The following is a 57,671-nucleotide window of genomic DNA, read 5'->3' as shown; positions in this document are numbered from 1 at the left end:
ATGCGTCATACAAAGCACTCGCCAGCCGGTTTTGCCCATCCGAAGATTTCATAAAACGCTCCTCATCCCGATTCGAAATATACCCCAGTTCGACCAAAACACTTGGCATACTAGTCTTCCTCAAAACCAGGAAACCGGCTTGCCTTACCCCTCTATCTGCCCGTTTTGCCGAGACAAAGCATTTTTGTATCTCTGAAGCAAAACTAACGCTCTGCTCCATATGCTTGTTCTGCATGAACTCAAAAATAATATAGGATTCGGATGAATTCGGATCAAAACCTTCATACTTCTGCTGATAGTCATCTTCCAGCAAAATAGCAGAGTTTTCACGCATAGCCACAGCCAGGTTTTCGTCGGTACGAGCCAAACCTAACGTATAAGTTTCCGTTCCACGAGCAGTGCTACCTTTTTTGACTGAGTTCGTATGGATGGATATAAAAAGATCCGCCTTATTACGGTTAGCTATATTCGCACGTTCATCCAGTTCTATAAAACGATCTGTCTTACGGGTATAAATAACTTTTACATCGTCATGACCGGCGGCTATCTTATCCCCAAGTTTTAAAGCCACAGAAAGATTAATAGCTTTTTCATTAATAACAGTACCGCGAGCCCCAGGGTCCTTTCCTCCATGACCGGCATCAATCACGACAGTAAAAGTCTTCTCTCTCGCCTGAAGTACAGGAAGAGTCAAAAACAAGGCCATCAACAGATTAATATATAGAAAAGATATTCTAGCCACAGTAAACGATTTTATGCAAATTCGGGGCAAATGTAGCATTTTTTTACTGATAAAGAGAAGTCTTTTTCTATAAATAATTAGTCATAGCCGGTTTAACGTCGTTCATTCCGGTATCCGGCTCATAGGATAACAGAACAAAACCAGATGAATCTTTATACAATATAAAAGTAGTCCACCCAACTATATAAAACCACAAAAGGGCAAATCCCGAAGGACTGCCCTTTTCAACTTTATATCGTTTACTGAATTATTCAGAAACCACTTCGAAAGGAATTTCAACAGAAACTTCCTTGTGAAGTTTAAGGATTGCTTTGTAGTTACCTACTTCCTTAACAGCATCCTTAATGTAGATAATCTTACGTTCTACTTCGAAACCAGCTTTTGCCAAAGCTTCAGCAACCTGGATATTTGTAACAGAACCGAAGATTGTACCAGTTGAGCTGGTCTTTGCACCGATAGTCAATGCAACGCCTTCCAACTTTGCAGCCAATGCCTGAGCATCTTCTTTAATCTTAGCCAATTTGTGAGCACGCTGTCTCAGGTTTTCAGCTAATACTTTCTTAGCAGACTCAGAAGCGATTACTGCCTTACCCGTGGGGATTAGAAAGTTACGTCCGTAACCGTCTTTTACTGTTACGATATCGTCTTTGTAACCTAAATTGATTACATCTTCTTTCAAAATAACTTGCATATTCTGTCTCCTCTCTTTTTATTATTTCATTAAATCGGTTACGTAAGGAAGCAACGCCAGGTGACGAGCTCTTTTTACAGCCTGAGCGATACGACGCTGGAACTTCAAAGAAGTACCTGTGATACGACGCGGAAGAATTTTACCCTGTTCGTTCAGGAATTTCTTCAGGAATTCAGGATCTTTGTAATCGATATACTTGATACCGTTCTTTTTGAAACGGCAATATTTCTTTTTCTTAACGTCTACTGAAGGCGGAGTTAAATATCTGATTTCTGATTGAGTTGCTGCCATGATTAATTCTCCTTTACTGTTTCTTTTGATGATTTCAGATTTCTTCTCTTAGCGGCATATTCTGCTGCATATTTGTCCTGGCGGAAAGTCAGGAAGCGGATCACACGTTCGTCACGACGGAAGTGAACTTCCAAAGTAGCGATAGTTTCCGGATTTGCCTTGAATTCAACCAGCTGATAGAAGCCTGTTGTTTTCTTGTCGATAGGATAAGCTAATTTGCGCAATCCCCAATTTTCTTCGTTCACGATTTCAGCACCCTGTTCTTTCAGGAGGTTCGTGAATTTTTCTACCGCTTCCTTCATCTGTGCGTCAGACAAAACGGGAGTTAAAATGAAAACGGTTTCATAATTGTTCATAAAACGCTGTTTTATATTTGTTAGTACTTAAAAATTTGCGGGGCAAAGGTAAGAAGTTTTTCCGAGTATACAACACATTACGTGTTATTTTTTACTCCAAACGTCTGCTACTTCCTCTTTTAATAAACCGGTCTCAACACATTTCCCTTCGCATCTTCCGGATAAAGCGCACCTTCGGCATCGAGTTGTGCCGTCATTGCTTTTACCATCTTGACCAGTAATTTTGGATTTCTTTCCGACACATCCAATGATTCGCCCGGATCTTTCTTTAGATTATACAGACGGTAACGGGGTTCGGACGGATTTTCCGGATAATAATAATAAATCAGTTTCCAATCTCCTTCTATATAAGTAGTAAAGTAACTTCCCCGATGCTCATGTGGGAAATGCATCAGGACAGTTTCCGGACGGCTATTGTTTCTCTTTCCTTCCAATTGGTCCCGCAGGTCGACACCATCGATAATATGGTCCTTCGGATTTTTTGCTCCGCTCAACGAAACAAGTGTCGGATAGATATCCATCACTGTACCCATCTGCAACTGGACACCACCGACTTCAATCGGTAATTGTTTTTGAACAGGATTATTCATATCCGGCTTACCCCAGCAAGCAATAAACGGAACGCGGACACCACCTTCAAATTCAGAGCCTTTCTTTCCACGCAAAGGAGCAGAAGAAGTGTAACCTTTATCATCACCCAAAGGGGCATCGGAACCATTGTCACCCAGAAATATAATTAATGTATTCTCGGCAATCCCTAATTCTTCCAGATGATCCATAATATCACCCAGCGATTTATCCATTCCTTCGATCAACGTAGCAAAATCAGCCGCGACTTTCGGCCTTCCCGTATAACGGTAATGATCGGCAAAACGTTTATCTGCTTCAAAAGGAGAATGAACAGCATAATGGGACATATATAAGAAGAAAGGCTTCTTCTCCCCTACAGCCTCAGTGATCTGCTCATTGGCTTCCAATGTCAGAGCTTCGCTCAGGAATGTATCTGTACCATGATACTTTTCTAATCCCGGTACGGCACGAGCCTTCTGTCCTTTGATATGTCCGTATCCGTTCTCCCCGTAATAACTACCCGGATGCCCGATGGAAGAACCGGCAATATTCACATCAAAACCTATATTCTGAGGCAGTTCACCGTCGCTGTTCTGGCAACCGAAATGAGCCTTGCCGACATGGATCGTTTTATATCCGGCATCGTGCAGCACACGGGGCAATGTTACATCATTCTTCGAGATACCTTTCCAGTTCCAGTCTGTCGGCCCGAAAGGTGTTTTGTTATTTGTTTCAGAATTGATCCAGTTGGTCGTTCTATGTCGGGTCGAGTTCTGGCCGGTCATGATAGATGCACGGGAAGGAGAACTGACACTTTGCGCATAGAAAGTAGAAAAACGAATTCCCTGGCGAGCCATACGCTCCATATTCGGAGTCTGATACCAGTCATTCAGCGGATAACGGACCGGATTACCTGCCTCATCCGTCAGAAACGGAAGCGAAGTATCCATAAGGCCCATATCATCGACCAGAAAAACAATAACATTCGGACGTTCCTGTGCCACGAGCGGCTGTCCGGCTAAACATAAAAGAGTTGATACACAAAGAGTTTTTTTCATAACATTTTATTTTAATAATACAAATGAAATCTATTTTTACATGACAGATATTCCAACTAGCACTATAGTCTCTCCTTGTTCAGACAGCTCCTTTTTTGACCACCTACAAGAATTTTTCGCAATCACCCTTCAGCATAAAACGCCTAAACATCAAGCATTTAAAAGAGCATAAAAGCTAAAACTTGACTATAAAAAGTCTCTGGAGAAAACAACCGACATAATTTCTTTTATTTCTGTAACCAACGGTTCAGATGATTACCCGGAGACACGACAACGAACTTATAAAACTGCGATGCCGGTAGAACCTGCAAATCGACCGTATAACTTTTCACGCCGGCCGGAAGTTCCGCGAGCTTAGTCCACTCATCCTTTCCGCCTTCCCTGAACTTATTAGCGGAAGCGGCATAGACTGTGACCGGGGCATTTCCTGTGTAGGATTTCCAGGACAACTCCACCGTATTATCATAAGGCAGAGTTTGCAAATCATAAATATCGGTCTGCCCGATAAACGGCATGCCATCCTGCTCCCAAAGTACAGCCTGCGGGATTTCAAATCCCATATAACGGCAAATGGAAGGAGCAATATCCGTGATAGCCAGGGAGCCTTTTGTAAAATGACTGTTTACAGGGATATTGGTCGAAATCCAGGTAGTACGTTCGCGCCAGGACTGTCCCCCGTGACCATGCCCATTCTCTCCGCGTCCGTGATCGGTTGTAACAACAACCATCCATTCTTCATCAAAGTTTGCTTCGCGGTACTTGACAGCTTCCCAGATACGGGCAACCTGATTGTCAGCCTTCCGGACATATTCGTCGAAGAAAGCCCCGTTTCCGGCAATATGCCCTGCGTCGTCGGTGTACCACAGATAAACCCAGCTCAGGTCGGGAGCCTCTTTACGGATACCTTCTGCGGCATCCTTCGATATTTGTTCATCTATATCGAAGATATGCAAATCCTTCTCCTTTTTAGGGAAACGGACCGTATCCAGATCGTAACCGTCTTTTACATAATCTATTTTAAGATTGTTTGTTTCCTTCTTCCCTTCCCCGATCAACACGGTACGGTTATCCGTCCAGCTGGAATAAATGGCTGTTTTATACTCTTTGGGTTGTTCTTTCGCGATCCTGAAGATAGTCCAGTAGTTATAATTGGGTTTCAGGTCCGAATTGCCGCCCACATTATGCTTATTAAACCAAGTAGATGTCAGCAAATTGGTATATCCGATCGCCGAGATCGTAGCGGTCTGGGAATATCCTCCTATCTCACCTCCGGTATAAGCCCTGCCATAGGCTCCCCTCGACGCTATATCAAAAATCGCCGGAGTATGCAGTCTCTCGATCTGGTCGGCAGGAACCCCGTCGATGATTATATACACTGCCTTCTTCGTCTTGGCAAACAAACCGGTGCAACACAGCACCATCAGTAACAAAGAATAAAAACGTCTCATAACTATCTTCCCTTATTGATCATTAATGAAGTCCTAAAAGTACACAATTATTTTATTTAATGAAATAAAGAGCAGCATAAATCAAACTAACCGGAAAGACTTGACTATTTAGTTTGTTTGTCATAGACTTTTCGTATTTTTCTCCCTTATTCTTTTTCTTTTGAGCAAGCTAAAAATCAATTTTGAGCATGCATAAATTTAATCTCCGGCATGCTCAAAATTAAATTCATGCATGCCGGAATGAATAAAAATACAAGAGGAAAGAACTAAATAGTAATATAGAAAAGATTAAAATACAATGTCTTCCGTTCTAATTGTTTACCTACCTTTGTGACCGGAACAATGATATACCCCTCGTGGTTATAAAAGGAAAACGATTATGAGACGCAAACTTTATTTTACATCTTTATTTATTCTACTGGCAATCAACCTGTATGCCCAATATGTACCCGATGTATTGGGAGACGGATACCTGCGTCGTACTTTTCAAATGCCCGACGATTACGAAGGGAAAGTGGTCTGTACGCTGGTCAAGAAGCCCCAGTTGCCCGATGTAAAACAGGCGGTCCTGTATATTCATGGTTACAACGATTACTTTTTTCAGAAGCAACTGGGTGATAGCGTGAATGCACACGGTTACAACTTCTATGCGATGGACCTGCGAAAATACGGGCGTTCCATCCTCCCCAACCAGAATCCGTTTTTCTGCAAAAGCCTCACGGAGTATTTCGCAGATATCGATACGGCACTGGCAACCATACATTCGGAAGGGAATGACAGGATCCTGTTGATGGCGCATTCCACGGGAGGATTGATCACACCATTATACCTGGATAGTAAAAAGGATAACCTTCCGGTCGACGGGTTGATATTGAACAGTCCTTTCCTCGACTGGAACTTCGGATGGTTTATGGAAAAGGTCGCTATTCCGGCTGTGGCATTTATAGGGAGATTCTTGCCGAACCTGACCGTACAAGGCTATGGCATTGCATCTTACGCACACAGCCTGTTGAAGCAGTTCAAAGGAGAATGGGAATACGATACAAACTGGAAGATGATTAACGGGCATCCTAAAAAGGCTGGCTGGATAAAGGCTATTCAGGAAGGGCAACGAAAAGTAAGGAAAGGCCTGCACCTGGATTGTCCGGTTCTGGTCATGTCGTCCGACAAGTCATATCCGGAGACTAAAGAATGGCATAACGAATATCTATCTTCCGACATAGTACTGGATGTACACGATATCCAGAAGTATGCTCCGAAGCTGGGAGAGTATGTGACCCGCGACACGATACCGAACGGCATCCATGACCTGATACTCTCCGAAAAAGAATCCCGCGACCACACCTACCGGACGGTTTTCGACTGGATGAACCGGAAAGGCTTCTGATTATTTTCTTCCGAGAGCCGAGATATGTTGCTTCATCTGGTTATTCATATCTTCCAGAATGTAACGGTTGACATAACTAAAGCTAAAACGGAAAAAGTAATCGCGTAACGTCCCGGCATTGGCGGGAGATGCCAGACTATGCAGATGGTTCAGCGCAATAAAAGTATACCCCTCACGGGAGATGCGGTTGTAAAACTCAATTTTAGTCCGGTCCAGTGCGATAATATCCCCGTCGCTTTCGGCGAAACCGTTCATCGCTTCCTCCCAGGTGATCTGCGTACGTTCTTCATAAACGGCCCAGCGGTACACATCCTTGCCGTTTACCTTTTCGGGCAGTGTGTTCGAATGGTGAACCAGGATATAGTCGTTCCGCATATCGCTGTCACTGTGAATCCAGATATCCAACACCTTATATTGTGCTGAGTTATCGAACTTGATATATCCGTTCTTGCATATCCGAGGAGAAAAGACATTCCGCTCCACATCCGTGAAATAGATCAGGTTGCTGCCAAAGAAGTCTTTTCTGGAGACAAACTCGGAAAAGAGTTTTATGATCTTTGCCTGGTCCGAACAATGGACAAACTCGGGAAGTTCCTTAGGAAAGTTCTTCCGGCAGATCAGGCTGAACTCTTTCAATAACTCACTCGGATCACGTTCTTTCTGAATCTCTACAAAAGCCAATATCTCATCCACCGAACGGAAGCGCCGGCTGTTATCCTGTGTCAGACAACGTTCCACGATCTGGTCATACAGTTTCAATGCCGGGAAAACCTTGCTTATGCCAGCGTCGTTGCTGGTATTTCCGAATGCATACCATTGCAACACCTCTCCGATCGCGGTGATATCTGAATAACCGGCATCGTTATTCTCCAGGATAGAGACATCCGTCAGGACAAAATCATTATGATCGTCCACCAGGATATTACGGGGAGTGATAGCTCCATGGCTGATTCCCATGCTATGCAGGAACTGTACGGTGTTCGTCAGGAAACGGAACAACTTCAGGAAAGTATCCATCGAAAGTATACTCCGGTACTCTTCCAACGAACATTTATACAATTTCATCACAAGGACCGGTATTTCCTCCCCTTCGACAGTTACGATATCAAAGTCGGCATACTGGACAATGTTATTTCTTGTCTCCAGAAGCGATATTTCCAGGTATCTTGCTTTAAGTTTATTTAACCACTTCCCTTTTCTTGAGTCATCACCATTAAACAAAAAGAATTTCAAGGCAACATCTTTTCCATTCATTCTCGCTTTGAAGACTATGCCTGCCTCATTCCTCCCTAAAGGTTTGGAATCTAATTGACATTCCCCCAAAGATAATGAAATTCTATACTTTTCAGCATCAAGAAATTCAAACAAAAGTAGCTTATCATCCATATCAAACGTTGTAAATCAAGCAGTGACAACAAAGATACAATTATATTTGTATTTTTATAATGCTTAAGCTTCTTTTTTAAATGAGTCTCTTGAAGCATTATATTTATCATTACCTTTGTTGCGGACAAAAAAGTAAATTAAATGAAAGCCTTACATATTATATTAATAGGAATAAGTTTGCTTAGTATTTCTGTTCGCAGTTATTCCCAGATCAACAAGATACAAGATTCCACAATTTATAAAGCCGAGTTGTTCGGTTCGGCAGCAACCGGTTCGAACACCCCGTTCTGGATGGTCAGCAACCGCTATGGAGTTGTTCCGTTGGATGCAGGAAACGGGCTTTTGAATGCAGGAGTTTTTCATAACCAACATTTCGGTTCGAAGTTCTACTGGGGCGCAGGGTTGGATCTCGTTGCAGCCGTACCACGCCACCGTAATGTTTTCATTCAACAGGCTTATGCGGAAATAGGATACAGAAGCATGCTGCTCAGCATTGGAAGTAAGGAACGGTATAATTCGTTATGGGACCGTAACCTGAGTTCGGGTGATATGACTCAATCGGCTAATGCCCGTCCTATCCCGGAAATTAATATCAGTATGCCTGAATTTACGTTAGTTCCCTTAACTAAAGGGTGGCTACAGGTGAGAGGTGATTTTGCCGTAGGTAAGTCATTCGATACCGATTACCTGAAAAATTTCGCCAACTCGAAACAGACTTACGTGAAGAATGTATTATGGCATCATAAATCCTTCTTCTTCCGCATTAAGGACACAGAAAATAATTTTCCTTTATCCTTCACAGCCGGTGTTCAGCATTTTGCCCAATGGGGAGGTACTTCCACTAATCCCAGAATCGGCAAGCAACCACAATCTTTTAAAGATTTCATAAGAGTAGTTTTCGGACAAAAGGGTGGCGACGACGCAACAGCATCCGATCAGATCAACGTACTGGGCAGCCATTACGGTTCTTACGATTTCAAATTAAGTTACACACAAAAGGACTGGGGAGGACATTTTTATTATCAACATTATTTCAATGATAAGTCGGGGATGGAGTTTGCCAATAAAACGGACGGCTTATGGGGTATTCAAGTCGATTTACCGACTATTCCCTGGCTAAATAAAATTGTAGCCGAATATCTGGTAACAATGAATCAAAGTGGACCGATGCACTTTATCACATTCGACCGTGATAAATGGAAAGGCGGCCGCGGAGGTGGAAACGATGATTATTATAATAATGGAGAATACCGGACTGGTTTTTCTTATTTTAACCGTGGAGTAGGTTCACCGCTGATTCCCGCACCGGAATATAACACAGACGGTACTTTAGGCTTTGAGAACAACCGTGTTAAAAGCTGGCATTTCGGAGCAGAAGGCAATATTAACGCACTCCTGTCCTACCGCGTATTATTCACGGCAATGAACGGTTGGGGGACCTCTTATATCCCATACCTGAATAAGAAATACGGAACTTCCAGCCTGGTCGATATCAACTACACGCATCCCCGGTTAAAAGGATGGCAGTTTACCGGATCAGTTGCAGCCGATACCGGAACGATGCTGGGCAAGAGTGTCGGGTTCAGTCTGGGTGTAACCAAGACTGGTTTATTGAAAGCATGGAACTAATTTCACTTATACTTCTCCCATAAGGCAGAAGCAATGATCGCCTGCGTCCGGTCTGCAAATTGCTGCATCCCTTTATGGGAAGGGTCCATATCTTCGGTTGAAATAGCCGGATGAATGATCATCTCCATTTTATGCCGATGCACATTCAGCGATCCGATCGGCAAAACATCAAAAGGTCCGTTCAATGTAATCGGCACAATCGGCAAATGTTGATCGAGAGCCATCTGGTAAGCGCCTTTTTTAAAACGGATCATTTTCCCGGTATAGGTCCTTGAACCTTCCGGAAAGACAACAACAGAGGCACCGTTTTTGAGACACCGTTCCGCCTCCTGCACACTGCGGGCTGCTGCTTTAGGCGTAGAATTATCCACAAATATAAAACCAGCAGCACGACAGGCGGCTCCCACAAAAGGAATCTTTCCGATACCAGCCTTCATCACCCACTTGATCGGGACGCCCAGAAAACCATAAATAAGAAAAATATCAAATGCCCCCTGATGGTTTGAGACAAACACGTATGATTGTTTACGATCTATATTTTCCCGACCTCTTACTTTTACGGGACAGAGTGCCAGATAACATGTCAGCCGGGACCAGATCATACCCGGATAATAAGCAAAAATCTTTTCTCCCCCCAGCAAACAACCAGCGATGACAGTTAAGGCTGTAACGATCGTGAGCACCAGAAAGACAGGCACAAAAAACAGCCATAAATAAACCAAGTAAAGTATTCGTATCATATATACTGTATTGATCCTACAAATATAACCGCTAAATTTGATGGATTCATTATTTTTATTCTAAAATATTTTTGCAATCGGGTTATTATTACTTTATTTGCGGTAGAAAAGAAAATTATTATAAAAACATCTATAACCATGAGCGAATTAGTCAAAAATCTTGGGGTAATCGTACTCCTAATCGGTGTAATCATCCTTGCTGTACCGGCTATTACCGGAGGTGTAACCAACACTATCCTTATCGCAGGTTTGGCAGTTATCATCCTTGGTTACGTCGGTCACATTGTTATCAACAAGAAGATGGAGTAACACACACAAGCTTCAAAAAATTAAAAAGGGATCGTTTCTGATAATTGAAACGATCCCTTTTTAGTTTAAAACACGATAAATCAGGCTTCCCCCTGAACGCCTCCCATCGGTGGAATAAAATCTTCAAAATTAGCCGTCTTATTTCCTCTTTTCAACTGTTCTTCATATTTTGCCAGGTTATCCTGCAATGCAAAAAACAAGCGCTTCGCATTATCCGGAGTCAGGATCACACGACTTTTCACCTGTGCCTTCGGAGCTCCCGGTACCACACGGATAAAGTCGAGTATAAACTCTGATGTTGAATGTGAAATAATTGCCAGGTTTGCATAAGTACCCTGTGCCATTTCTTCTGACAGTTCTACCTGTATCTCGTTAGAAGGTTTGTTATTGTTCTCCATTTTCTTTATGTTTTATGTTTAACAAATCGAACGCAAATATACTGATATAAGAAGTATCCATGAAATATATTGGAAATAAAAAGGGCCACCTTCACAGGCGACCCTTTTCCAGTTGTGTTTTTAATTCTCAATTCTTTAGACCAATGTAAAAAAAATACCTTATTGTGTTTAATATTTATTATCCTGACTTTTAGGCTAAGGTTTTTTCTGTTCAGACGTATATCTACATTCAGAACGATACAAAGATACAAACTGTAGAAAAAAACACCAAACACAAATTAGTCATTAACTAATATTCCTCCGATAATTAACAAAATAAAACACATATAAAATAGGTTATAAATAGATTTACTCCGAAGTGCATTCCATTACAGACCAATATTTTCTATTTAATTACCAAAGTTGCAATAACCGGACAATGATCGGACGGATACAGATGATTAAGTGTATCTGTAAGTACACCGTTAGTCAAAACCTTTATGTCTCCTTTCATGAAAATATAGTCGATCCATTCTCTCTTTTCAAGAGGAATACGTCCGTAGTCATGGAAAGTCCATTCCGGGCCATATTTCAAATCTGCCACTTCACGGGTATGGATCACATGGCGCGGATCGCTTTTATCTGTCAATACTTTTATCGGATCATCATCCGGAGTCGCATTAAAGTCGCCTGTAACAATAACCGGTAAGCCTTTAGATAGCTTATGTGCTTCTTCAAGCACTAAAGAAGCTCCCTCATGGCGGGCTACTTTTCCCATATGATCCAGATGAGTGTTCAGGAAGAAAAACTTTTTCCCGGATTCTTTATCTTTAAAGATACCCCAGGTAGCAACACGTTCGCAAGCTGCATCCCAGCCTTTTTTACCTACGGCATTCATATCTTCGGCCAACCAGAAATTACCACTATCTTCAAGTTCGAAACGGTCTTTTTTATAGATAATCGGAGCATATTCACCTTTGGTCTTTCCATCTTCCCTACCAACACCGACATAGGCATATTCCGGCAGACGTGTCAAAAGATCCGTAAGCTGGTGATTCAATACTTCCTGCGCTCCAAAGATATCCGTATTATAAAATTTAACCAGATTAGCCGCTAAATCCTTTCGGTTACTCCACTGATTATCTCCGTCAGCATTCGTATCCATACGAATATTGAACGTCATTACCTTCAAAGGAGCAACCGGCTGTTTAGCCGACAAAAAGCCTGCAAACAATAATACAGACAGAATACTTAACAAAATCTTTTTCATATGTAAATAAATTGCGCTCCCTATCTCAAGAGAGCCGTTTAAACCATTAATAAATTGATTTTTTTAGAGTTCAGACAAAACAAAAGAGAGCACTTGTATAGATACAAATGCGGTTGGCTATTATCTTTGGGCATTTTATAATTTTACAACAGCTAAGAAAAAAAATTTCATACACGCGTTAAAGGACTCGCAGTCTTGACCGCTTAGCAGTTGAGATCAGTTTCATGAGCGACCTCTTGCTGTTTCTTACGACAACAAGCCAGTAAAAATCGACCTTCTCTATGTTTTTAACCTACTTCTGGGATTGGACCATCATCACGGCTGATTTTAACTTTATAGCCAAGTGCTTCCAGCTCTTTCTTCAAGTAATTTTTCCGTTTCTGCTCCATCCTTTGGTTGAGATATTCCGCACCGAGTTCCTTATACTCACAAGCCTCTTTCAGTACATGCCATACCGATTTCAGGATCGAGTGTCCTACTGCTACTAAAGCCCTCTTTTTCCCTCGACGGGCGGCTAAACGGTGATAACGTGCACTGTAAAAGGTGTTCTTGGTACGGGTGGCTGCCCACGCAGCCTCCGTGATTACGGCTTTCAACTGTTTGTTGCCATGGGTGGTTCTACCACTTTTTTTTTACCTGCGCTCTCGTTATTGCCAGGACAGACACCGGCCCACGAAGCCAGGTGCTTTTCGGTTGGAAAGGCTTCCATATCCACACCTATCTCTGCTATCAGGTCTTCAACCGTTTTCCGGCTAAGTCCGGGGATCTTCTGCAAGAGTTCCATCACATTCTCATAAGGAGATAAAACCTCTTTTATACGGCAGGTAAGGTCAGCTATGATGGCTTTCGTCTGTTCCATATCTTTACGGATGGTCTGCAACATATAGATGTGATGCGGTTCTATAAAGCCTTCACAAGCCTGATAAAGAAGTTCCGGACTAGCTTCAAGTTTTTTATGATAGATGCAAGTTATGTCATCCATTGTTACATGACCCTTATCGATCAACATATCTATCAGCTTGTTCGCCACGACTCCGTCCAGGCTGCACACCACGCTGGAAAGTTTGATGTTACAATCTTCCAGGATACGAACAATACGGTTTTTCTCAGAAGATACATGCTGGATCAACTTGTTACGGTAACGGGTTAAATCACGAAGCTCACGTTGTTCACGCTCCGGGATATAACTCGGTTTCAACAAACCTGCTAAAAGCAGTTTGCAAATCCAGGCACTATCCTTTTTATCCGTTTTGTGCCCGGGAACATACTTGATGTGCCGTGCGTTCACGATCCAGACTTTCATATCAGGACATTCAAGAATCTTATAAACCGGCTTCCAGTAAACACCGATACTTTCCATTGCTACATGCGTAATGCCACTGGATAATAACCATTCTTTTAATTCTGTCAAAGAACTACTGAAGGTCTTGTAACTGCGGGTTTCAGTTTTGAGACCTTCGCCACTTATCGTAGCAACTACCATGTCCTTGTGGACATCTATTCCACAACCCCGGAGGATGACTTGTTCAAAAGGTACTGTTTTCATTGCATTCGTTTTTTCGAGTGAATGACACTAAAGTAAACAATACCCCCCCTATTTACATTCTCTTGGACGAAATTTATTTCATGGATGTTTCATGATACTTTATATAGTTAGTTAATATAGGCGACAGACAAAAGTAAGAGTTCTATACTGATTAAGCAAATTACTAAAAACAAAAAAGGCTTCCGGAAATAAACCGAAAGCCTTCTTTTATATTATATGATAAGCTATTTACTCATCATCTCTGTCCATCGCATTGAAATCAACAACATTCTTGCGGTTGGCAAAGATACGTTCGAATTCATCTTTAGCACCGACAACCAACTTGTCGAAATCTCTCTGACCTGTACCAGCCGGGATCAAGTGACCGCAGATAACGTTTTCTTTCAAACCTTCCAGACGGTCTACCTTTCCGTTGATAGCAGCTTCGTTCAACACCTTCGTAGTTTCCTGGAAAGATGCGGCAGACATAAAGCTGTTTGTCTGCAATGCAGCACGTGTAATACCCTGAAGGATCTGATTTGCAGTAGCAGGAACAGCGTCACGAACTTCTACAAGTTTCATGTCACGACGTTTCAACATACTGTTTTCGTCTCTCAGTTTACGGGCTGTTACGATCTGACCAGCCTGCATTGTCTGAGAATCTCCCGGATCCATAACAACTTTCTTGCCCCAGATACGATCGTTCTCATCCATTACTTCCAGCTTATCAACCACCTGCTGTTCCAGGAAGCGAGTATCTCCCGGATCAACCACTTCTACTTTACGCATCATCTGACGAACGATAACTTCGAAGTGTTTGTCGTTAATCTTCACACCCTGCAGACGGTAAACGTCCTGTACTTCGTTCACGATATATTCCTGAACAGCCGTCGGGCCCTTGATAGCAAGGATATCCGAAGGAGTGATAGCACCGTCGGACAACGGCATACCGGCACGGATATAGTCATTTTCCTGAACCAAAAGCTGTTTTGACAATGGCACCATGTACTTCTTCACTTCACCCAACTTAGAGGTTACAGTGATTTCACGGTTACCACGTTTGATCTTACCGAATCCAACTTCACCGTCGATTTCAGAAACGACAGCCGGGTTAGATGGGTTACGAGCTTCAAACAACTCGGTAACACGGGGAAGACCACCGGTGATATCACCAGCCTTACCTACTGCACGCGGTATCTTAACCAAAACTTCACCAGCCTTAACAGGATCGCCGTTCTCTTTGACAACGTGAGCGCCCAGCGGCAATGAATAGTTTTTCAGATAATTACCGTTTTCATCAACGATGTGAGCAGCCGGAGCTTTTGTCTTATCCTTAGATTCGATAATGATCTTTTCTTTCAAACCTGTAGTTTCGTCACTTTCAACTTTGTAAGTAACACCTTCTACAACGCTTTCAAATTCGATCTTACCGGAAACTTCCGATACGATAACGGCATTGAACGGGTCCCATTCAATAATTACGTCCCCCTTGCTAATCTTGTCTCCGTTATTGAAGAACAATTTAGAACCGTAAGGGATATTATGAGTCAGTAATACAATCTTCGTATTCGGATCAACGATACGCATTTCAGCCAGACGGCTTACTACTACCTGATACTTCTTACCTGCTGATGCATCATCAGCTTCTACGGCACGAAGTTCGTCGATTTCCAGAATACCGTCGTATTTAGATGTAATACTGTTTTCTGTTGCAATGTTAGATGCGATACCACCGACGTGGAATGTACGCAGTGTCAACTGTGTACCCGGCTCACCGATAGACTGTGCTGCGATAACCCCGACAACTTCACCCTTCTGAACCATACGGCCTGTAGCCAGGTTACGTCCGTAACACTTAGCACAAACACCTTTCTTGGATTCACAGGTAAGTACCGAACGGATTTCCACACTTTCGATAGGAGAATCCTGGATCAGCTTAGCAGCGTCTTCGCGAATTTCTTCACCGGCAGCAACAATCAATTCACCAGTCAACGGATGCTGGATATCATGAACAGATACACGTCCCAGGATACGTTCATACAGAGAAGCGATAACTTCTTCGTTATTCTTCAATTCCGTACAAATCAGACCACGAAGCGTACCACAGTCTTCTTCATTGATGATAACGTCATGCGATACGTCTACCAGACGACGAGTCAGGTAACCGGCATCGGCAGTCTTCAACGCGGTATCGGCCAAACCTTTACGAGCACCGTGGGTAGAGATGAAGTACTCCAACACAGACAAACCTTCTTTAAAGTTTGAAAGGATTGGGTTTTCAATAATCTGACCACCTTCAGCACCACTCTTCTGCGGTTTTGCCATCAAACCACGCATACCGGACAACTGACGAATCTGTTCTTTAGAACCACGGGCACCAGAGTCCATCATCATGAATACAGAGTTAAATCCGTCGTTATCATTAGTAAGCTGTTTCATAAGGATATTAGACAACTTACTGTTGACATGTGTCCAAGTATCGATAATCTGGTTGTAACGTTCGTTGAAGGTAATGAAACCCATGCTATAGTTAGCCAGAATCTGTTCCACTTCATCGTAACCTTCTTTTACCAGGTCATCTTTTTCTGGCGGAATAAGCACGTCGGCCAGGTTGAATGACAGACCGCCCTTAAATGCCATGTAGTAACCCAGGTTCTTGATATCATCCAGGAACTGAGCCGTACGGGCAACACCACATATCTTGATTACTTTACCGATAATATCACGTAAAGATTTCTTTCCTAATACTTCATTGATATAACCAACTTCGAAAGGAACGAATTCATTTACCATCAAACGACCGATAGATGTTTCGATCATTTTACGCACCAGCTTGCCATCTTCTTCTACGTTATCAACGTAGACCTTGATAGGTGCATGGATATCTACTTTCTTTTCGTTATATGCAATAGTCGCTTCTTCCGGTCCGTAGAATACCAGACCTTCTCCTAATGTACCCTTACGCATCTTGGTGATATAATACAGACCAAGCACCATGTCCTGAGAAGGAACGGTGATAGGCGCACCATTAGCCGGGTTCAAAATGTTATGAGAAGCAAGCATCAGCATCTGTGCTTCCAGTACAGCTTCATTTCCTAAAGGCAAGTGAACAGCCATCTGGTCACCGTCGAAGTCGGCGTTGAATGCCGTACAAGCCAACGGGTGCAACTGGATAGCCTTACCTTCGATCAGTTTAGGCTGGAATGCCTGGATACCCAAACGGTGCAGTGTCGGTGCACGGTTCAGCAACACAGGGTGACCTTTCATTACATATTCCAGGATATCCCAAACAACCGGTTCCTTACGGTCCACAATCTTCTTGGCAGACTTAACCGTTTTAACGATACCGCGTTCGATCAATTTACGGATAACGAAAGGTTTATAAAGTTCGGCAGCCATATTCTTCGGCAGACCGCACTCATGCATTTTTAATTCAGGACCTACAACGATAACCGAACGGGCAGAGTAGTCAACACGTTTACCCAACAAGTTCTGACGGAAACGACCTTGTTTACCTTTCAAACTGTCGGACAATGACTTCAACGGACGGTTAGCATCTGTCTTAACGGCACTCGATTTACGAGAGTTGTCGAACAGAGAGTCCACAGCTTCCTGAAGCATACGTTTTTCATTACGTAAGATTACTTCCGGAGCCTTAATATCGATTAATCGTTTCAGACGGTTATTACGGATAATAACACGACGATACAAATCATTCAAGTCGGATGTAGCGAAACGTCCGCCATCCAACGGAACCAACGGACGCAATTCCGGCGGAATAACAGGAACGACCTTTACGATCATCCATTCCGGTTTGTTACGGCCTCTGGATGCACGGAAAGATTCAACAACCTGCAAACGTTTCAACGCTTCGTTCTTACGTTGCTGTGAACCGTCCGTACTTGCACGGTGACGCAGTTCGTAAGATAGAGAATCCAAATCCAGACGAGCCAGCAAATCATAAACGGCTTCAGCACCGATCTTTGCAATGAACTTGTTAGGATCCGTATCTTCCAGCATTTGGTTTTCCTTTGGCAGGTTATCCAGAATCTGCAAGTATTCTTCTTCCGAAAGCAGGTCTAATTCAGCAACAGTGTCTACACAACCCGGCTGAATAACCACATAACGTTCATAATAAATGATAGAATCCAGTTTCTTGGTAGGCAAGCCTAACAGATACCCGATTTTGTTGGGTAGAGAACGGAAATACCAGATATGAGCGACAGGAACAACCAGATGGATATGTCCCATACGTTCGCGACGCACTTTCTTCTCTGTAACTTCTACCCCGCAACGATCGCAGACAATACCTTTATAACGGATACGCTTGTATTTTCCGCAATGACACTCATAGTCCTTGATCGGACCGAAGATACGTTCGCAGAAAAGACCGTCGCGCTCAGGTTTGTACGTACGATAGTTAATCGTTTCCGGTTTCAGAACTTCACCACTAGAGTTTTCAAGAATCTCTTCAGGAGAAGCCAGACCGATGGTTATTTTTGAAAAGTTACTCTTTATCTTGTTTTCTTTTCTAAAGGCCATATTGTTTATTTATAAAGAGTTATCAATAGATAAAGTAGATGAGCCGAAACCCACCTACTTATATTGTTGTTGAATTAATCCAGAGTAAAGCTTAAACCTAAACCTCTCAGCTCATGGAGCAATACATTCAGAGATTCCGGAATACCCGGTTGTGGCATCGGATCACCCTTCACAATTGCTTCGTAAGCTTTAGAACGTCCTACAACGTCGTCAGACTTAATTGTAAGAATTTCCTGAAGAACATGTGCGGCACCGAAGGCTTCCAGTGCCCAAACTTCCATTTCTCCGAAACGCTGACCACCAAACTGAGCTTTACCACCCAGAGGCTGTTGAGTAATCAAAGAGTACGGACCGATTGAACGGGCGTGCATCTTATCATCAACCATGTGACCCAGTTTCAGGAAGTACGTAACACCTACGGTTGCCGGCTGGTCGAAACGCTCACCGGTTCCACCATCGTACAGGTAAGATTTACCATACCGAGGAATACCAGCTTTGTCAGTCATCTCGTTCAGGTCATCCAGTGATGCACCGTCGAAAATCGGAGTAGCAAACTTCACTCCCATCGTTCTACCGGCCCAACCTAATACTGCTTCAAAAATCTGTCCCAGGTTCATACGGGAAGGCACACCCAGCGGGTTCAAGCAGATATCAACCGGAGTTCCGTCTTCCAGGAACGGCATATCTTCCTGACGAACGATCTTGGAAACAATACCTTTGTTACCGTGGCGACCGGCCATCTTATCACCTACCTGAATCTTACGTTTCTTAGCAATGTAAACCTTTGCCATCTGAACGATACCTGTCGGCAGTTCATCACCGATAGTAAGGTCGAATTTCTTACGTCTCAGTTCGGCATCCAGTTCTTTATATTTCTTCAGATAGTTCAGGATCACCTGCTTGATAAGTTCGTTCTTATCAGCATCGGCAGTCCATTTACTAACCTGAACAGCATTGTAATCCAGATCTTCCAAAGCCTTGCGACCAAACTTAGCGCCCTTCGCAATCACTTCAGTATTCATGTAGTCTTTAACACCCTGAGAAACTTTATTGTTAGTAAGCGTCAATAACTTTTCTACCAGTAAGTTCTTCAGGTCGGCCATCTTCATTTCGTATTCTTCATCCAACTTCGGAAGAATAGCCTTATCTGTCAATCTAGACTTACGTTTCTTAACAGCTTTAGAGAATAAAGCCGTATCGATAACAACACCACGAAGAGACGGAGTCGCTTTCAAAGAAGCATCTTTCACATCACCAGCCTTATCACCGAAGATTGCACGCAGCAATTTTTCTTCAGGAGAAGGATCCGATTCGCCCTTCGGAGTAATCTTACCGATCAGAATGTCACCCGGTTCGATACGGGCACCCACACGAACAATACCTCTTTCATCCAAATCTTTGGTAGCCTCTTCACTAACATTAGGGATATCGGATGTAAGCTCTTCCATACCACGTTTAGTTTCGCGCACTTCTAGGATATATTCATCCACGTGAACAGAAGTAAAGAAGTCCTCACGAACCATACGTTCGTTCAGTACGATAGCATCCTCATAGTTGTAACCTTTCCAAGGCATGTAAGCCACTTTCACGTTACGTCCCAAAGCAAGTTCACCCAGTTGAGTCGAATAACCCTCAGTCAGGATATCACCAGCCTCTACACGTTGGCCACGGTGACAAATCGGACGAAGGTCTACAGTCGTACTCTGGTTAGTCTTACGCCACTTCGGAATAACATAGGTCTTAACCGCATCTTCGAAGCTTACGAAATCTTCGTCTTCAGTACGGTCATATTTAATCTTGATACAAGTTGCATCAACAAAAACAACTTCACCGGCACGTTCTGCCATAATCTGAGTACGGGAGTCGCGAGCAACCTGTGCTTCGATACCTGTACCAACGATCGGAGCATCCGTACGCAACAAAGGAACTGCCTGGCGCATCATGTTAGATCCCATCAATGCACGGTTAGCATCATCATGTTCCAGGAACGGAATCAAAGAAGCTGCGATAGAAGCAATCTGCTGCGGAGCAACGTCCATCAAATCTACTTCTGAAGGCGGCACAACAGGGAAGTCTGCTTCAAAACGAGCTTTAACCCTTTCTAGAATAAACTTACCGTTTTCATCCAACGGAGCATTACCCTGTGCAATGGTCATTTCTTCTTCCTCTTCCGCTGTATAATATTGCAAAGAATCTTCTGAAAAATCTACCTTACCATCCACAACTTTACGATATGGGGTAGATATAAATCCCAGGTCATTGATTTTTGCATACACACAAAGAGAAGAGATCAAACCAATGTTCGGTCCTTCCGGTGTTTCAATCGGACAAAGACGGCCATAGTGTGTATAGTGAACGTCACGAACCTCGAATCCGGCACGCTCTCTTGACAAACCACCCGGTCCAAGGGCAGACAGACGACGTTTGTGAGTAATTTCAGCCAACGGGTTTGTCTGGTCCATAAACTGCGACAAAGCATTCGTTCCGAAGAAGGAGTTAACCACAGAAGAGATAGTCTTCGCGTTAATCAAATCGATCGGAGTAAATACTTCATTGTCGCGAACGTTCATACGCTCACGTACAGTACGTGACATACGAGCCAGACCGATACCGAACTGGTTGTATAACTGTTCACCTACAGTACGAACACGACGGTTACTTAAATGGTCGATATCATCCACGATCGCTTTTGAGTTAATCAATTCGATCAGATACTTGATGATCTCGATTATATCTTCTTTTGTCAAAACCTTAACATCATCACTGGTAGTAAGGTTCAACTTTTTATTAATCCTGTAACGGCCTACTTCACCTAAATCATAACGTTTTTCAGAGAAGAACAGGTTCTGTATAACTTCACGGGCACTTGCTTCGTCTGCAGGTTCTGCATTACGCAACTGACGGTAAATATATAATACAGCCTCTTTTTCAGAGTTACTGGGGTCTTTCTGAAGCGTATTATAGATGATTGCATAATCTGAAAGATTCTGGTCTTCACGATGTAACAATACATTTTGTGTACCAGATTCCAGAATTGCTTCAATACTGTCGCTATCCAACACCGATTCACGGTCGATGATAACGTCATTACGTTCAATAGAAACAACTTCGCCAGTATCTTCATCTACGAAATCTTCCACCCAGGTTTTCAATACACGGGCAGCCAGCTTACGACCGATCAGTTTCTTCAGGTTTGCTTTTGAAACTTTTACTTCTTCAGCCAGGTTAAAGATTTCAAGAATATCTTTATCGCTTTCAAAACCAATAGCTCTTAAAAGGGTAGTTACAGGTAATTTCTTTTTACGGTCGATATATGCATACATCACATTGTTAATGTCTGTTGCAAATTCGATCCATGAGCCTTTAAACGGAATGATACGTGCTGAATACAATTTCGTTCCGTTGGCATGTGTACTCTGACCAAAGAATACGCCCGGAGAACGATGTAACTGTGAAACAACAACACGCTCAGCACCATTTATCACAAAAGTACCGCGATCAGTCATATAAGGGATCGGGCCCAGATATACATCCTGGATAACCGTATCGAAATCCTCATGATCCGGGTCTGTACAATACAGTTTTAACTTTGCTTTTAAAGGCACACTATAGGTTAATCCGCGGGCAATACATTCATCTATGCAGTAACGGGGCGGATCGATATAGTAATCTAAGAACTCCAACACAAAGTTGTTTCTGGTATCTGCAATAGGGAAATTCTCTGCAAACACCTTATACAAACCCTCCTTCTTTCTCTTCTCAGGAGGTGTGTCAAGTTGAAGAAAGTCTTGGAATGACTTCAATTGAACTTCGAGAAAGTCCGGATACGGAAACTGATTCTTAATCGAAGCAAAATTAACTCTTTGGTTTTCAGCTGTTGAAGACATCTAGTAAGGAATTTATTGAACTTATTGAAATTATAGACACAAAAAGGTTAAGAATCTCCTTTTAGGGAGACTCTTAACCAAATCACCTGGAAACCAGGTTATAAATACTATTTAAGCTCAACTTCAGCTCCAGCTTCTTCCAACTGTTTCTTTAATCCTTCAGCGTCAGCTTTAGCGATTCCTTCTTTGATTGCGCTAGGTGCACCGTCAACTAAATCTTTAGCTTCTTTCAAACCAAGACCAGTTAATTCTTTTACTGCCTTAACAACAGCCAATTTATTAGCACCAGCTGCTTTCAAAATTACATCGAAAGAAGTCTTTTCTTCTTCTGCAGCAGCAGCGCCAGCAGCAGCAGGACCAGCAACAGCAACAGCTGCAGCAGCAGGTTCAATACCATATTCTTCTTTAAGGATTGTAGCCAGTTCGCTAACTTCTTTTACGGTCAGGTTTACTAATTGTTCTGCAAAAGCTTTCAAATCTGCCATTTTTGTATGATTTAAATGATTGTTTACTGTAAAATATTAAATAATTATCTTTCTTCCAAAGTCTTCAACAGACCATGGATAGTTTGTCCTGATGACTGAAGAGCAGAGATAACGTTCTTCGCCGGAGATTGCAACAATGCAATAACGTCGCCGATAAGTTCGTTTTTGCTCTTGATATTTACAAGGGCTTCCAGGTTTTCAGCACCGACATAGAAACTTTCCTGTACATAGGCAGCTTTCAATTCCGGTTTAGCCACTTCGCCTTTCTTGGCACCTTTAGTAAATTCTTTTATCAGACGAGCAGGAGCGTTAGCTGTCTGTGAAAACATAACAGCTGTATTGCCTTTCAAAGCAACCTGCAGCGGTGAGAAATCACCACCTACATTTTCCAGTGCTTTTTTAAGCAAGTTGTTCTTAACAACAACCAACTTGATTTCCTGTTTGAAACATTCTCTTCTCAATTTGCTTGTTTTCTCAGCATCCAATGCTTCGATATCAGTCAAATAGAAATTAGGATATTCCTTTACAGTTTCTGTAAGCTGGCTTATAACTATGCCTTTATCTTCCTTTTTCATTGTCCAACAATTTTAAATTAGTTTTCTTCAACTGATTTCGGGTCAATCTTAATACCCGCGCTCATTGTACTAGAAAGATAAATGCTCTTTATATATGTACCTTTAGCTGCAGACGGTTTCAACTTCAAAAGAGTTGAAATAAATTCCTTAGCGTTATCACGAATCTGATCGGCATTGAAAGATACCTTTCCGATTGATGTATGAACAATACCAGATTTGTCTACTTTAAAGTCGATCTTACCTTGCTTAACTTCCTTCACTGCGTTGCCGATTTCATTGGTAACCGTACCGCTCTTAGGGTTAGGCATCAAACCACGAGGGCCTAATACACGACCTAAAGCACCGATCTTACCCATGATAGAAGGCATAGTGATGATAACGTCAATATCAGTCCAACCACCTTTAATTTTGTCAATATACTCATCCAAGCCAACATAGTCAGCTCCAGCAGCAGTTGCTTCAGCTTCCTTGTCTGGTGTACATAATGCGAGAACCCTAACTTGTTTTCCTGTTCCGTGAGGCAATGAAACCACGCCTCTAACCATTTGATTGGCCTTACGGGGGTCAACTCCTAAACGAACATCCACATCTACAGATGCATCAAACTTAGTAGTAGTAATTTCTTTTACTAATGCCGATGCTTCTTTTAACGTATATGCTTTCCCAGCTTCAATCTTGCCCAAAGCCAACTTTTGATTTTTTGTCAGTTTACTCATTTCAATTGAAGTTTATTAATTATTACCCGGGAATGTCCCTTTAACAGTTATACCCATACTTCTAGCTGTTCCGGCAACCATTTTCATGGCAGCTTCAACAGTAAAACAGTTCAAGTCGACCAGTTTGTCTTCTGCAATAGTTTTTACCTGATCCCAAGAGATTTCTGCAATCTTCTTACGGTTCGGCTCAGCAGAACCACTCTTCTGTTTAGATGCTTCCAATAACTGGATAGCAACAGGAGGGGTTTTAACGACAAAGTCGAAAGACTTATCAGCATAGTAAGTAATTACCACAGGTAATATCTTACCAGCCTTGTCTTGGGTTCTGGCATTAAATTGCTTGCAAAACTCCATAATATTAATACCCTTAGAACCTAAGGCAGGTCCTACTGGGGGAGAAGGGTTTGCTGCTCCTCCTTTAATCTGCAATTTGATTTGTCCAGCAACTTCTTTAGCCATTTTTCTAAAATTTAGATATATAACATCAATAACAGAAAGAAAATACTTCTCGTAACAAAAGCATTACTCCTTCTCAACTTGCATATAACCCAACTCAAGCGGGGTTTTACGTCCGAAAACCTTCACCATCACTTTAAGTTTCTTTTTCTCGGCGTTGACTTCTTCGATTACACCCGTAAAACCGCTGAACGGTCCGAAGGTGATCTTAACACTCTCGCCAACATAAAATTGGACATCCAGTTCTTCCTGTTGATCCTGCAATTCGTCAACCGTACCTAAAATACGATTCACTTCAGAAGGACGCAACGGAACCGGGTTATCAGACCCGCCCAAAAATCCGATTACATTGGGAATGTTTCTTAATCGATGAGCGACTTCTCCGACTAATGCAGCTTCTACCAATACATAACCCGGCAAGTAAGCTCTTTCTTTCATCACTTTCTTACCATTACGCACCGTAAAAGTCTTCTCCGTAGGTATCAGAACCTGGTTGACATATTCACCCAGATCTGTGTTCTTCAACTCAGCCTCGAGATACTCTCTGACTTTATTCTCCTTACCACTGATGGCACGCAGAACATAAAATTTCTTTTGGATATCAGACATATCTAAAACTGATTAAAAGATTTTCTCGTAGAAGAAACGCATTACGCTTTCGAAGCCTAAGTCCACAACAAAGATTACTGCTGCAATTATAAGGGAAGCAAACATAACAACCACAGCACTATTGGAAAGCTCTGTTCTAGTAGGCCAAGAAACTTTATAAACAAGTTCGTTATAAGATTCCTTAATATAAGTAATTATCTTTTTCATCGAATCTATAGATTTTTAGCACGGAAGGAGAGGCTCGAACTCCCGACACCTGGTTTTGGAGACCAGTGCTCTACCAACTGAGCTACTTCCGTAAAATAGCCAGTCCTGTTACAGACTGGCTACATGATTTATGTATGAATTAGTTTTCTAATTCTGTAATCTGACCAGCACCTACTGTACGTCCACCTTCGCGGATTGCGAAACGAAGACCTACGTTACAAGCTACCGGGTAGATCAGTTCAACGTCGATTGTTACGTTATCACCAGGCATAACCATTTCAGTTCCTTCCGGAAGAGTAATTTCACCTGTTACGTCCAATGTACGGATATAGAACTGAGGACGATATTTGTTATGGAACGGAGTGTGACGACCACCTTCTTCTTTTTTCAGGATATAAACCTCAGCTTTGAAGCGAGAGTGTTCTTTAACCTGTCCCGGGTGACAGATAACCATACCACGTTTAATTTCGTTCTTATCGATACCACGAAGCAACAAACCTACGTTGTCACCAGCTTCACCCTGATCCAATAATTTGCGGAACATTTCCACACCTGTTACAACAGATTTCTTACCTGCTGCACCTAAACCGATAATCTGAATTTCTTCACCAACTTTCACAATACCTGTTTCGATACGACCTGTAGCAACAGTACCACGACCAGTGATAGAGAAGACGTCCTCAACCGGCATCAGGAATGGTTTATCAACTTCACGCGGAGGCAGCGGAATCCAAGTATCACAAGCTTCCATCAGCTCCATTACCTTATCTTCCCACTGAGCATCACCATTCAATGCACCCAAAGCTGAACCACGGATGATCGGAGTGTTGTCACCATCAAAATCATAGAATGAAAGTAATTCTCTCATTTCCATTTCAACTAATTCCAACATTTCTTCATCATCAACCATATCACATTTATTCAGGAAAACAACCAGTCTAGGAACGTTTACCTGACGAGCTAACAGGATGTGTTCACGAGTCTGAGGCATAGGACCATCAGTAGCAGCACAAACAATGATAGCACCGTCCATCTGAGCAGCACCAGTAACCATGTTCTTAACGTAGTCGGCGTGACCCGGACAGTCTACGTGAGCATAGTGACGATTTGCAGTCTGATACTCTACGTGAGAAGTGTTAATTGTAATACCTCTTTCTTTTTCTTCAGGAGCGTTGTCGATAGAATCGAATGAACGCAATTCTGAAAGACCTTTCTTTGCCAATACTGTTGTGATAGCAGCTGTCAAAGTTGTTTTACCGTGGTCAACGTGACCAATCGTACCAATGTTCACATGTGGTTTCGATCTGTCAAATTTCTCTTTTGCCATAACTTAATTGTTCTTTATTTGATTAATGATCATGTTCTAAATATCATCTTGAGCCGGTGCCGAGACTTGAACTCGGGACCTCTTCCTTACCAAGGAAGTGCTCTACCGCTGAGCTACACAGGCGAAATAAAAAGAGCGGAAGACGGGGCTCAAACCCGCGACCCTCAGCTTGGAAGGCTAATGCTCTATCAACTGAGCTACTTCCGCAATTTTAAATCTTTCACGAACCAATTCTCGCTTAGAATTGTTCCTTAGTAGTGGGCAGTGATGGATTCGAACCACCGAAGTCGAAAGACAGCTGAGTTACAGTCAGCCCCATTTGGCCACTCTGGTAACTGCCCATTTCAAATTTCAATTCTTTTGAGCCTCTTGTCGGATTCGAACCAACGACCCCGAGATTACAAATCACGTGCTCTGGCCAACTGAGCTAAAGAGGCAAACCTTCTTTCTAAAAGAAGCCGTTTCGTCAGGTAGGCGAAACGGCTGCAAATTTAGATATTATTTCTTACATACCAAATTTATCTACCGTTTTTTTTTATTTGGCTCTGATTTTTTCCTTGAATTTAACTAATTGCTTTTCCAAAGCTTCAACACATTCGTCAATTGACTCTTCAAAAGTGTCGTTTACCTTCTCCGCAAAGCAATCGCCATTCTTTATTTTTAAACGTACAGCAGCCTCTTTATTCTTAGCAGCTTCAGGCTTCACGACCTTTAATGTTACTTCTGCCAATATTATGCCGTCGAAGTATTGCTCCAACTTACTAACTTTCTTCTGAATAAACGCTTCTAACTGCGCTGTAGCGTCAAAATGGATTGCTTGAATTCTAATGTCCATAATTAACCTCCTTCTTTTTTAGCTCTAGGATGAGCATGATACACTTTTTTTAATTCCTCAAAGGTTGTATGTGTGTAAACGCTGGTTGAAGCCAAACTACTGTGTCCGAGCAACTCTTTCACAGCGTTCAACTCTGCTCCATTATTCAACATACTTGTTGCAAACGAATGTCTCAATACATGAGGGCTACGTTTCGCCAATGTTGGGATCTCCGACAGTTTCTTCTTTACTATAGTATATACGATACCTGCCGATAACTGCTCCCCGTTTTTTCTTACAAAAAACCATCCGCTCTCCGAACCAACTTCACGATTTCGAACTTCAGTGTATGCTTGTATCAAGTTCTTTAACCCTTCTGCAAATGGAATCAACCGCTGCTTGTTACGCTTACCTGTCACACGTATCTGCATCGCTCCGAAATCCACATCGGAATCTTGTATTCCGATCAATTCCGAACGGCGGATACCTGTATCATACAGCATTTCAAGTATCAGACGATCCCTTACACCTTCAAAATCCTCATCAAATCCATCTCCGTCCAACAACAACTCCATTTCCTTATCTCTTACAAAATAAGGCAACGGTTTCTTTGTCTTCGGTCCGGTTATTAACCTCAATGGATTCACAGAGATACCTCCCTGCTTCATAAGGAATTTAAAAAAAGACTTCAAAGAACTTAATTTCCGATTGACCGATACCGGAGAAATCTTCTCGTCCATTAAAGAAACGATCCAACTTCTGACTAAATCCGCATCGACATCTCCCGGAACAAATACGCTTTCCTTATTCAATTTCACATACTCTTCGAACTGACGCAAATCTTTCGAATAAGCCTCTATCGTATAATTGGAGTAATTCCTTTCATACCGAAGATAATCTAAAAATGAATCTATCAACATATCTACGTTGCATCAACTATTATGCAACGAAAATAGGAATAAGAATTCAATAAAACAAGCCTGACAGGATATTTTATTCTTCTACCTGCTGCAATTGCTGAACGTAAACCGCACGCATGTTTTGCTTTCTCTTTTCAACAGAGGGTTTTATAAAAGCCTGACGACTTCTCAGCTCTTTTACCACACCTGTCTTTTCGAACTTTCTTTTAAATTTCTTAAGCGCTTTTTCAATGTTTTCGCCTTCTTTCAATGGAACTACGATCATAATTTAATTTATTATATTGTTTTTAATTACATCCTCAAAATGGGCAGCAAAATTACTGATTCTTTCGTTATTAGCAAAACTTTCCGGAATTTATTTTCACGAAGCCTCCACAAAACAAGCTAAAATCCGATCCGTTATAACACTCTTTGTAGCAGCAAGACACATCATCTCTCCATAACCGCCTCCAGATCCTTTTCGCTTGTACTGGCATGATGGTCTCCCCACCCTATAACGTACATACCGATAGGGTATAAAGAATTGAATGCTACTTTACAGGGTATAACCTGCCGGGATATAGGGGAAAATCCATACGTATTCTTGGAAAAAAACGTACGATTTTTTTCCAACGGATAGGCGGTGAATGGGAAACGGGTAGGCATCCGTTTCCCATTCACCGCCTATTCATACATAAATATCTGTGTTTTTATGATTTTGGCGTCCCCCTTCATCTTTTGCCCCATACCCTTTGATTCTCTTCGTATATAGGTAGTGACGCTGCCTCTTTTTCCAGTGTCACCTTAAACACTGAGGTGACACCGCTTTTTATATTCGGAATCACCTGTATAAGCATTGAATATCATACTTCAATTATTCAAATAAAAGGGTGGATCTGAAAGTTGTAAAAACTTTTATGAGACTGTTTTTTTACTCTTGGCTTTTGAACAAATAGGAATGCCACACTCCATATCCTTATACTATTCAATCATACACAATGCTTATATGCTCGAACGATTTAAACGATTTATTTGCATATCTGATACTATGCCTCAAATCCTCCATTCGCCGGATTGAAAATTCCTTTTTCCGTAATAATTGCAGTAATTAATTCGTTAGGTGTTACATCAAAAGCCGGGTTAAATATTTTTACATCTTTCGGAGCCATACGATGCATATACCACATTTCTGTTACTTCAGCAGGATCCCGCTCTTCAATAACAATGGATTTACCATCGGGACATTGCATATCAATCGTAGAAGTAGGTCCCAAAACATAAAAAGGAATGCCATAATGCCGGGCAAGTATAGCAACGCCCGAAGTCCCGATCTTATTAGCGATATCGCCATTGGCAGCGATCCTGTCACAACCGACAATGACCGCCTGTACCCAACCCTTCTGCATAACAGACGAAGCCATATTATCGCAAATAAGCGTGACATCCACCCCGGCTCTGTTCAACTCGTATGCCGTCAGGCGAGCTCCCTGGAGCAGCGGGCGGGTTTCATCGGCAAAAACTTTAAAACCATATCCTCTCTCTTCTCCCAGGTAAACCGGAGCCAATGCCGTCCCATATTCAGATACGGCCAGATGACCTGCATTGCAATGGGTCAAAATCCCCATCCCCGGACGCAACAATGACAGGCAATGTTCCCCGATACGCCGGCAGGCAACCGCATCTTCCTCACGGATAGCCAGTGATTCCTTATGTAATAGTTCAACCAAAGCCGGTACTGTTTCCGAAGCATTTTCCAATACGACCTTTTCCATCCGGTTCAAAGCTGCGACCAGATTGACAGCCGTAGGCCGCGATCCCGCCAGATATTCTTTAACCTGACGAAACGCCGTATAGAATTCATCGAATGAGCCGGCCTCGATCTGCCTGCTACAAACATATATACCATAGGCCGCAGCAACACCGATTGCAGGTGCCCCGCGTACTTTCAACTTATAAATTGCATCCCAGATATCCTCAGCCGAAGTAAGTTCCAAATAACATTCTTCAGCCGGTAACCGGGTCTGGTCCAGAATCACGACTGCATTCTGGTCGTCGCTGAGACGGACGGTTTTCAGATCTGTAATATTCTTCATTGTCATTTAAAAATGAGGCATATCAAGCGAAGGAGTTTTCGTTGCCAGTAATATAACAGTAGTAAGCCCGGCAACACCAAGAGCAACAGATCCCCAAATCAATCCGGTACGTCTGCTCCGATAATCGCAGTTATAAAAAAAGTTTCCTTCTTCATTTCTCCAGGCCTGAAAGCTGGAAGGGGCCACATTTCCGGCTTTTATCAACTCCGACAAATAAAAAGACGTTTCATAATAAGAATAATGACGTTCCACTCCGTTTTCTCCCCCGGTAAAAAGCGCCAGATAACTTCTGAAACGTAAAGGACTGTTTCTCTCACTGAAAGTCTTCATCTTCAAGTTTGTCCGGCCACCGTTTGCCTTTTCAAACGGCTGATCGGTCAAATCTTCACGTGATACTATATCAAATACTAATTTATCTAATGTAAGATTGGAGGATTCTATCTGAGCACAAGGAGGTATAAACTCCACTCCTTTCGGAAGCTGTATCTCTCCGGAGAAACTGCCACGCGAACGGCTACTCACCGAACCATATTGCCGGTCCCAGTTATACGAACTTCCGTACGAAGAAGACTCCGTGACCCCTTCGACAGGAATGGCATCTTTATAATAGCTGGTTGCCTTACCGTTAACAATCAAAGCCGAACGCTGCCAGTCCACAAACAGAGGTTCATCCATTTTGTTTTGAACCGTCACCAATACCGGACCATCCTCTCCATGAAAGTTATAGATGATACACACACTATCGTTATCGATCACAAAATCTTTATTGACATCATAACGACCCGACCGGTCATTAGAAGCAAGCGTCGAATAGTAATAAGAAGAACAACTACTCAGACTCAACAACATCCCTGACAAACAAACCAAAAACATCCACTTCTTCATAACCTTCCATTTTTATATTATCCTCATTTCCTACCGCTATCAATAGTGATCAGGTGTCAGCGTCGACTCTATTACAATACCAGCAGCACCAATGGCTACGGCACCTACGATAATTCCGGCATCAGCGCCTTTTACCTTATGCACATAGAAAAAGTCTCCGGCCTGCTTTTTCCCGGCATCAAAAGAAGCTGGCGGCACATTCCCCGTCTTGATCAGCTGTGCAACATAGAAACTACTTTCATAAGAAGAATAGTTTTTCCCTCCGTTCTCCGGATTAGCCGTATATAAACTCAGATAACTCCTGAAAGACAAAGGACTATCATCCTCCGTAAACTTCTTCACTTTCACATTTACCACATCTGAATTGGACTTGGCAAATTTCTGTGTCGTATATGCCCCTTTGGGTATACGGTCGAACGGAAAATTCGTAAGTCTCAGAAGAGTAGATTCCACCTTTGACCTGGGAGGAATAAAACTGACACCTTTAGGCAAAGCTATCTGACCGGCAAATGAGCCGCTAGAATAAGCGTCTGTCGAACTATATCTTCTGCTCCAACTGAAACTGTCACCATATGAAGAAGATTCGGTTTGTCCCTGTATCGGGGCATTCTCCTGGTAATAGCTGGTTGCAACGTCGTCAATGATCAATGCAGAACGTTGCCAGTCAATAAACAGAGGCTCATCCATCTTATTATATACCGTGATAGATATAGGCGCATCTTCACCATAAAAACAGTAAGATATGCACACACTGTCATTTTCTATGACAAAATCTTTATCGTCATTTTTCTCTCCGACTGCATCATTCGACTCCAATACTGAATAATAGTAAGAAGAACATGAACTCATGCAAAACAGAGCCACTACACTCAAAACAAACAACATTCTTTTCATGATCATCCGATTAAGTAAAGTCCAACAAATATATTCTTTTTTATTTAAAATCTTCAACGTTTCCAGCTTTAAACGAATGCGACCCGCACTTTTCCGTATTAGCTTACCGAAGTTGCCTGTTTTAATGACATCCTGGTATATTTAAGACATTCCATCAATAAAAAACCCCTACTTCATATGTCTAAATTATACTTACCACAGATACAATCCTTCTTATCGTTTCAATTTTTTTCCGTTACATTTTTGTTTGTTGATAACTATCGGCAAGCTTGCGCATAATTATCGATAAGATTACCTACAATTGTCGACAAGTTTGCCCATAATTATCGGCAAACAATTTCATCGGCAAAAATTCAGACAGACATAACGATGATATTTAAAGAGGATCACAATGTTCCGGTATTTTCCAGGTGAAGAAAATGGTTTTCCCGATATTTTCTTAACTTTGCGAATAGTAACGTTGACTAAACAATAATGCGATGAAAACAAACATTCCGGAACGTATTGCCGCGCTTAGAGAGGCAATGAAAGAAAAGAATATAGATGCTTACATCATCCCCAGTTCAGACCCGCATCTGAGCGAATACCCTGCCAACCGTTGGAAATCACGCGAATGGATATCCGGTTTTGACGGTTCTGCCGGAACAGTGGTCGTAACAGCCGATAAAGCCGGGTTATGGACAGACTCTCGGTATTTCCTGCAGGCCGGTATCCAACTGGAAGGTTCAGGTATCGAACTATATAAAATGGCTTTGCCGGAAACTCCGACAATCCAGGAGTTTCTGCTTCATGAACTGGAAAGCGGACAAACCGTCGGAACCGACGGACAGACATACAGCGTAGCTGAAACGGCAATACTTGAAAAGGCCCTGCGCCGGAAAGAGATCAAACTGGAAACATCCTGCGATCTGATCGATCTGGTCTGGAAAGACCGGCCTGCCATCCCTGGTAATCCGCTGTTTGAAATGCCTGTCGAGTTAAGTGGAAAATCCGTCCGCGAAAAGCTGGATGAATTAAATAACATGCTTCGCAAGGAAGGAGCCGACAGCCTGATCCTCGCTGCTCTCGACGAAGTGGCCTGGACATTTAATATACGCGGAACAGACGTCGCTTACAATCCGGTGGTAATCAGTTATGCGTTTGTCTCGGAAGACGAAAGTGTGCTTTTTATCGACCCTAAAAAGATAACGGCAGAGTCTGCTGAAAACCTGAAAAAAGAGGGGGTTATACTGGCCGACTACACGATGATACAGAAATACCTGTCCCGGCTTCCGGAAAACAGCCGCGTATTCATCGACCCGGCAAAAACAAATATATCATTGTACAACGCCCTTCCCAAAGGTTGCACGATCATCGAAGGCATCACTCCCGCCAACCACCTGAAAAGTATCAAGAACGAAACAGAAATAAAAGGATTCCGCAATGCTGTGATAAAAGACGGTATTGCCCTGACCCGTTTCTACATCTGGCTGGAAAAGAAATTAGCAGCAGGAGAAAAAGTAACAGAACTTAGCGCATCAGCCATGCTGACGGCTTTACGTGCAGAACAGCCGCAATACATCATGGATAGTTTTGAGACCATCTGCGGATACGCCGCCCACGGAGCCATCGTGCATTATGCCGCCACGCCCGAGACCGATGTGGAAATAAAAGCAGACAGTATGCTTCTGATGGACTCCGGTGCCCAGTATCTGGACGGAACGACCGACATCACCCGTACAATAGCCCTGGGTGAACCGACCGAACAGATGAAAAAAGATTTTACCCGTGTGCTGAAAGGCACGATCGGGATTGCCAAATGCAAATTCCCGGCCGGAGCAAAGGGCGTTCAGTTGGATATCCTGGCCCGCAAAGCATTATGGGACGCCGGTATTAATTACCTGCACGGAACGGGACACGGAATCGGTCATTGCCTGAATGTACACGAAGGCCCGCAGAGTATCCGTATGGAAGCAAACCCCGTCCCACTGAAACCCGGCATGGTAATCAGTGATGAACCTGCCATGTACCGGACAGGCGAATATGGTATTCGGACAGAGAATATGGTTCTGGTCCGCGAAGACAGTGAAACGGAATATGGCAAATTTTACGGATTCGACACACTGACTTTATGCTACATCGACACCAAACTGATTGTTGTCCCCATGTTGTCAGTGAGAGAACACGCATGGATCAACAAATACCACCAAATGGTATACGACTTGTTAAGCCCTCATCTGAATGAAGATGAAAAAGCCTGGTTAAAAGAGAAAACAGCAGAAATCTGAAGAATTACAATTATATAAACATGGCAATAATAAAATCAGTAAGAGGTTTTACCCCGAAGATCGGTAAAGACACATTTTTAGCAGACAACGCCGCAATTATCGGCGATGTCGAAATTGGAGACGGTTGCAGCATCTGGTTCGGGACTGTCCTCCGCGGCGACGTAAACTCGATCCGCATCGGAAACGGTGTCAACATACAGGATGGTTCCGTACTACATACATTATATGAAAAGTCAACCATAGAGATTGGCGATGACGTTTCGGTGGGACACAACGTTACCATACACGGGGCTAAGATATCCAACGGTGCCCTGATCGGAATGGGATCGGTTGTCCTCGATCATGCCGTGATCGGTGAAGGAGCGATCGTAGCTGCCGGTTCAGTCGTACTGAGCAAGACGATTGTCGAACCGGGCAGTATCTATGCCGGCGTACCGGCTAAGTTCGTAAAGAAAGTAGACCCGGAACAGGCGAAAGAGATAAATCAGAAGATTGCTAAAAACTACCACATGTATTCAAGCTGGTATAAAGAAGATTCGGAATAAATGAAAAAAACAGGTTGGGCAATACTGCTGGCTCTATGTTGTATCGGAGGCTATCTGGTATTGCCCTCCAATTATTATCTGCGTCGTGCGCTGATTCATCTGCTCCCGAAGATCGACCAGTATCCGATCTTTGAAAACCGGACCATAGAAGCAGGAGCTCCACAAGCATGGATACAGTCTGAGGACTACAACAAACTCTCCATCCCCGAAAAATACCTGCCGGTATTTGATGAACTGGGAACGGTCGCTTTTGTCATTATCAAAGACAGTTCTTTACTTTTCGAACAATACTGGGAAGATTATTCCCCTAAATCGCACAGTAACTCGTTTTCCATGGCCAAAAGCATTGTTTCGCTAGCTATAGGATGTGCTATTGACGACGGATTCATCAAAAACGTAGATCAACCGGTCAGCGATTTCTATCCGGAATTTCAGGGATACAATGGAAAAGTGCTGACCCTCCGTCATCTGCTGACAATGAGTGCCGGTGTGGATTTCGACGAAGCCTACTCCTCCCCTTTCTCGCCTACCACGAAATTGTATTACGGGGATGACCTGGAAAAGATCGCTTTAGGCATGAAAGAAACGGAAGAGCCGGGCGTTAACTTTATCTACCAGAGCGGGGTGACACAACTACTTTCCCTCATTGTAGAAAAAGCGACCGGAGAAAACATCAGTTCGTACGTTTCAAGAAAATTATGGACTCCAATGAATGCGGAAGAAGATGCGCTCTGGAGCCTGGATAAAAAAGAGGGTATCGAAAAAGCATATTGCTGTTTCAACAGTAATGCCCGCGACTTCGCCCGTTTCGGACAACTAATCTTAAACAAAGGCAGCTGGAACGGCAGGCAACTGGTTTCCGAATCCTATATAACGGAAGCGACAACACCCGACACCAGCCTGACCTTCAAAGAGTATAATGAGACAAACCACTGTTACGGTTTCCAGTTCTGGCATCTTACCTATAAAGGCATGGAAATTCCTTATATGCGGGGAATTCTCGGCCAATATGTTTTTGCCATTCCGGAACTGAATGCCGTCGTCGTACGCCTGGGGCATAAACGCAGTGATACGCGTTCCGCCCAACATTATCCGGATGATATTGATACATGGTTGGGAGCAGCGGTGGAAATGATACAGGAATCAACTGAAAATCAGAATAAATCAGAATAAACATACTAAATTAAACAACAAATGAAGAAAACAGTTTTAACTGCGCCAATCGCAGCATTGTTACTCCTTTCTTGTGCAGAAGCGCCACAGGAGAAAGGGAAAGAGATCACTTACACGCCGCAGGCTGCTTACAATCCTCCGACGTATGTATGTTACAAGGCTCCGGCTCCGATCAAGATAGACGGCAAACTCTCTCCCGAAGAATGGGATGCGATTCCCTGGACTACCGACTTTGTCGATATCGAAGGAGACAAACGTCCTAAACCACTTCTGCAAACACGGGCAAAAATGACTTATGATGATAACGGTATGTACTTCGCCGTTCTGATGGAAGAACCACATGTATGGGGCACCATCACGGAACACGATGCCGTAATCTACCAGGATAACGATTTTGAAATATTCCTCAATCCGACAAACGATACGCATAACTATCTGGAATATGAAGTAAACTCACTGGGTACGGAATGGGATCTGTATCTGAGCAAACCTTACCGGGATAATCCGCAAGTCCTGAACAACTGGGAATTTGCCGGTATGAAATCGGCCGTTCATGTAGACGGGACTTTGAACAACCCGAAAGATACAGACAAATCATGGAGCGTGGAAGTTTTCATTCCCTGGTCTTCCATCTATCAGGTGGCGAGAGGAAAAGAAAAACCTGTACCCGGCGAACATATCCGTACGAACTTCTCACGTGTGGAATGGACAACGGATATACAGGACGGAAAATACGTAAAAGTCCCTATCAAAGGCGAAGATAAGATTCGTGAATACAACTGGGTATGGGCTCCGACAGGGGTAATCAATATTCATATGCCGGAATACTGGGGATTCGTACAGATATCCGATAAAGTGGCCGGAACTGGCGAAACACCATTCGTAACAGACCCGAATGATGAAGTTAAATGGCTTCTGCGTAACCTGTATTACCGTCAGAACGAATATGCTGCTACCTTCGGCGAATATGCACCATCTATAGCCGCCCTCAAACCGGAAGAATTATGCCCGGCAGAACAGGCCAAACAGATCAAACTGTTCAATACGCCTTCCATGTATGAAATCACATTGCCCGGAACAGACGGTAATGTATGGCATATCCGGCAGGACGGATTGGTTTGGGCTTCCAAGAAATAATTGAACCTACTTTTCCCTTGATGGAAAAGTAGCCAAAAGATCAAGGCTTAACCGGCTTCACTGCTACGGTGAAAGACTACGCTGTCGCCTCTGAACTCGCTACGCTCAAACAGCAGATGCTCCGAACGCTTCGTCTTTCCCCTTCGCGGACGTTCACCCGCTTAGGCCTTGACAAGAACGCTTTGCGTTCTTTTAGGATTGCCAATACTGTCTGTTAATAGGTATCAGTCTGTTATAGAAGGTCGGAATCGGCAACCCTAAAAGGAGGCTCCGCTTCCTCTGAAAGGCCTCATCTGGTGAGCGTAAAGCGAAGCATCCGGAGTGAGCGCCCGGAGGCTGTGCTGTTTGAGCGAAGCGAGTTCACAGACGACAGCGAACGCAGGAGGCTGAGTAGCGAGGCAGATGTAGCCTTGATCTTTTGGTTACTTTTCTATCAAGAGAAAAGTAACATTCAAATATGATAACAAATGAAACAATACAAATACCTCCTTTTTGATCTCGACGGTACAATTACCGATTCGGAAAGCGGGATTACCCGCTGCGTCGAATATGCACTGAACCATTTTGGCATTCAGGTAAACGATTTACGCGAATTATCACCGTTCATCGGTCCTCCTTTGATGGATTCATTCAAAGACTTTTACAATTTTACCGATGAACAGGCAACCATCGCCGTTGCCAAATACAGAGAAAGGTATGCTGTCAAGGGTATTCTGGAAAATGAGTTATATCCGGGAATTAAAGAATTGCTGGCACAAGTCCGACAAAACGGCAAAACCGTCATACTGGCCACATCCAAACCGGAAATATTCGCCAGACGCATTCTGGATTATTTTGAATTAAGCAGTTATTTTTCTTTCGTCGCAGGAAGTGGCCTGGATGGTTCGCTTCATACCAAAACGGATGTAATCAACTATATATTAGAGGAAAACAATATAACGGACCGAGATTCAGTCGTCATGATCGGCGACAGGAAACACGATATCATCGGTGCCAAAAACACAGGTATAGATTCTATCGGCGTTTTATACGGATTCGGAGATTACAAAGAACTATCGGAAGCCGGAGCGGATTACATAGCAGAAGATATTCCGGCACTCCGCAGATTACTTCTGTAGTTTTGCATTATTCTTCCGATTTTATTCACGTTTTCGGTGTTTTCCTCTTACTTTTGCATATGAAGGAAAGCAATTTAGGATTTGCCTTATGATGAATGTTATAGAAAAGATAAACTCTTCGTACCCCATTTCTGATGATACGATACGAACATTGAAAGAAAATGTGACTTTATGCCATTTCCCTAAAAAATATCAGTTGATAAAGGCAGATATGTTTTGCAAATCAGCCTATTTCATAGAGAAAGGAATGACCCGCTCTTTCTGGCTGGTAAACGGGGAAGAAATAACGACCTCCTTTTCTGACGAGGGGAGAATTGTATTCAGCATGGACGAATTATACTATAACAAACCCAGTGAAGAATTTGTGGAAACACTTGAAGACGTTGTTGCCTATAGAATATCACTGACCGATTTATTACGGCTGTTTGAGACAAATATTGAATTAGCCAATTGGGGAAGAGTCATTCATCAAAACGAATACAGACGATTGCACCGTTCACATAAAGAACACCTTACATTATCAGCCAAAGATAGATACGAAGAATTTAAACAGCAGTTTCCTCTGGTTTGCCAGCGAGCACAACTGGGATATATCGCTTCATATCTGGGAATAACGCTGTCGACGCTCAGCCGTCTCAGAGCTCAGAAATAATCTTTCCCTGGCAAAATTTGACGTAGGACAAATGTTAGGAAACAGAAGTTCTCTAATTTTGGGGCGTCATAGGCAACAGCTTACAATAATAATCTAAATTATAAATTTTATCATGCAAAACATTTCTTCCGCTGCATTTACAGACACTAAACCTCATTACGACCTTCTTGACGGATTAAGAGGGGTTGCAGCCCTTTTAGTCGTATGGTATCATGTGTACGAAGGCTACGCTTTTGCCGGAGGCAGCGATACCATCGGAGGTATCAACCATGGCTATCTGGCCGTGGATTTCTTTTTTATCCTATCCGGCTTCGTTATCGGCTATGCTTACGACGACCGTTGGGCAAAGAGTTTAACCCTGAAAGATTTCTTTAAACGCCGTTTAATCCGTCTGCATCCGATGGTTATCATGGGAGCGGTTCTGGGTCTTATCACTTTCCTTATTCAAGGCAGTGTAAAATGGGACGGAACACATGTGGCTATCTCCACAGTTATGTTATCTTTGCTTTGCTCCCTGTTTTTCATACCCGCCATACCGGGAGCCAGTTACGATGTCAGAGGGAATGGCGAAATGTTTCCGTTGAACGGTCCCAGCTGGTCATTATTCTTCGAGTATATCGGTAATATTCTTTATGCCTTGTTTATTCGCCGATTATCCACCAAAGCATTGACTGTAGTCGTCTTTTTGATGGGTGTGGCACTGGCTGCGTTCGCTTCCCTCAATGTTTCCGGATACGGTAATATCGGAGTGGGTTGGACACTGGATGGCGTGAACTTTATCGGCGGATTGTTACGAATGCTTTTCCCTTTCTCCATGGGTATGCTCTTATCCCGTAACTTCAAACCCATAAAGATTAGAGGCGCTTTCTGGATTTGTTCAATTATATTACTGGGATTGTTCTCAGTTCCTTATCTGGAAGGAACCGACCCGATTTGCATAAACGGACTTTACGAATCGTTTTGTATCATCATCGTTTTCCCTATCCTTATTTGGTTGGGAGCATCGGGAACGACTACGGATATAAAGTCTACGAAGATTTGTAAATTTTTAGGGGATATCTCTTTCCCGCTTTATATCATACACTATCCGTTCATGTACCTGTTCTATGCCTGGTTGATCGACAAGCAGCTTTTCACTCTCGGAGAAACCTGGCAAATGGTTCTGGGTGTTCTTACCTTAAATATAGTTGTGGCTTATCTGTGCCTGAAACTATATGATGAACCGGTAAGAAAATGGTTAAGCAAAAAGTTCCTGGCTAAGAAATAAGTATTCTATACATTAATTATAATACAGACGCGGATTTACGGATAACTCTTTATACAAGAACCGTAAAGTCCGTGTCTGCAATATATTAATAACATAAACCAATCAGATACCGGCAAAGAATATCTCCGCCAAACACAGCCACACAATAAAGAATACCTAACGGATATCCTTTCAGATTACAGGACACTTTCAAAGCCTTGAACATCCAAACCAATGCCCACACCAAAAATATCATACCGATCAACGACAGCCATATCCCGACCAGGAAACCGGGTTGAGCCATTAGTTCCATCGGCGGCACATTCATATCGATCTTCGCCAGGTTTTGCATCGGAGGCAGCATATTGAATAAATTCATAAAGATAAAAGGTAACTGGGCAAAAGCAACAGTCCCCAAGACATCGATCACCCTTATCCGTGAACGTGACAGAATCAATCCACCCAGATAAAACAACACAGCCGGGACTATCCAGACAACCAGATGTTCCACCGCATAACACCACCAGGCCGGATTAGGTGCCGGACCAAAATGTAACAACCCGTGATAATGCCAGCCGGAAAGATAACATATAACTGTAGAAACTACCATTCCTAATAATCCCCACCCTAACGCTTGTCCTCCGGCAATCCATTCAAATGGATTAACAAGAAAATTTAACCACTGTCTTTTCATAACTACTCTATCTTATTTAATTTATCAATCAGATCATCCAGTACATTCCTGACGGTAGGATAACTCACTCCCATACTCTTCGCCATGTCTTTCAGGCTTCCGCTCGACTTAATAAAATCAACGATAAACTGTTGTTCTTTCTCGGTCAACCGTGCCAAAAGAGGCAGTTCAAAGTTCCCGCAAACCTCCGTGTCGCATTGCCCGCAAAACAACCTCCCCACTCTCAGAGGGGAATCACAGGCCGGACACTGCAACGGCAAACGTTTTCTGACTTCTCCCATAATCACTTTTTCTCTTTAATAAACGAACTCAGCGACGAAATCAAAGTGGCATTAACCGGTAAAGAAGGATTTGCATACACCGCCATCTGTTTTTGAGGATCAGTCGTATCACAATCTTTCAGTACATGATTCATCTTTTCTATCAAAAGAAGTGTTGCAGAAGGAGCCGCTTTCTTCAACAACTCCGCATCTTCCACCAGAACCTGTATATCATTTTTCCCTTGTACGATCAACACCGGAATTTTCAACTCCTTTATTACCTGTTGGGGATTATATTTATACCATGATATCATATAGGGTTGGACCGATTGCCTGAACAAAGCCTCCATACCGAACGGTACATTCGGGACTAATTTACCCTGCTTCAACGAATCATTGATAGAAGCGACCATATTCCTGACAGATTCTGGTTGGGACGAAAGCTGTTTTTCTATTATCTCATAAGCCGGTCTTCCCGCCCCAGCCAAAGAAACAAAAGCCTTTACTTTCGGATTATTACGGCATGCCAGCATCCCGATCAACGAACCTTCACTATGGCCGATCACCGTAATACCGGTAAAACGTGAATCCTTTCCCAGATAATCGATCCAGCCTTTCACATCGTTGACATAATCCTCAAAACGCAAGTCAGACTCTTTCTTTCCTGCCGGTGCACTGGATGCTATTCCCCGTTTATCGAAACGTAAAGAAGCTATGCCCTGCTCTGCCAGATCTTCGGCCAAATACTTTAAAGAATTATTCGTCATCTGTCCGATCGCAGAATTACCATCCATATCGATCGGTCCTGATCCGGCAATCAACAAGACTACAGGAGAAGATTTCATTCCCGGGGGAAGAAGTATTTTTCCATGAATGGCTCCGTTTTGAGTATTCAGGGTTACCGCCTCATCGGCCAGCGGCATCAACTGCCCGAAACAAACAACGGTAATAAAAGAGAAGATAATGCTGAATAATAATTTTACCTGTTTCATATTATTGCTTTTCTAATAACTTATCCGGACAAATATATAAATTATATTGAATAAAATTCAATACGAGATAAACTTTATTCAATTACAGATAAAAATAATTCATAACAGGTGAGGTATTCCTGTTCCAGGATATCCCTTATTTTTCTTATCCCATATTTTCGCCATTCCAATTTGTATCCCTTATCTTTGCAGCAGATTAAATACATAACATAAACGAACTATATCATGAAACGAAACAACCTATGGATAACCACCCTGGCCTTGGGTATCGCGTTATCCGCCTACGGACAGCAAGCCGACGGAGGTATTTCCGCGGAGATGCTGCAACAGATCAAACAATCTTACAAAGGAACACCGACTGATAAAGCAATTCATAATGCGATCAGTAATAACGACATCAACAAACTGGCAGTAAACGCTGAAAGCAAAAACAATTTCGACACTTACTTTTCTCACAAAGTAAACGGTAAAGGCATCACCAACCAGAAATCTTCCGGACGTTGCTGGTTGTTTACCGGACTGAACGTATTCCGTGCACAGGCAATCGCTAAATATAATATGGGAGATTTCCAGTTCTCACAAAACTATTCTTTCTTCTGGGACCAACTTGAAAAAGCAAACCTTTTCCTGCAAGGTATCATTGATACCCGGGAAAAACCGATGGATGACAAGATGGTGGAATGGTTATTTAAAAATCCGCTCAGCGACGGAGGACAGTTTACCGGAATATCCGATATCCTGGGAAAATATGGCGTTGTCCCCTCCGACGTAATGGTAGAAACCAATAGTAGCGAGAGCACCGGAAGAATGGCAAACCTGATCAGTCTCAAACTGAAAGAATTTGGTCTGCAACTACGCGACCAGTCAGCCAAAGGGGCTAAAGTAGCCGCACTGGAAAAGAATAAAACCGAAATGCTGGGAACTATTTACCGGATGCTGGTCCTCAACCTGGGTGAACCGCCTACGAAATTTACCTGGACACGCAAAGACGCCAAAGGCGATCCGGTTGAAACGAAAGAATACACGCCCCAGTCATTCTTCGACGAATATATCGGAAAGGATCTGACAAACAATTATGTCATGTTGATGAACGATCCGAGCCGCGAATACTATAAGTTATACGAAATCGACTTCGACCGCCACCGCTATGACGGCAAGAACTGGACATACGTTAACCTGCCGATAGAGGACATCAAGGAAATGGCTATCGCCTCTATCAAAGACAGCACTATGATGTACTTCTCTTGCGACGTGGGTAAATTCTTCGATCGTGAACGTGGCCTGCTGGACGTGAACTATTACGATTACGGCTCACTGATGGGTACCACTTTCGGTATGGATAAGAAACAACGCATCCAGACATTCGCCAGCGGTTCGTCGCATGCCATGACCTTAATGGCAGTAGACCTGGACAGCAACGGCCAACCGAAAAAATGGATGGTTGAAAACAGTTGGGGACCGGGTGCCAACAACGGACATTTGATCATGACCGACGAATGGTTCAACGAATATATGTTCCGTCTGGTAGTCGATAAGAAATATATCACCGACAAAGTAAAAGACGTCCTCAAACAAACACCGACCCGTCTTCCGGCCTGGGACCCGATGTTTGCTGACGAAAATTAATCGTTATATTGGAGAATGCAGATAAAACAAAAGCGGCAGACACAGTCTTACCGCTTTTGTTTTATCTACGCTTTATACCCATCGAATAGTGAAACGATGGATCATCTATTTCCCCCAATCCGAAGGCTTTGCCCCCATCTGCAAGACCAAAGTCCCTCCCTTCATCAGGTCGTCATGCATCAGATAACATTTATCGTAAGGCTTTCCATTTAGAGTTGCCTGCTGGATATATATATTTTCAGGGCTATTATTGTGAGCTTCAATCACAAATGTCTTTCCCTCAGCATAGTTCGGGTCCAGATTGAAGACAACCTTCTCAAACACCGGACTCGTCAGTTCATACCGCTGATCGCCCGGACAAACAGGATGTAATCCACTAGCCGCCAACACATACCAGGCAGACATCTGTCCTACGTCCTCATTACCGACCAATCCCAGCACCGAATTTTTATAAGCATTCCGGCAAATATCCCGCGTCCATTTCTGTGTAAGCTCCGGAGCACCCAGGCGGTTGAACAGGAATGGCACGTGATGTACCGGCTCGTTGGCATGATTATAATATTGATTCCATAAATAGTTGGCTGGTGTTTGTTCAAACATATCCGTCAGATCGGCCAGCACCTTTTCCCGTCCGCCCATCAGTTTGATCATACCTTCCACATCATGAGGTACAAACCAGCCTTGCTGGTAGGCATTACTTTCCACACAGCCATATCCTTCGGCCAGTCTTCCCTGTTCCGGCAACGGCAAATATTCCCCTTTTTCATTACGGGGACGGAACCATCCGTAATCCGGATCGTACAGGGTCGTATAAGTTCCTGCCCTACGATCAAAAACATCCTTATCCGCCTCTTTCCCCAACCATTCGGCCAAACGGGCCATACACCAGTCGTTGTAAGCATATTCTAATGTATGGGAAATGGAACCCGGTGTATATCCGTTCTCATTATTTCCAAACATCCGGGATGTATTCAAAGCATACTGATAAGCCTTGTCTATATCATACGAACGGATTCCTTTAGAATAAGCGTCACACAACACGGAGATAGCCGGATTTCCCAGCATACAGCCGGAATAGGCATTCAGCAACTCCCAACGTTCCAGATAGTTATTTCCGCTCTGGTCCGCAATCTCAACCAACGAATTAATCTGGTCATTGATCAGGGTCGGATTAATAATCGTCTGCAAAGGCATCTGGCTCCGGAAAACATCCCAGCCGCTAAAGATCGTCCGTTTAGAAAACTGGTCTGTTACATGTACCTGTTTATCCGCTCCCATATACTCTCCGTTTACATCACTGCAAACACGAGGATCGACCATCGTGTGATAAAGGGCTGTATAAAAGATATGCTTTTCATCCTCCGTCCCGCCAGACACGGATATTTTGGAAAGTGCGTCATTCCACAACTGCCGGCAGGATGCCAGTGTCGCATCAAAATCCCACGCATTCATTTCCGAATGCAGGTTCTCTTCCGCATTCCTCATACTGGTAAAAGAGATACCGCTTTTCATCAGAATCTGATCTCCGGTTTCCGTCTCAAAGTCAGCATAGAATCCAAGATGTTTGCCTACATAAGAAGTCACGTCCGGAATGATCCGGGCATTCCTCACTACTTCCTGATAGCGTTCGCTCTCTATATCTCCACGTTTGCGCGTCCAGTCATCCGGTATATCGGCCGACCATACGCCATGTGACCGGAACGGTCTCGAGAACTCGGCATAGAAATAGACAGTATAATCTGCTTTACCGTCGCCATTCCCCCAACCACCGCCTTCAGGAGGACATTTCATCTCTCCGCGGATCGTATGGTCATTGATCACTTCGACGGCTTGCCAGGTGGAAGTTCCCCCCACCCTTCTCGCCAGGTCTATCTGGATACGCGATTCTTTACTTTCAGGAAATGTAAAACGCAACATTCCACTATGGGGAAGTGCCGTTGCCTCCGCTTTTATCTGATAATCCGTCAGCATCACAGCGTAATAACCGGCAGATGCTTCTTCCGAAGACTTGTCGTAGCGGGACCGGTATCCCTTATCCGGATCGTCCGATGCACCCGAAAACGTATGCAGTTTTCCTACCGTGGGCATAACCAGCAGGTTTCCCAGATCGCCATACCAGCCAATCCCGCTCATTTGTGTAAAAGCAAAACCTTCGATAGAAGTATGTTCGTCACTATACCCGGAACCATTATCCCCTCCGGTAATCGTATTCGGACTGACCTGTACCATACCGAACGGTGCCGTTGCCCCGGGAAAAGTCTTCCCCAGACCATGATAAGAACCTCCGGCATCCATACTGGTGGATGCCCCGATAAAAGGGTTTACATAAGAAGAAAGGGCCTGTTGCTCCTCCGACCGGTCTTTCACTGAGCCACAGGAAATATAAATTGCACCAAGAACCAATAAACACAAACTAATCTTTTTTTTCATAATGCTATCGATTGATAAGAATAAAATTAAGAATATTAGGACTACACCTCGAACTTTTCCATTCTGCAAACCTACATATGAGACATAAACTAAGAGAGCGGAAACAACTCAAAAACTTTATTTTGAATTTGAGTCATATCAATCAGTCTCCTTTCAATGAGTTTCCAATCATATTTACCATTCAACATAACAATATCTTCTTCAAAATCTATGTCTTCAAAATAAGTAATAGCTTTGAAAGGTCTAATGAGATTTGATCCGGGAAATTTACGCTCATACAATCTCAGCATTAAATTAAAAGGAAAGCGAGTGGAAAGGAAAGCTATATCAATAAAATCTTTTAGCCGCGAACCATTATCGGCAATAGCTGAAAGTTTCATGGCTACGATATCCTCCATACTATACAATCTTATATCAGACTCGGTGTATGGCTTTTCAAGATAGCTATAGGGATGGGTGATGCAGTCTATCTTAACACCGTCTATAGTTCCCTTCAACGTATTTTTTTCCATGAAGTCAGTACGGAAACCATATTTATCACGAAGGAATATTTCTAGTTTCCCTGCATCAAATGATTCCGGTGTAAAAAGAACCAGATCAACACTGATTCTATGACCTAAATATAAGGCCAAAGAAGTTCCCCCTGCCAAATTAAAATTTGACATCACACTTTCACTTTCCAGCATTTTTAAGAGTTCAAGAGTTGATCTCGCAACAGTTTCCGTGTGTAACATTTTAGTTCTTCTTTTTTAAGATTAAAGGCAATACAGACAAAATTCATATCCCGGGACGACAAATTGGGAACTTCTTTTATTATTTCCCTAAATCCTTCTATACCGCCATACAATTTAAATGCAGCATAAAAATCCTTTAGCCATCCCCTCTCTATGACACGTTGAACTACTACTTTTCTTGATTTCCACCAATCAAAATGAGACAAGTCATATTCCCAAAGCAAGGATGACGAGATTGATGTATCACCAGTGTATGTCTTATATTCATCAAATATAGTCATTTCCTGTTCTTTTTGTACCTATACAAATTTACTACATTTCGAAAGAAGACACAATTATTCAAACGTTTTTATTACTTATCATCCTTACAACAATTATCTTTTTATTGGAATGCCCCATCGACTCCATCCCCTATTTCCCATATTCTAAATGTTTATTACATCATCGGAGGATACAATCACAAACTAACCGGCGAAAGCAGGGATACTAATTTATTCCTCCCTACTAACTAATTGACAAGTAAGGACTCATTATTGCCAGGGTGTACAGGGTAACCGATTAAGGTGTACAGGTTAATTCGCCAAGGTGTACAGGCTGGTCAGTTATCCTGTACAGGGTAATTATTCAGAGTCGGGAGTTAACTATTAGTTTGTTATAGGCTATGATTTAGTAAGACTGGAGGATAGCAATAGTTTAAAGAAGGGGGCATGATAAAAACATCCTTTATACACAAAGTTTTCAACATTCTATTTGTTATTTGCAATATACCGGTGTAACTCACTGCTAATAAGGATAATGAAGCATTGCAAATGGACTTTTTATTTGCAATGCTATTTGTCATTTGCCATTATTCTTCTTGCTGTTTATATATGACAAATGACAGGTTCATTTATTTCTAATCTTGAATATAACACCATTTAATAGGGATTAACCATCATTTTGATGCAGTAGCTCAGAATATTATGACATCATCTAATGAAAAACTTTTTCGTTTTTATTTGCTTTATTCAACACTTCTCCATACATTTGTTGCCGTACACACTGGTAAAGCGTTATTGGTCGGTACATTTTATTGATTACGGAAGCGTTTTAAAGATATTATCTTGGTTTAGAAACTTCGACAATTTCAGAACAATGGGATAATAGACAACAGAACGCTCACGTACCTTTCCTTGTTATATCTGTTCATAGGCATTGTTATATGTAATGTCTTTATGGATATATAAATAAAAGGGCGTGAGTTGTTGTTTATATTCATTGTTCGGGCAGTCGAAGGCCTCTAAACCAGATATAATCAACAATCCTCACGCCTCTTTTATTTGTATAACCATCCACTTGGGGATTGATGGATATCTAGTATTAGTATTTGTATGAAAAATCATGTTCTCAGTTTTTTTCATCGGTTCGCCTTGATACTATTCTTATCAGGGATGTTTATCTGTCAGGCCTATGCGCAAAGAACTACCGTTAAAGGTATTGTAAAAGATCATTCAGGAGAAGCACTTATCGGTGTGAATGTTATGGAAAAAGGAAAGACCAATGGGACCATAACCGGTAGTGACGGAATGTTCAGTCTGAATGTATCTGGGAAAAAGCCGGTATTAGTATGCTCTTATATCGGTTATGTAACGGAGGAAATTCCTATCGTCAGCCAGGAAATGCTCACAATCACGCTAAAAGAAGACACCGAAGAACTGGACGAAGTACTGGTTATCGGTTACGGCACGGCTAAGAAAAAAGACCTGACTGGTGCTATTTCCCGTGTAAAAGCAGAAAAAATGGAAGCAGAAGCTCCACGGTCTGTCCAGGACCTGCTACGTGCCAGTGCAGCCGGTTTATCCATCAGTATGTCTACCGATGCAGCCGGTACAGCCGACCTGCAGATACGAGGGAAAAACACATTAAGCGCAGGTTCGGCTCCCCTGATCGTACTGGATGGTGTCATTTACGACGGTTCCATGCAGGATATCAATGCCATGGATGTCGAAAGCATCGATGTTCTGAAAGATGCCAGTTCAGTCGCTGTCTATGGGGCCAAAGCAGCTAATGGCGTTATTGCCATTACGACAAAAAAGGGGAATACGGGCAAGCCGGTTATCACTTTTAATGCCAATGTCGGCCTGGTACATAATTCCCGACTGCCTAAGACTGTCGACGGAGCAGGCTTCCTGGCTTTCCGTCAGGAATATGCAGAAGGCTTGTTATCACAAGACGAGTTAACCGCACAACCCGGCAAATATGCCGACCCGCGAACCTTGTCATCGATGGGAATCGATCCATTGACATGGTATAATTACGATCAGAAAAATCCGGGTTCAGCCCTGCCTGATGACAAGACACTGGTCACGACCTGGCTGACCCGTCTGAATCTACAGAACATCGAGATTGAAAATTATCTGAACGGCGTGGAAACCAATTGGGATGACATTGTTTATCAGACCGGCCTACAACAGGATTATACCACCAGTATTTCCAATAGTACGGATAATTTCTCTTATTACTGGTCGTTAGGATATGCCGACCGTGAAGGAGTAAAAACCGGCGACCGCTACCGGAACTTCCGCTCACGACTGAATCTGGAATCAAAGGTTACTTCTTTTCTTACTGTCGGACTGAATTCCCAGTTCGCAACCCGTATCGGCGGTTATCTGGCAGCTGATGTCGACCAGCGTGAACATAATTCGCCTTACACGACTAATGAAATTGACAACCTGGATAGTCCGTACCGGATGTATCCCTCCGGCGACAACAATACAAAAAATCCGTTCTTTGACAACCTGTACCGTGACAGACGCGATATAAACCATGATTTCAATGCCAATTTGTATGCCATCCTGAAACTACCCTTCGGCCTGGAATATCAAATGAATTTTACTCCCCGTTACCATTGGTACGAATACATGAACCATGAATCGTCCCAGCATCCCGAATGGGCCGGGGAAGGCGGCAAGTCGGAACGTAAAAACGAGAAAACGTTCAACTGGCTGCTTGACCATATTGTACGCTGGAAACAGGAGTTCGGAAAGGATCACCGTGTAGAAGCAACATTCCTGTTCAATGCGGAAAAAGGACAATGGTGGCAAACGGTAGCCAAGAACCAGCAATTTACCCCGAGCGACGTACTGGGATATCATAACATCGGAGCAGGAGCCATTCCATCCGTTTCCAGTAACGATACTTATAAAACGGGGGATGCGCTGATGGGACGTATATTCTACTCTTTCAAGGATAAGTATCTGATCACAGCCTCGGTACGCCGTGACGGTTATTCCGCTTTCGGGCAAATGAATCCGCGTGCCACATTCCCTGCCGTGGCTTTAGGATGGGTCTTTACTTCCGAAAAATTCATGGAGGCATCGGGCAGCTGGCTGAATTACGGAAAACTCCGTTTCTCCTGGGGACAGAACGGGAACAGGGATATCGGTCAATATGATGCATTGGCTTCCCTCAACTCCGGACTGCATCCCTATATCGACCAGAACGGAAATGTGTATGTTACCTCCCAGATATACATCAACCGTATGCCGAACAATACATTGAAATGGGAACGTACTGCCTCTTATAATATAGGTATCGACTTCTCTGTGTGCGGTGACAGACTGAGCGGTAGCATGGAAACCTACATGGCCGAAACCAACGACCTGCTGGTTAACCGTTCCCTGCCCTCTATTTTAGGATATGACAATGTGAAGGCCAACCTGGGTACACTGACCAACCGCGGTTTTGAACTGACCTTGAATGCCAATGTGATAGAGAACAGAAACTTCTCCTGGAATTCGAGCGGGACCTTCTCTTTCAACCGGCGGAAGATCAAACATCTGTACGGAGACAAAGAAGAAATAAAGGATGCCGACGGGAATGTGATCGGTTATAAAGAAGCAGACGACCTGGCAAACAAATGGTTTATCGGGCATGATACGGATCAGATCTGGGACTATGAACGCGACGGCGTCTGGCAACTCGGAGAAGAAGAAGAGGCTGCCAAATATGGAAATAAGCCGGGTGATTTCAAATATATCGACCAGAATAACGACGGGGTAATGGATAATGATGACAAAATATTCCAGGGTTACACCACTCCACGCTTCCGCTGGTCCTGGAGAAATGAGTTCACATTCTATAAGAACTTCAATTTATCCTTTATGGTGTATTCGCACATCGGGCAATACGGAACCTTCAACCGGGCAGCCAATACGGGAGGAATGTTTGACCGCTACACCGTTGTAGATATCCCGCGCTGGACAAAAGATAATCCGACGAACGATTACGGACGCCTGGGTTCCAAGAACATCGGCAGTAATTATGTAAAGAAAACATTCGTGCGTATGGAAAACATCACACTGTCATATAATGTGCCGCAGAATTTCCTGAAAAGATTCTCCGTACAGAACATGCGTTTCTCCGTTGCCGTCCGTAACCCGTTCGTCATCACAGGATGGACTTTCGGAGACCCGGAAGGCGGCGACACAACGCTGAGAACCGTCAATTTCGGTGTAAACTTTACTTTATAAACATTGATTAACCCATAAGAATTAAGATTATGAATCAGAATAATAAAAAATACCTGGTACTGGCCTTAGCAGCCTTACCTTTACTGAATTCCTGCAGTGACAGTTGGCTCGACCCGAAGCCGCTATCTTTTTATACTCCCGAAAACACCTATGTAGATGCTGCCGGTTTGTATTCGGCACTGGTTGCCTGTGAACGTAATATGCGCCACGAATTCTTTACGGACGGCGCTCCGATCCTGACGGAAATGTACACCGCAGATATTGCCGTACATGGGAAAACCGACGAAAGCGGTTCGTTGGTGGACTTCGATAACGAGATGCTTCCTGCCCGAACCAAGAATGATATGAAAGGCAAGAACGGCTGGTATTGGGCAGAAGGTTTTAAAGGAATCAAGTACGCCAATATCGTGATCAGCCGTCTGGATGCCGCCACTTTTAAGGATGAGGCGGAGCGAAATGCCGTACTGGGCGGAGCCTATTTCCACCGCTCCTATCGTTACTATAAACTCACCCACCAGTTCGGAGACGTTCCCTGGTTAAGTGAAGAAATTACCCGGCCGAAACTCGACTTTTACTCCTATGACCGTTGGAGTATTCTTGAGCAATGTAAAAAAGATATGGAATTCGCTTACCAATGGGTACCCGAACAAATGGACCGGGGCCGAGCCAACAAAGATGCCTGCGGTATGTTACTGATGAAAATATGCATGTCATTGGGAGACTTTGACCGAGCCATCGAAGTTGGAAAGGAAGTCGTCGCACGGCACCCGCTGATGACACAGCGCTTCACGACCAACCAAAACAAGCCCAATACGAATTTAATGCATGACCTACATAGCGTAGAAGCCAAAATAGACATGAGCAACACAGAGGGCATCATGTATGTGGTAGCCTACCCCGACATCGTCGAAGCCGGAGACAAACGTATTTATACAATGCGTAACGGACTCCCTTACTGGGCAAAAGGGGCAGCGATCAAGACACCCGACGGAAAATCAGGAACAGCCATCGTCCCTGCTTCCGAAGATAAAAACACGGAAATTGACAATGATGCCAATTACGGCCGTGGCATCGGCACCTGTCGTCCTACGAATTATTTCCAGTATGAGATCTGGACCGACAAGGAAAAGAACGACCTGCGCAGCCCGAACAATCATGACAGCTGGAAACGAATGGAAGACCTGCGGTATAATGAGCCGAGCCTGAAGAAGAACAACAGCCCGTGGTATGGCCAGCAACTGGTTCGTCCGAACGACATCTCCGTGGCAGACTCCATCCGTTGCTGGTACATGTGGCCGCATTATAAACTGTTTGTCCCAGACCCAACGAAAACCCAGGATCTTCAGGGTGGCGAAACACCCTGGTACATCTACCGTTCAGCAGAAACCTATCTGATGATGGCCGAATGTTATTACTGGAAAGGCGACAATGCCAACGCCGCCTCCATGCTGAATATCGTCCGTGCACGTGCCGGAGCAGAGCCTTTGACCGGCACGATCGGTATAGCAGAAGTACTGGCTGAACGTGCCCGTGAGTTGTATTATGAAGAGAACCGCCATGTAGAACTGGTCCGTATATCCTATCTGTATGCCAAAACAGGCAAAGCATGTGAGGCTTTCGGAGGACGTATCTATACCCTGAATAATTTCTCAGGACCAGGTGGAACCGGAACAAACAACAAAGATGCAGGCGTGAATTTCTATTTTGACTGGGTGATCAAGCACAATAACTTCTATAATAAAGGTATCGTTATCCCTTATGGCGAATATCGCCTGAGTGTACATCATGTACTGTGGCCCGTTCCGGAAAATGCGATCAAGACAAATACCGGAGGAGTCATCAATCAGAATATCGGATATCCGGGAGCAGAAAACAACATCACTCCCCTGAAAGTAGGTGAAGTAATTCCTGAAACAGAATAGACCAATGATAAGAAGCGCAATTCATTAGAAACATCAACAATGCGCTATGCCCCGGACGATCGGAAGAAAGTGGAATACACCGGATTCGGAGACTTCGGGGCTAAAAAACAAAATACCGATTGACTGGTGTCCAATTCCTTATCGGCATAAACCTAAAATCAAACACCAGATCAATCGGTATATTTTTTACAACTTTATTATTCGTAATATCTTATCTGTCGCCCCGGCATTGCCATTTACAAACTGTCCGGCACTTTCGCCCGCAGCTTCCAGCACTTCATGATAGGTCAGCAATTCATCCATCTTCTCGCAGAAAGATTGTTTATCTGATACGGAGAAGCCGCCTCCCACCTTGATCAGGTCTTTTGCTTCCTTGAATTTATGATATTTCGGACCGAATAAAACAGGGATGCCATACACTGCCGCCTCAAGCGTGTTATGAATACCCGCTCCGAAACCACCACCAATATAAGCGATCGTTCCGTACCGGTAGATAGAGGACAATAAACCGAAACTGTCGACAATCAGACAATCTTTACCTTCCGCCAAAGACTGGTCATGAAACACATCCGACAAACGGACGGAAGGACGTTTCAACAACGACTCGATATACATCAGATGTTCGCGATGAATCTCGTGCGGAGCGATGATCAGCTTCATCTCCGGATGCTCATTGAAATAAGGGATCAGAATCTCTTCATCCTGCGGCCAGGAACTTCCGGCTACAAGAGTCAATCTTTTCTCCTTTCCTCCTTCACAGACAAAATGTTCCACTGGCGATAACTCACGTGCCTGGTTACGGACATCCAGTACCCGATCGAAACGGGTATCTCCCGTAACAGTTACATTCGTTATCCCGAACTCTTTCAGCAAAGCTGCCGAACGGTCATCCTGCACAAACAAATGGGTAAAGCAATAAAGCATCTTCCGGTACGGATAACCGAACCACTGGAAGAACAACTGATCGCGACGGAATATGGATGAAATGATGTACACCGGGATATTGCGATGCTTCAACTCTTGCAGGTAGTTTCCCCAAAACTCGTATTTAATAAATACAGCAATGGAAGGATTTGCCAGATTCAGGAATTTCTTCACCCGGTAAGGCGTATCGAAGGGCAGATAGCAAATGACATCTGCCCCGTTATAATTCTTACGGACTTCATATCCCGAAGGGGAAAAGAAAGTAAGTAGTATTTTATACTCCGGATGTTCCGCCTTGATCTTCTCCATCATCGGACGTCCCTGTTCGAACTCGCCCAGGGAAGAAGCATGAAACCAGATATATTTTGCATTCCGGTCGATCTTCTCACGAAGAATGGAATTCGTTTTCCACTGCCCCAGACGCATGATCCGGGCCTTCTTATGGAATGGAGAAATCAACGCAATGATAAATGCGTAAAAGTGGATTGCCAGACTATACATAACTTATTTAAGCACTTCAATCGCTCTTTCGATACGGCGAATAGATTCTTCTTTTCCTAATGCTTCTGTAATATCAAATATATGAGGACCTTTTCCTTCACCGACTAATGCCAAACGGGTAGCATTCATTATATTACCCAAATGGTAGCCTTTGCTTTCGATCCAGGCTTTCACCTCTTCTTCCGTTCCTTCGATATCGAACGGTTCACGAACGCGCAGTACTTCGATCAGTTCTGCCAACTGGGCAGCAGAATCGGCCTTCCAACGTTTTTTCGTTGTCTTCTCATCGTATTCGGTCGGAGCAACAAAGAAGAATGCACAAACATCCCATAATTCCTTAATAAAAGAAACACGGTCTTTCATCATGCCGACAACCTTCTCCACATATGCCGGATCGGCTTTTATACCGTGGCTTTCAAGGATAGGCATGAACAATGCTGCGACTTCTTTATTGTCTTTTTTCTGGATATACTGGTGGTTGAACCATTTTCCCTTTTCATAGTCGAACTTGGCACCGGCCTTGCTGCAACGGGTAAGATCGAAATAGTTGATCAGTTCGTCCATACTCATGATTTCCTGATCGTTACCTGGATTCCATCCTAACAGGGCCAGGAAGTTAACAACCGCTTCCGGCAGGTAACCGCTTTCACGGTATCCTGAAGAGATATCACCGGTTTTAGGGTCATGCCATTCCAACGGGAATACAGGGAATCCCAGACGGTCACCGTCACGCTTGCTCAGTTTACCGTTTCCTTCCGGTTTCAATAACAAAGCCAGGTGGGCAAACTGCGGCATCGTATCTGCCCAACCCAGATAACGGTACAGCAATACATGAAGGGGAGCGCTCGGCAACCACTCTTCGCCACGGATCACATGAGTGACTTCCATCAAGTGGTCATCGACAATGTTTGCCAGGTGGTATGTAGGCAACTGGTCAGCCGATTTATATAATACCTTATCATCCAGGATAGAAGAGTTGATTACCACTTCACCACGGATAATATCATTCACATGAATATCTTCGTTCGGCTCGATCTTGATACGGACAACATACTGGTTTCCGGCATCGATCAACGCCTTTGTCTCTTCAGCAGAAAGTGTCAGGGAGTTACGCATCTGCAAACGGGTGGAAGCATCATACTGGAAATTGGCAATTTCCTGACGTTTGGCATCCAGTTCAGCCGGTGTATCAAATGCAATATAAGCCAGACCGTCATTCAGCAACTGGTCGACATATTGCCTGTAAATAGCTTTTCGCTCGCTCTGACGATACGGACCGTATTCGCCACCAAAGTTCACACCTTCGTCGAATTTGATACCCAACCAGGTAAGCGCTTCAATAATATAAGCCTCCGCTCCCGGAACAAACCGTTGAGAGTCGGTATCTTCAATACGTAAGATCAAATCTCCGCCATTCTGTTTGGCAAATAAATAGTTGTATAAAGCTGTACGAACACCTCCGATATGCAGCGCCCCTGTCGGGCTGGGTGCAAAACGGACTCTAACTTTCCTTTGAGTCATAATTATTTCATTCTATAATAATGCGGCAAAAGTAGTCCTTTTTTTTCTCTTACTAAACTTTTTTATGTACATTTCGCCCTCAAATGAGAATCTTATGAAACTAAAAAACTATAGTATACACCCAGCCGTATATTTCATCGTGGCATCTTTGCTGATCGCCTACTTTTTTCCTCGCGAGGGAAAGTTCCGTTACCAGTTCTATGAAGGTAAACCCTGGAGGTACGGATTACTGACGGCTCCAAGCGATTTTCCTATCTACAAGACTGATGCAGAAGTCGATGCCGAGAAAGATAGTGTTTTGAAAAACTTCGAACCGTATTTCCGTATGGATGCGACTGTCGAGAACACGGAAGTCGACAAATTACGGGCCGCCTATACCGATGGCCTGAACCGGAAAGCGACACCTGCCTATATGCATTATATCGAAAATAGTTTGATCAGCCTATATAAAAACGGGATTATCTCATCACAGGAACAGGAAAAACTGAAAAAGGATAACTATGAGCGTGTCAATCTGTTGGAGAACAATATCGCTCATTCCCGATATGCCAGTGACTTTTTCACCATAAAAACGGCTTATGAGTTTATCATAAACAACTGTCCGCCGCGGCTAGACAAATCGGTCCTGCAATCCTGCGATATAAATAACTATCTGAAGGAAAATATATCGTATGATGAAGCGATGTCAGAGAAAGTAAAAGACGATATGCTCCGGAGCGTATCCCTGGCGAACGGTATGGTACAGGCCGGAGAACGTATTGTAGACAGGGGGGAGATTATTGATAACCATACCTATAATGTACTGCGTTCGTTGAAGATTGTGCACGAGACCAAATCGGGTGGAGCACAACGCCAAAGCATTATTCTCGGAGGGCAGTTTGTATTGGTCTGCGGCATTATCTTCTGTTTCTGGTTATACCTGTGGTCTTTCCGGTTAAAGATATTGCACAACAGGCGGAATGCGCTTTTCCTTATTCTATGCATATTTGTCAGTTGCATATTAACGGAGTTATGCGTCACTTATGCGCTGTTCAATGTTTATATCCTGCCTTATGCGATCGTGCCTATTGTTGTCCGGACCTTCTTCGATTCGCGTACAGCCCTATTTACGCATCTGGTCATCGTGCTGATCTGTTCGCTGATGGTACCTTTCCCGCATGAGTTCCTGCTGTTACAGATCATTGCCGGAATGGTGGTTACATTCAGTCTGAGAGACCTGTCGGAACGTTCGCAACTGATTCGCTGCGCAT

At 43.3% G+C, this 57,671-nt stretch carries 50 protein-coding genes and 5 tRNA genes (2 of these 55 cut by a window edge); 15 read left to right on the top strand and 40 right to left on the bottom strand.

What is annotated here, in order from left to right:
* The 6 genes from K6V26_RS28515 to K6V26_RS28490 all read right to left on the bottom strand — a co-directional run.
* Positions 1–742: the 5' portion of an N-acetylmuramoyl-L-alanine amidase family protein gene (locus K6V26_RS28515; RefSeq protein ID WP_370686665.1), read on the bottom strand. It extends 458 nt beyond the left edge of the window; the window shows 742 of its 1,200 coding nt (coding positions 1–742); the start codon lies at positions 740–742; its stop codon lies beyond the left edge, outside the window.
* Positions 743–989: 247 nt separating this feature from the next.
* Positions 990–1,433: a 50S ribosomal protein L9 gene (gene rplI / locus K6V26_RS28510; protein ID WP_007654153.1), complete on the bottom strand. Its 444-nt coding sequence runs from the start codon at positions 1,431–1,433 to the stop codon at positions 990–992.
* Positions 1,434–1,454: 21 nt separating this feature from the next.
* On the bottom strand, positions 1,455–1,724 hold the full coding sequence (gene rpsR, locus K6V26_RS28505; protein ID WP_007654155.1) for a 30S ribosomal protein S18: 270 nt from the start codon (positions 1,722–1,724) through the stop codon (positions 1,455–1,457).
* A 2-nt stretch (positions 1,725–1,726) separates the two neighbouring features.
* Positions 1,727–2,080 carry a 30S ribosomal protein S6 gene (rpsF, locus tag K6V26_RS28500; RefSeq protein WP_007654157.1) on the bottom strand — a complete coding sequence of 118 codons (354 nt, stop codon included), beginning with the start codon at positions 2,078–2,080 and terminating at the stop codon, positions 1,727–1,729.
* Positions 2,081–2,199: 119 nt separating this feature from the next.
* Positions 2,200–3,708, bottom strand: coding sequence for a sulfatase (locus K6V26_RS28495; protein WP_224264397.1), 1,509 nt, complete (start codon positions 3,706–3,708; stop codon positions 2,200–2,202).
* Between the two features lie 227 nt (positions 3,709–3,935).
* Positions 3,936–5,156: a hypothetical protein gene (locus tag K6V26_RS28490; RefSeq protein ID WP_046147932.1), complete on the bottom strand. Its 1,221-nt coding sequence runs from the start codon at positions 5,154–5,156 to the stop codon at positions 3,936–3,938.
* A gap of 379 nt (positions 5,157–5,535) precedes the next feature.
* On the opposite strand from K6V26_RS28490, the gene K6V26_RS28485 reads away from it, so the two are divergent.
* Positions 5,536–6,543, top strand: coding sequence for an alpha/beta hydrolase (locus tag K6V26_RS28485; RefSeq protein ID WP_224264396.1), 1,008 nt, complete (start codon positions 5,536–5,538; stop codon positions 6,541–6,543).
* Here the strand turns inward: K6V26_RS28485 and K6V26_RS28480 are convergent, their stop codons facing one another.
* Positions 6,544–7,929, bottom strand: coding sequence for a protein kinase domain-containing protein (locus tag K6V26_RS28480; protein WP_007654166.1), 1,386 nt, complete (start codon positions 7,927–7,929; stop codon positions 6,544–6,546).
* Positions 7,930–8,070: 141 nt separating this feature from the next.
* On the opposite strand from K6V26_RS28480, the gene K6V26_RS28475 reads away from it, so the two are divergent.
* A complete protein-coding gene (locus K6V26_RS28475) occupies positions 8,071–9,558 on the top strand; it encodes a capsule assembly Wzi family protein (protein WP_010800479.1) in 1,488 nt (495 codons plus the stop codon).
* A 2-nt stretch (positions 9,559–9,560) separates the two neighbouring features.
* On the opposite strand, the gene K6V26_RS28470 is transcribed toward K6V26_RS28475, so the two are convergent.
* Positions 9,561–10,298 carry a lysophospholipid acyltransferase family protein gene (locus K6V26_RS28470; RefSeq protein WP_044215226.1) on the bottom strand — a complete coding sequence of 246 codons (738 nt, stop codon included), beginning with the start codon at positions 10,296–10,298 and terminating at the stop codon, positions 9,561–9,563.
* 138 nt (positions 10,299–10,436) lie between these two features.
* Between K6V26_RS28470 and K6V26_RS28465 the strand changes: the two genes are divergently transcribed.
* Positions 10,437–10,607, top strand: coding sequence for a hypothetical protein (locus K6V26_RS28465; protein ID WP_007654169.1), 171 nt, complete (start codon positions 10,437–10,439; stop codon positions 10,605–10,607).
* Between the two features lie 80 nt (positions 10,608–10,687).
* On the opposite strand, the gene K6V26_RS28460 is transcribed toward K6V26_RS28465, so the two are convergent.
* The 24 genes from K6V26_RS28460 to K6V26_RS28345 form a co-directional block, all read right to left on the bottom strand.
* Positions 10,688–11,005, bottom strand: a complete 318-nt coding sequence (locus K6V26_RS28460; protein WP_224264395.1) for a DUF3467 domain-containing protein — start codon at positions 11,003–11,005, stop codon at positions 10,688–10,690.
* A gap of 385 nt (positions 11,006–11,390) precedes the next feature.
* On the bottom strand, positions 11,391–12,254 hold the full coding sequence (locus tag K6V26_RS28455) for an endonuclease/exonuclease/phosphatase family protein (RefSeq protein ID WP_007654171.1): 864 nt from the start codon (positions 12,252–12,254) through the stop codon (positions 11,391–11,393).
* Between the two features lie 287 nt (positions 12,255–12,541).
* Positions 12,542–12,850, bottom strand: a complete 309-nt coding sequence (locus K6V26_RS28450; protein WP_007657317.1) for a hypothetical protein — start codon at positions 12,848–12,850, stop codon at positions 12,542–12,544.
* Complete coding sequence (locus K6V26_RS28445; RefSeq protein WP_224264394.1) at positions 12,847–13,800, bottom strand: IS110 family RNA-guided transposase; 954 nt, start codon at positions 13,798–13,800, stop codon at positions 12,847–12,849. Before K6V26_RS28445 ends, K6V26_RS28450 begins: the two co-directional genes overlap by 4 nt.
* A gap of 228 nt (positions 13,801–14,028) precedes the next feature.
* A complete protein-coding gene (gene rpoC / locus K6V26_RS28440; RefSeq protein WP_007654173.1) occupies positions 14,029–18,321 on the bottom strand; it encodes a DNA-directed RNA polymerase subunit beta' in 4,293 nt (1,430 codons plus the stop codon).
* A 74-nt stretch (positions 18,322–18,395) separates the two neighbouring features.
* Positions 18,396–22,208, bottom strand: a complete 3,813-nt coding sequence (rpoB, locus tag K6V26_RS28435) for a DNA-directed RNA polymerase subunit beta (RefSeq protein ID WP_010800482.1) — start codon at positions 22,206–22,208, stop codon at positions 18,396–18,398.
* 107 nt (positions 22,209–22,315) lie between these two features.
* Positions 22,316–22,693 (bottom strand): 50S ribosomal protein L7/L12, encoded by a 378-nt coding sequence (gene rplL, locus K6V26_RS28430; RefSeq protein WP_224264393.1) that lies wholly within the window; start codon positions 22,691–22,693, stop codon positions 22,316–22,318.
* A 44-nt stretch (positions 22,694–22,737) separates the two neighbouring features.
* Positions 22,738–23,268: a 50S ribosomal protein L10 gene (rplJ, locus tag K6V26_RS28425; RefSeq protein WP_007654179.1), complete on the bottom strand. Its 531-nt coding sequence runs from the start codon at positions 23,266–23,268 to the stop codon at positions 22,738–22,740.
* Between the two features lie 17 nt (positions 23,269–23,285).
* Positions 23,286–23,984, bottom strand: a complete 699-nt coding sequence (gene rplA / locus K6V26_RS28420; RefSeq protein ID WP_128133171.1) for a 50S ribosomal protein L1 — start codon at positions 23,982–23,984, stop codon at positions 23,286–23,288.
* Between the two features lie 15 nt (positions 23,985–23,999).
* Positions 24,000–24,443 (bottom strand): 50S ribosomal protein L11, encoded by a 444-nt coding sequence (gene rplK / locus K6V26_RS28415; protein ID WP_007654181.1) that lies wholly within the window; start codon positions 24,441–24,443, stop codon positions 24,000–24,002.
* Between the two features lie 63 nt (positions 24,444–24,506).
* Positions 24,507–25,049 carry a transcription termination/antitermination protein NusG gene (nusG, locus tag K6V26_RS28410; RefSeq protein WP_010800483.1) on the bottom strand — a complete coding sequence of 181 codons (543 nt, stop codon included), beginning with the start codon at positions 25,047–25,049 and terminating at the stop codon, positions 24,507–24,509.
* A gap of 12 nt (positions 25,050–25,061) precedes the next feature.
* Complete coding sequence (gene secE, locus K6V26_RS28405) at positions 25,062–25,256, bottom strand: preprotein translocase subunit SecE (protein ID WP_007654183.1); 195 nt, start codon at positions 25,254–25,256, stop codon at positions 25,062–25,064.
* Positions 25,257–25,275: 19 nt separating this feature from the next.
* A tRNA-Trp gene (locus K6V26_RS28400) sits at positions 25,276–25,348 on the bottom strand.
* A 47-nt stretch (positions 25,349–25,395) separates the two neighbouring features.
* Entirely contained in the window at positions 25,396–26,583 is a 1,188-nt protein-coding gene (tuf, locus tag K6V26_RS28395) for an elongation factor Tu (RefSeq protein WP_128133172.1), read from the bottom strand.
* 51 nt (positions 26,584–26,634) lie between these two features.
* Positions 26,635–26,706: transfer RNA gene (locus tag K6V26_RS28390), tRNA-Thr, on the bottom strand.
* 11 nt (positions 26,707–26,717) lie between these two features.
* Positions 26,718–26,790 (bottom strand) — tRNA-Gly (locus tag K6V26_RS28385).
* A gap of 51 nt (positions 26,791–26,841) precedes the next feature.
* Positions 26,842–26,924: transfer RNA gene (locus tag K6V26_RS28380), tRNA-Tyr, on the bottom strand.
* A 22-nt stretch (positions 26,925–26,946) separates the two neighbouring features.
* A tRNA-Thr gene (locus tag K6V26_RS28375) sits at positions 26,947–27,020 on the bottom strand.
* Positions 27,021–27,118: 98 nt separating this feature from the next.
* Positions 27,119–27,418 carry a ribosome hibernation-promoting factor, HPF/YfiA family gene (gene hpf, locus K6V26_RS28370; protein WP_007654185.1) on the bottom strand — a complete coding sequence of 100 codons (300 nt, stop codon included), beginning with the start codon at positions 27,416–27,418 and terminating at the stop codon, positions 27,119–27,121.
* A 2-nt stretch (positions 27,419–27,420) separates the two neighbouring features.
* Complete coding sequence (locus tag K6V26_RS28365; RefSeq protein ID WP_224264392.1) at positions 27,421–28,317, bottom strand: tyrosine recombinase XerC; 897 nt, start codon at positions 28,315–28,317, stop codon at positions 27,421–27,423.
* Between the two features lie 73 nt (positions 28,318–28,390).
* Positions 28,391–28,582, bottom strand: coding sequence for a 30S ribosomal protein S21 (rpsU, locus tag K6V26_RS28360; RefSeq protein ID WP_007654191.1), 192 nt, complete (start codon positions 28,580–28,582; stop codon positions 28,391–28,393).
* 760 nt (positions 28,583–29,342) lie between these two features.
* Entirely contained in the window at positions 29,343–30,389 is a 1,047-nt protein-coding gene (gene mtnA, locus K6V26_RS28355) for an S-methyl-5-thioribose-1-phosphate isomerase (RefSeq protein ID WP_195586572.1), read from the bottom strand.
* A 6-nt stretch (positions 30,390–30,395) separates the two neighbouring features.
* A complete protein-coding gene (locus tag K6V26_RS28350) occupies positions 30,396–31,274 on the bottom strand; it encodes a hypothetical protein (RefSeq protein ID WP_007654209.1) in 879 nt (292 codons plus the stop codon).
* Positions 31,275–31,313: 39 nt separating this feature from the next.
* Positions 31,314–32,168: a hypothetical protein gene (locus tag K6V26_RS28345; RefSeq protein ID WP_224264391.1), complete on the bottom strand. Its 855-nt coding sequence runs from the start codon at positions 32,166–32,168 to the stop codon at positions 31,314–31,316.
* Between the two features lie 479 nt (positions 32,169–32,647).
* Between K6V26_RS28345 and K6V26_RS28340 the strand changes: the two genes are divergently transcribed.
* The 8 genes from K6V26_RS28340 to K6V26_RS28305 all read left to right on the top strand — a co-directional run bounded on the left by K6V26_RS28340 (position 32,648) and on the right by K6V26_RS28305 (position 40,327).
* On the top strand, positions 32,648–34,435 hold the full coding sequence (locus tag K6V26_RS28340; RefSeq protein ID WP_224264390.1) for an aminopeptidase P family protein: 1,788 nt from the start codon (positions 32,648–32,650) through the stop codon (positions 34,433–34,435).
* Positions 34,436–34,455: 20 nt separating this feature from the next.
* Positions 34,456–34,980: a gamma carbonic anhydrase family protein gene (locus K6V26_RS28335; RefSeq protein ID WP_195437589.1), complete on the top strand. Its 525-nt coding sequence runs from the start codon at positions 34,456–34,458 to the stop codon at positions 34,978–34,980.
* Positions 34,981–36,153, top strand: coding sequence for a serine hydrolase domain-containing protein (locus K6V26_RS28330; RefSeq protein WP_122329227.1), 1,173 nt, complete (start codon positions 34,981–34,983; stop codon positions 36,151–36,153).
* Positions 36,154–36,174: 21 nt separating this feature from the next.
* Positions 36,175–37,290: a carbohydrate-binding family 9-like protein gene (locus K6V26_RS28325; RefSeq protein ID WP_224264389.1), complete on the top strand. Its 1,116-nt coding sequence runs from the start codon at positions 36,175–36,177 to the stop codon at positions 37,288–37,290.
* 296 nt (positions 37,291–37,586) lie between these two features.
* The gene (locus tag K6V26_RS28320) at positions 37,587–37,751 is read left to right on the top strand and encodes a hypothetical protein (RefSeq protein WP_165364512.1); all 165 of its coding nucleotides are present in this window, start codon (positions 37,587–37,589) and stop codon (positions 37,749–37,751) included.
* A gap of 6 nt (positions 37,752–37,757) precedes the next feature.
* Complete coding sequence (locus K6V26_RS28315; protein ID WP_224264388.1) at positions 37,758–38,408, top strand: HAD family hydrolase; 651 nt, start codon at positions 37,758–37,760, stop codon at positions 38,406–38,408.
* Between the two features lie 88 nt (positions 38,409–38,496).
* Positions 38,497–39,060 (top strand): Crp/Fnr family transcriptional regulator, encoded by a 564-nt coding sequence (locus K6V26_RS28310; RefSeq protein ID WP_224264387.1) that lies wholly within the window; start codon positions 38,497–38,499, stop codon positions 39,058–39,060.
* A gap of 112 nt (positions 39,061–39,172) precedes the next feature.
* Positions 39,173–40,327, top strand: a complete 1,155-nt coding sequence (locus tag K6V26_RS28305; protein ID WP_010800500.1) for an acyltransferase family protein — start codon at positions 39,173–39,175, stop codon at positions 40,325–40,327.
* Between the two features lie 85 nt (positions 40,328–40,412).
* Here the strand turns inward: K6V26_RS28305 and K6V26_RS28300 are convergent, their stop codons facing one another.
* From K6V26_RS28300 to K6V26_RS28290, 3 genes are read right to left on the bottom strand one after another with little or no spacing between them, the layout of a single operon-like run.
* Positions 40,413–41,000, bottom strand: a complete 588-nt coding sequence (locus tag K6V26_RS28300) for a YIP1 family protein (protein WP_010800501.1) — start codon at positions 40,998–41,000, stop codon at positions 40,413–40,415.
* Between the two features lie 2 nt (positions 41,001–41,002).
* Positions 41,003–41,281 carry a DUF2089 family protein gene (locus tag K6V26_RS28295; protein ID WP_007654224.1) on the bottom strand — a complete coding sequence of 93 codons (279 nt, stop codon included), beginning with the start codon at positions 41,279–41,281 and terminating at the stop codon, positions 41,003–41,005.
* 2 nt (positions 41,282–41,283) lie between these two features.
* Positions 41,284–42,252: an alpha/beta hydrolase gene (locus K6V26_RS28290; RefSeq protein WP_224264386.1), complete on the bottom strand. Its 969-nt coding sequence runs from the start codon at positions 42,250–42,252 to the stop codon at positions 41,284–41,286.
* 225 nt (positions 42,253–42,477) lie between these two features.
* Here K6V26_RS28290 and K6V26_RS28285 point away from each other — a divergent pair, with 225 nt between their 5' ends.
* On the top strand, positions 42,478–43,878 hold the full coding sequence (locus K6V26_RS28285) for a C1 family peptidase (RefSeq protein WP_048315144.1): 1,401 nt from the start codon (positions 42,478–42,480) through the stop codon (positions 43,876–43,878).
* Positions 43,879–43,983: 105 nt separating this feature from the next.
* Here K6V26_RS28285 and K6V26_RS28280 read toward each other — a convergent pair whose 3' ends face one another.
* The 3 genes from K6V26_RS28280 to K6V26_RS28270 form a co-directional block, all read right to left on the bottom strand.
* On the bottom strand, positions 43,984–46,308 hold the full coding sequence (locus K6V26_RS28280; RefSeq protein ID WP_195437594.1) for a GH92 family glycosyl hydrolase: 2,325 nt from the start codon (positions 46,306–46,308) through the stop codon (positions 43,984–43,986).
* Between the two features lie 89 nt (positions 46,309–46,397).
* Entirely contained in the window at positions 46,398–47,042 is a 645-nt protein-coding gene (locus K6V26_RS28275) for a nucleotidyl transferase AbiEii/AbiGii toxin family protein (RefSeq protein WP_224264385.1), read from the bottom strand.
* A complete protein-coding gene (locus K6V26_RS28270) occupies positions 46,997–47,323 on the bottom strand; it encodes a DUF6922 domain-containing protein (protein ID WP_007654232.1) in 327 nt (108 codons plus the stop codon). Before K6V26_RS28270 ends, K6V26_RS28275 begins: the two co-directional genes overlap by 46 nt.
* Before the next feature lie 1,089 nt (positions 47,324–48,412).
* Here K6V26_RS28270 and K6V26_RS28265 point away from each other — a divergent pair.
* Positions 48,413–51,553, top strand: coding sequence for a SusC/RagA family TonB-linked outer membrane protein (locus K6V26_RS28265; protein ID WP_317197514.1), 3,141 nt, complete (start codon positions 48,413–48,415; stop codon positions 51,551–51,553).
* A gap of 29 nt (positions 51,554–51,582) precedes the next feature.
* Positions 51,583–53,475 (top strand): RagB/SusD family nutrient uptake outer membrane protein, encoded by a 1,893-nt coding sequence (locus K6V26_RS28260; protein ID WP_129699032.1) that lies wholly within the window; start codon positions 51,583–51,585, stop codon positions 53,473–53,475.
* Positions 53,476–53,661: 186 nt separating this feature from the next.
* On the opposite strand, the gene K6V26_RS28255 is transcribed toward K6V26_RS28260, so the two are convergent.
* The gene (locus K6V26_RS28255; RefSeq protein ID WP_046147910.1) at positions 53,662–54,900 is read right to left on the bottom strand and encodes a 3-deoxy-D-manno-octulosonic acid transferase; all 1,239 of its coding nucleotides are present in this window, start codon (positions 54,898–54,900) and stop codon (positions 53,662–53,664) included.
* A gap of 3 nt (positions 54,901–54,903) precedes the next feature.
* Positions 54,904–56,421, bottom strand: coding sequence for a glutamate--tRNA ligase (gene gltX / locus K6V26_RS28250; RefSeq protein ID WP_007654238.1), 1,518 nt, complete (start codon positions 56,419–56,421; stop codon positions 54,904–54,906).
* Positions 56,422–56,515: 94 nt separating this feature from the next.
* Between gltX and K6V26_RS28245 the strand changes: the two genes are divergently transcribed.
* Positions 56,516–57,671, top strand: partial view of an HD family phosphohydrolase gene (locus K6V26_RS28245; protein ID WP_044245737.1) — the 5' portion only. It continues 875 nt past the right edge of the window; 1,156 of the gene's 2,031 nt are visible here — the first part of the coding sequence; it begins with the start codon at positions 56,516–56,518; its stop codon lies beyond the right edge, outside the window.

Source organism: Parabacteroides goldsteinii (assembly GCF_020091425.1).
Taxonomy (GTDB): Bacteria; Bacteroidota; Bacteroidia; order Bacteroidales; family Tannerellaceae; genus Parabacteroides; species Parabacteroides goldsteinii.
Note: the sequence above shows the minus strand (reverse complement) of the source record. Positions and strands in the feature narration are given on the sequence as shown.

What these genes read in the sequence shown, in the direction of transcription:
- K6V26_RS28470 (WP_044215226.1), bottom strand. Translation starts at nt 10,298, where the DNA reads ATGATACGAATACTTTACTTGGTTTATTTATGGCTGTTTTTTGTGCCT.
- K6V26_RS28445 (WP_224264394.1), bottom strand. Translation starts at nt 13,800, where the DNA reads ATGAAAACAGTACCTTTTGAACAAGTCATCCTCCGGGGTTGTGGAATA.
- K6V26_RS28275 (WP_224264385.1), bottom strand. Translation starts at nt 47,042, where the DNA reads ATGTTACACACGGAAACTGTTGCGAGATCAACTCTTGAACTCTTAAAA.
- K6V26_RS28290 (WP_224264386.1), bottom strand. Translation starts at nt 42,252, where the DNA reads ATGAAACAGGTAAAATTATTATTCAGCATTATCTTCTCTTTTATTACC.
- rplL (WP_224264393.1), bottom strand. Translation starts at nt 22,693, where the DNA reads ATGGCAGATTTGAAAGCTTTTGCAGAACAATTAGTAAACCTGACCGTA.
- rpsU (WP_007654191.1), bottom strand. Translation starts at nt 28,582, where the DNA reads ATGATCGTAGTTCCATTGAAAGAAGGCGAAAACATTGAAAAAGCGCTT.
- K6V26_RS28270 (WP_007654232.1), bottom strand. Translation starts at nt 47,323, where the DNA reads ATGACTATATTTGATGAATATAAGACATACACTGGTGATACATCAATC.
- K6V26_RS28465 (WP_007654169.1), top strand. Translation starts at nt 10,437, where the DNA reads ATGAGCGAATTAGTCAAAAATCTTGGGGTAATCGTACTCCTAATCGGT.
- rpoC (WP_007654173.1), bottom strand. Translation starts at nt 18,321, where the DNA reads ATGGCCTTTAGAAAAGAAAACAAGATAAAGAGTAACTTTTCAAAAATA.
- rplK (WP_007654181.1), bottom strand. Translation starts at nt 24,443, where the DNA reads ATGGCTAAAGAAGTTGCTGGACAAATCAAATTGCAGATTAAAGGAGGA.
- K6V26_RS28490 (WP_046147932.1), bottom strand. Translation starts at nt 5,156, where the DNA reads ATGAGACGTTTTTATTCTTTGTTACTGATGGTGCTGTGTTGCACCGGT.
- tuf (WP_128133172.1), bottom strand. Translation starts at nt 26,583, where the DNA reads ATGGCAAAAGAGAAATTTGACAGATCGAAACCACATGTGAACATTGGT.
- nusG (WP_010800483.1), bottom strand. Translation starts at nt 25,049, where the DNA reads ATGTCTGATATCCAAAAGAAATTTTATGTTCTGCGTGCCATCAGTGGT.
- K6V26_RS28480 (WP_007654166.1), bottom strand. Translation starts at nt 7,929, where the DNA reads ATGGATGATAAGCTACTTTTGTTTGAATTTCTTGATGCTGAAAAGTAT.
- K6V26_RS28485 (WP_224264396.1), top strand. Translation starts at nt 5,536, where the DNA reads ATGAGACGCAAACTTTATTTTACATCTTTATTTATTCTACTGGCAATC.
- rpsR (WP_007654155.1), bottom strand. Translation starts at nt 1,724, where the DNA reads ATGGCAGCAACTCAATCAGAAATCAGATATTTAACTCCGCCTTCAGTA.
- gltX (WP_007654238.1), bottom strand. Translation starts at nt 56,421, where the DNA reads ATGACTCAAAGGAAAGTTAGAGTCCGTTTTGCACCCAGCCCGACAGGG.
- secE (WP_007654183.1), bottom strand. Translation starts at nt 25,256, where the DNA reads ATGAAAAAGATAATTACTTATATTAAGGAATCTTATAACGAACTTGTT.
- K6V26_RS28350 (WP_007654209.1), bottom strand. Translation starts at nt 31,274, where the DNA reads ATGAAGAAGTGGATGTTTTTGGTTTGTTTGTCAGGGATGTTGTTGAGT.
- rpsF (WP_007654157.1), bottom strand. Translation starts at nt 2,080, where the DNA reads ATGAACAATTATGAAACCGTTTTCATTTTAACTCCCGTTTTGTCTGAC.
- K6V26_RS28325 (WP_224264389.1), top strand. Translation starts at nt 36,175, where the DNA reads ATGAAGAAAACAGTTTTAACTGCGCCAATCGCAGCATTGTTACTCCTT.
- K6V26_RS28365 (WP_224264392.1), bottom strand. Translation starts at nt 28,317, where the DNA reads ATGTTGATAGATTCATTTTTAGATTATCTTCGGTATGAAAGGAATTAC.
- K6V26_RS28455 (WP_007654171.1), bottom strand. Translation starts at nt 12,254, where the DNA reads ATGAAAAAGATTTTGTTAAGTATTCTGTCTGTATTATTGTTTGCAGGC.
- K6V26_RS28300 (WP_010800501.1), bottom strand. Translation starts at nt 41,000, where the DNA reads ATGAAAAGACAGTGGTTAAATTTTCTTGTTAATCCATTTGAATGGATT.
- K6V26_RS28310 (WP_224264387.1), top strand. Translation starts at nt 38,497, where the DNA reads ATGATGAATGTTATAGAAAAGATAAACTCTTCGTACCCCATTTCTGAT.
- K6V26_RS28460 (WP_224264395.1), bottom strand. Translation starts at nt 11,005, where the DNA reads ATGGAGAACAATAACAAACCTTCTAACGAGATACAGGTAGAACTGTCA.
- K6V26_RS28495 (WP_224264397.1), bottom strand. Translation starts at nt 3,708, where the DNA reads ATGAAAAAAACTCTTTGTGTATCAACTCTTTTATGTTTAGCCGGACAG.
- K6V26_RS28335 (WP_195437589.1), top strand. Translation starts at nt 34,456, where the DNA reads ATGGCAATAATAAAATCAGTAAGAGGTTTTACCCCGAAGATCGGTAAA.
- K6V26_RS28260 (WP_129699032.1), top strand. Translation starts at nt 51,583, where the DNA reads ATGAATCAGAATAATAAAAAATACCTGGTACTGGCCTTAGCAGCCTTA.
- K6V26_RS28330 (WP_122329227.1), top strand. Translation starts at nt 34,981, where the DNA reads ATGAAAAAAACAGGTTGGGCAATACTGCTGGCTCTATGTTGTATCGGA.
- K6V26_RS28345 (WP_224264391.1), bottom strand. Translation starts at nt 32,168, where the DNA reads ATGAAAAGAATGTTGTTTGTTTTGAGTGTAGTGGCTCTGTTTTGCATG.
- K6V26_RS28280 (WP_195437594.1), bottom strand. Translation starts at nt 46,308, where the DNA reads ATGAAAAAAAAGATTAGTTTGTGTTTATTGGTTCTTGGTGCAATTTAT.
- K6V26_RS28255 (WP_046147910.1), bottom strand. Translation starts at nt 54,900, where the DNA reads ATGTATAGTCTGGCAATCCACTTTTACGCATTTATCATTGCGTTGATT.
- K6V26_RS28305 (WP_010800500.1), top strand. Translation starts at nt 39,173, where the DNA reads ATGCAAAACATTTCTTCCGCTGCATTTACAGACACTAAACCTCATTAC.
- K6V26_RS28315 (WP_224264388.1), top strand. Translation starts at nt 37,758, where the DNA reads ATGAAACAATACAAATACCTCCTTTTTGATCTCGACGGTACAATTACC.
- K6V26_RS28265 (WP_317197514.1), top strand. Translation starts at nt 48,413, where the DNA reads ATGAAAAATCATGTTCTCAGTTTTTTTCATCGGTTCGCCTTGATACTA.
- K6V26_RS28285 (WP_048315144.1), top strand. Translation starts at nt 42,478, where the DNA reads ATGAAACGAAACAACCTATGGATAACCACCCTGGCCTTGGGTATCGCG.
- rplJ (WP_007654179.1), bottom strand. Translation starts at nt 23,268, where the DNA reads ATGAAAAAGGAAGATAAAGGCATAGTTATAAGCCAGCTTACAGAAACT.
- K6V26_RS28295 (WP_007654224.1), bottom strand. Translation starts at nt 41,281, where the DNA reads ATGGGAGAAGTCAGAAAACGTTTGCCGTTGCAGTGTCCGGCCTGTGAT.
- hpf (WP_007654185.1), bottom strand. Translation starts at nt 27,418, where the DNA reads ATGGACATTAGAATTCAAGCAATCCATTTTGACGCTACAGCGCAGTTA.
- rplA (WP_128133171.1), bottom strand. Translation starts at nt 23,984, where the DNA reads ATGAGTAAACTGACAAAAAATCAAAAGTTGGCTTTGGGCAAGATTGAA.
- rplI (WP_007654153.1), bottom strand. Translation starts at nt 1,433, where the DNA reads ATGCAAGTTATTTTGAAAGAAGATGTAATCAATTTAGGTTACAAAGAC.
- mtnA (WP_195586572.1), bottom strand. Translation starts at nt 30,389, where the DNA reads ATGAAGAATATTACAGATCTGAAAACCGTCCGTCTCAGCGACGACCAG.
- K6V26_RS28340 (WP_224264390.1), top strand. Translation starts at nt 32,648, where the DNA reads ATGAAAACAAACATTCCGGAACGTATTGCCGCGCTTAGAGAGGCAATG.
- K6V26_RS28475 (WP_010800479.1), top strand. Translation starts at nt 8,071, where the DNA reads ATGAAAGCCTTACATATTATATTAATAGGAATAAGTTTGCTTAGTATT.
- rpoB (WP_010800482.1), bottom strand. Translation starts at nt 22,208, where the DNA reads ATGTCTTCAACAGCTGAAAACCAAAGAGTTAATTTTGCTTCGATTAAG.